Annotated in this window: 64 protein-coding genes, 1 pseudogene and 4 other annotated features (1 of these 69 running past the window's edge); of the genes and pseudogenes, 22 read left to right on the forward strand and 43 right to left on the reverse strand. The window is 35.2% G+C overall.

Features of this window, described 5'->3' with window-relative positions; all coding sequences use genetic code 11:
• Positions 1-158 precede the first annotated feature (158 nt).
• The 4 genes from FDO66_RS17115 (at position 159) to FDO66_RS17125 (ending at position 3,736) form a co-directional block, all read left to right on the forward strand.
• A complete protein-coding gene (locus FDO66_RS17115) occupies positions 159-683 on the forward strand; it encodes an AAA family ATPase (RefSeq protein WP_141433880.1) in 525 nt (174 codons plus the stop codon).
• 232 nt (positions 684-915) lie between these two features.
• Entirely contained in the window at positions 916-1,056 is a 141-nt protein-coding gene (locus tag FDO66_RS20950) for a hypothetical protein (protein ID WP_181444624.1), read from the forward strand.
• 446 nt (positions 1,057-1,502) lie between these two features.
• Complete coding sequence (locus FDO66_RS17120; RefSeq protein ID WP_141433881.1) at positions 1,503-2,672, forward strand: pyridoxal phosphate-dependent aminotransferase; 1,170 nt, start codon at positions 1,503-1,505, stop codon at positions 2,670-2,672.
• Positions 2,673-2,758: 86 nt separating this feature from the next.
• Entirely contained in the window at positions 2,759-3,736 is a 978-nt protein-coding gene (locus FDO66_RS17125) for a 2-hydroxyacid dehydrogenase (RefSeq protein ID WP_141433882.1), read from the forward strand.
• Between the two features lie 123 nt (positions 3,737-3,859).
• Here the strand turns inward: FDO66_RS17125 and FDO66_RS17130 are convergent, their stop codons facing one another.
• Positions 3,860-4,771, reverse strand: coding sequence for an aminoglycoside phosphotransferase family protein (locus FDO66_RS17130; RefSeq protein WP_141433883.1), 912 nt, complete (start codon positions 4,769-4,771; stop codon positions 3,860-3,862).
• 202 nt (positions 4,772-4,973) lie between these two features.
• On the opposite strand from FDO66_RS17130, the gene FDO66_RS17135 reads away from it, so the two are divergent.
• From FDO66_RS17135 to FDO66_RS17150, 4 genes are read left to right on the forward strand one after another with little or no spacing between them, the layout of a single operon-like run.
• Positions 4,974-5,714, forward strand: coding sequence for an IclR family transcriptional regulator (locus tag FDO66_RS17135; protein WP_141433884.1), 741 nt, complete (start codon positions 4,974-4,976; stop codon positions 5,712-5,714).
• Between the two features lie 44 nt (positions 5,715-5,758).
• A complete protein-coding gene (locus tag FDO66_RS17140; protein WP_141433885.1) occupies positions 5,759-6,937 on the forward strand; it encodes an MFS transporter in 1,179 nt (392 codons plus the stop codon).
• Between the two features lie 14 nt (positions 6,938-6,951).
• Positions 6,952-7,407, forward strand: coding sequence for a heme-degrading domain-containing protein (locus FDO66_RS17145; RefSeq protein ID WP_141433886.1), 456 nt, complete (start codon positions 6,952-6,954; stop codon positions 7,405-7,407).
• Between the two features lie 16 nt (positions 7,408-7,423).
• Positions 7,424-7,714, forward strand: coding sequence for an antibiotic biosynthesis monooxygenase family protein (locus FDO66_RS17150; protein WP_141433887.1), 291 nt, complete (start codon positions 7,424-7,426; stop codon positions 7,712-7,714).
• A 113-nt stretch (positions 7,715-7,827) separates the two neighbouring features.
• On the opposite strand, the gene FDO66_RS17155 is transcribed toward FDO66_RS17150, so the two are convergent.
• Both FDO66_RS17155 and FDO66_RS17160 read right to left on the reverse strand, forming a co-directional pair.
• A complete protein-coding gene (locus FDO66_RS17155) occupies positions 7,828-8,775 on the reverse strand; it encodes a protein kinase family protein (protein ID WP_141433888.1) in 948 nt (315 codons plus the stop codon).
• A gap of 18 nt (positions 8,776-8,793) precedes the next feature.
• Complete coding sequence (locus tag FDO66_RS17160) at positions 8,794-9,675, reverse strand: GNAT family N-acetyltransferase (protein WP_141433889.1); 882 nt, start codon at positions 9,673-9,675, stop codon at positions 8,794-8,796.
• A gap of 102 nt (positions 9,676-9,777) precedes the next feature.
• Positions 9,778-10,006 (forward strand) — a binding site (T-box leader).
• 30 nt (positions 10,007-10,036) lie between these two features.
• Positions 10,037-10,258 (forward strand) — a binding site (T-box leader).
• A gap of 33 nt (positions 10,259-10,291) precedes the next feature.
• Positions 10,292-10,517 (forward strand) — a binding site (T-box leader).
• Positions 10,518-10,565: 48 nt separating this feature from the next.
• On the opposite strand from FDO66_RS17160, the gene thrS reads away from it, so the two are divergent.
• Together thrS and FDO66_RS17170 are read left to right on the forward strand one after the other, a co-directional pair.
• A complete protein-coding gene (gene thrS, locus FDO66_RS17165) occupies positions 10,566-11,771 on the forward strand; it encodes a threonine--tRNA ligase (RefSeq protein WP_141433890.1) in 1,206 nt (401 codons plus the stop codon).
• Between the two features lie 97 nt (positions 11,772-11,868).
• Positions 11,869-12,318 carry a DinB family protein gene (locus tag FDO66_RS17170; protein WP_141433891.1) on the forward strand — a complete coding sequence of 150 codons (450 nt, stop codon included), beginning with the start codon at positions 11,869-11,871 and terminating at the stop codon, positions 12,316-12,318.
• A gap of 67 nt (positions 12,319-12,385) precedes the next feature.
• Here FDO66_RS17170 and FDO66_RS17175 read toward each other — a convergent pair whose 3' ends face one another.
• Positions 12,386-12,988, reverse strand: a complete 603-nt coding sequence (locus FDO66_RS17175; protein ID WP_258535768.1) for a nitroreductase family protein — start codon at positions 12,986-12,988, stop codon at positions 12,386-12,388.
• A gap of 87 nt (positions 12,989-13,075) precedes the next feature.
• Entirely contained in the window at positions 13,076-13,927 is an 852-nt protein-coding gene (locus FDO66_RS17180) for a VOC family protein (protein ID WP_141433893.1), read from the reverse strand.
• A gap of 179 nt (positions 13,928-14,106) precedes the next feature.
• Here FDO66_RS17180 and FDO66_RS17185 point away from each other — a divergent pair, with 179 nt between their 5' ends.
• Positions 14,107-14,430, forward strand: a complete 324-nt coding sequence (locus tag FDO66_RS17185) for a winged helix-turn-helix transcriptional regulator (protein WP_141433894.1) — start codon at positions 14,107-14,109, stop codon at positions 14,428-14,430.
• 101 nt (positions 14,431-14,531) lie between these two features.
• Here the strand turns inward: FDO66_RS17185 and FDO66_RS17190 are convergent, their stop codons facing one another.
• The 3 genes from FDO66_RS17190 to FDO66_RS17200 all read right to left on the reverse strand — a co-directional run bounded on the left by FDO66_RS17190 (position 14,532) and on the right by FDO66_RS17200 (position 17,943).
• The gene (locus FDO66_RS17190) at positions 14,532-15,710 is read right to left on the reverse strand and encodes an MFS transporter (RefSeq protein WP_258535766.1); all 1,179 of its coding nucleotides are present in this window, start codon (positions 15,708-15,710) and stop codon (positions 14,532-14,534) included.
• Between the two features lie 194 nt (positions 15,711-15,904).
• Positions 15,905-17,257, reverse strand: a complete 1,353-nt coding sequence (locus FDO66_RS17195; protein WP_141433895.1) for an ABC transporter permease — start codon at positions 17,255-17,257, stop codon at positions 15,905-15,907.
• Positions 17,254-17,943 carry an ABC transporter ATP-binding protein gene (locus FDO66_RS17200; RefSeq protein ID WP_141433896.1) on the reverse strand — a complete coding sequence of 230 codons (690 nt, stop codon included), beginning with the start codon at positions 17,941-17,943 and terminating at the stop codon, positions 17,254-17,256. The genes FDO66_RS17195 and FDO66_RS17200 overlap by 4 nt, the downstream gene beginning before the upstream one ends.
• Before the next feature lie 173 nt (positions 17,944-18,116).
• Here FDO66_RS17200 and FDO66_RS17205 point away from each other — a divergent pair, with 173 nt between their 5' ends.
• The 6 genes and pseudogenes from FDO66_RS17205 to FDO66_RS17230 all read left to right on the forward strand — a co-directional run.
• Entirely contained in the window at positions 18,117-18,488 is a 372-nt protein-coding gene (locus FDO66_RS17205) for a MerR family transcriptional regulator (protein WP_141433897.1), read from the forward strand.
• Between the two features lie 16 nt (positions 18,489-18,504).
• Positions 18,505-19,275: a carboxymuconolactone decarboxylase family protein gene (locus tag FDO66_RS21435; protein ID WP_141433898.1), complete on the forward strand. Its 771-nt coding sequence runs from the start codon at positions 18,505-18,507 to the stop codon at positions 19,273-19,275.
• 534 nt (positions 19,276-19,809) lie between these two features.
• Positions 19,810-21,027, forward strand: a complete 1,218-nt coding sequence (locus FDO66_RS17215) for a MerR family transcriptional regulator (protein WP_141433899.1) — start codon at positions 19,810-19,812, stop codon at positions 21,025-21,027.
• A gap of 119 nt (positions 21,028-21,146) precedes the next feature.
• Entirely contained in the window at positions 21,147-22,439 is a 1,293-nt protein-coding gene (locus FDO66_RS17220; protein WP_141433900.1) for an MFS transporter, read from the forward strand.
• A gap of 132 nt (positions 22,440-22,571) precedes the next feature.
• A complete protein-coding gene (locus tag FDO66_RS17225; protein ID WP_141433901.1) occupies positions 22,572-23,642 on the forward strand; it encodes a hypothetical protein in 1,071 nt (356 codons plus the stop codon).
• Between the two features lie 172 nt (positions 23,643-23,814).
• Positions 23,815-23,910 (forward strand): annotated as a pseudogene (locus FDO66_RS17230) (HAD family hydrolase); the annotation flags it as partial.
• 25 nt (positions 23,911-23,935) lie between these two features.
• On the opposite strand, the gene FDO66_RS17235 reads toward FDO66_RS17230, so the two are convergent.
• The 7 genes from FDO66_RS17235 to FDO66_RS17265 form a co-directional block, all read right to left on the reverse strand.
• Positions 23,936-24,445, reverse strand: coding sequence for a GNAT family N-acetyltransferase (locus tag FDO66_RS17235; protein ID WP_141433955.1), 510 nt, complete (start codon positions 24,443-24,445; stop codon positions 23,936-23,938).
• A 151-nt stretch (positions 24,446-24,596) separates the two neighbouring features.
• Positions 24,597-24,800, reverse strand: a complete 204-nt coding sequence (locus tag FDO66_RS17240) for a hypothetical protein (RefSeq protein WP_141433902.1) — start codon at positions 24,798-24,800, stop codon at positions 24,597-24,599.
• A gap of 183 nt (positions 24,801-24,983) precedes the next feature.
• On the reverse strand, positions 24,984-25,274 hold the full coding sequence (locus FDO66_RS17245; protein ID WP_141433903.1) for a putative quinol monooxygenase: 291 nt from the start codon (positions 25,272-25,274) through the stop codon (positions 24,984-24,986).
• 35 nt (positions 25,275-25,309) lie between these two features.
• Positions 25,310-25,786, reverse strand: a complete 477-nt coding sequence (locus FDO66_RS17250) for an SDR family oxidoreductase (protein ID WP_141433904.1) — start codon at positions 25,784-25,786, stop codon at positions 25,310-25,312.
• 134 nt (positions 25,787-25,920) lie between these two features.
• A complete protein-coding gene (locus FDO66_RS21585; protein ID WP_141433905.1) occupies positions 25,921-26,946 on the reverse strand; it encodes a DUF4179 domain-containing protein in 1,026 nt (341 codons plus the stop codon).
• Positions 26,939-27,472: a sigma-70 family RNA polymerase sigma factor gene (locus FDO66_RS17260; RefSeq protein ID WP_141433906.1), complete on the reverse strand. Its 534-nt coding sequence runs from the start codon at positions 27,470-27,472 to the stop codon at positions 26,939-26,941. Before FDO66_RS17260 ends, FDO66_RS21585 begins: the two co-directional genes overlap by 8 nt.
• Positions 27,473-27,835: 363 nt before the next feature.
• Entirely contained in the window at positions 27,836-28,117 is a 282-nt protein-coding gene (locus tag FDO66_RS17265) for a hypothetical protein (protein WP_141433907.1), read from the reverse strand.
• Positions 28,118-28,634: 517 nt separating this feature from the next.
• Here FDO66_RS17265 and FDO66_RS17270 point away from each other — a divergent pair.
• A complete protein-coding gene (locus FDO66_RS17270; protein ID WP_141433956.1) occupies positions 28,635-29,198 on the forward strand; it encodes a GNAT family N-acetyltransferase in 564 nt (187 codons plus the stop codon).
• A 129-nt stretch (positions 29,199-29,327) separates the two neighbouring features.
• Here the strand turns inward: FDO66_RS17270 and FDO66_RS17275 are convergent, their stop codons facing one another.
• The 10 genes from FDO66_RS17275 to FDO66_RS17320 all read right to left on the reverse strand — a co-directional run bounded on the left by FDO66_RS17275 (position 29,328) and on the right by FDO66_RS17320 (position 38,293).
• The gene (locus FDO66_RS17275; protein ID WP_141433908.1) at positions 29,328-29,948 is read right to left on the reverse strand and encodes a GyrI-like domain-containing protein; all 621 of its coding nucleotides are present in this window, start codon (positions 29,946-29,948) and stop codon (positions 29,328-29,330) included.
• 12 nt (positions 29,949-29,960) lie between these two features.
• The gene (locus FDO66_RS17280; protein WP_141433909.1) at positions 29,961-30,419 is read right to left on the reverse strand and encodes a GyrI-like domain-containing protein; all 459 of its coding nucleotides are present in this window, start codon (positions 30,417-30,419) and stop codon (positions 29,961-29,963) included.
• A 67-nt stretch (positions 30,420-30,486) separates the two neighbouring features.
• Positions 30,487-31,389 carry a helix-turn-helix transcriptional regulator gene (locus FDO66_RS17285; RefSeq protein ID WP_141433910.1) on the reverse strand — a complete coding sequence of 301 codons (903 nt, stop codon included), beginning with the start codon at positions 31,387-31,389 and terminating at the stop codon, positions 30,487-30,489.
• Between the two features lie 53 nt (positions 31,390-31,442).
• Positions 31,443-31,883 carry an NUDIX hydrolase gene (locus FDO66_RS17290; RefSeq protein WP_141433911.1) on the reverse strand — a complete coding sequence of 147 codons (441 nt, stop codon included), beginning with the start codon at positions 31,881-31,883 and terminating at the stop codon, positions 31,443-31,445.
• A gap of 278 nt (positions 31,884-32,161) precedes the next feature.
• A complete protein-coding gene (locus FDO66_RS17295) occupies positions 32,162-33,076 on the reverse strand; it encodes a DMT family transporter (protein WP_181444627.1) in 915 nt (304 codons plus the stop codon).
• Between the two features lie 174 nt (positions 33,077-33,250).
• Positions 33,251-33,658: a GNAT family N-acetyltransferase gene (locus tag FDO66_RS17300; RefSeq protein ID WP_141433913.1), complete on the reverse strand. Its 408-nt coding sequence runs from the start codon at positions 33,656-33,658 to the stop codon at positions 33,251-33,253.
• Positions 33,659-33,783: 125 nt separating this feature from the next.
• Positions 33,784-34,599 carry a class I SAM-dependent methyltransferase gene (locus tag FDO66_RS17305; RefSeq protein WP_141433914.1) on the reverse strand — a complete coding sequence of 272 codons (816 nt, stop codon included), beginning with the start codon at positions 34,597-34,599 and terminating at the stop codon, positions 33,784-33,786.
• A 321-nt stretch (positions 34,600-34,920) separates the two neighbouring features.
• Positions 34,921-35,589 carry a membrane lipoprotein lipid attachment site-containing protein gene (locus tag FDO66_RS17310; RefSeq protein ID WP_141433915.1) on the reverse strand — a complete coding sequence of 223 codons (669 nt, stop codon included), beginning with the start codon at positions 35,587-35,589 and terminating at the stop codon, positions 34,921-34,923.
• 91 nt (positions 35,590-35,680) lie between these two features.
• On the reverse strand, positions 35,681-37,057 hold the full coding sequence (locus FDO66_RS17315) for an alkaline phosphatase (RefSeq protein WP_141433916.1): 1,377 nt from the start codon (positions 37,055-37,057) through the stop codon (positions 35,681-35,683).
• A 342-nt stretch (positions 37,058-37,399) separates the two neighbouring features.
• Positions 37,400-38,293: a PhzF family phenazine biosynthesis isomerase gene (locus tag FDO66_RS17320; protein ID WP_141433917.1), complete on the reverse strand. Its 894-nt coding sequence runs from the start codon at positions 38,291-38,293 to the stop codon at positions 37,400-37,402.
• A 315-nt stretch (positions 38,294-38,608) separates the two neighbouring features.
• Between FDO66_RS17320 and FDO66_RS17325 the strand changes: the two genes are divergently transcribed.
• A complete protein-coding gene (locus FDO66_RS17325) occupies positions 38,609-39,031 on the forward strand; it encodes a DUF1801 domain-containing protein (RefSeq protein WP_141433918.1) in 423 nt (140 codons plus the stop codon).
• A 135-nt stretch (positions 39,032-39,166) separates the two neighbouring features.
• Here FDO66_RS17325 and FDO66_RS17330 read toward each other — a convergent pair whose 3' ends face one another.
• The 6 genes from FDO66_RS17330 to FDO66_RS17355 all read right to left on the reverse strand — a co-directional run bounded on the left by FDO66_RS17330 (position 39,167) and on the right by FDO66_RS17355 (position 46,616).
• On the reverse strand, positions 39,167-39,808 hold the full coding sequence (locus tag FDO66_RS17330) for a Pr6Pr family membrane protein (RefSeq protein ID WP_141433919.1): 642 nt from the start codon (positions 39,806-39,808) through the stop codon (positions 39,167-39,169).
• A 127-nt stretch (positions 39,809-39,935) separates the two neighbouring features.
• Positions 39,936-40,553 carry a DJ-1/PfpI family protein gene (locus FDO66_RS17335; protein WP_141433920.1) on the reverse strand — a complete coding sequence of 206 codons (618 nt, stop codon included), beginning with the start codon at positions 40,551-40,553 and terminating at the stop codon, positions 39,936-39,938.
• A gap of 1,238 nt (positions 40,554-41,791) precedes the next feature.
• Positions 41,792-42,400: a LysE family translocator gene (locus FDO66_RS17340; RefSeq protein ID WP_141433921.1), complete on the reverse strand. Its 609-nt coding sequence runs from the start codon at positions 42,398-42,400 to the stop codon at positions 41,792-41,794.
• Positions 42,401-43,017: 617 nt separating this feature from the next.
• Positions 43,018-44,223, reverse strand: coding sequence for a cytochrome P450 (locus tag FDO66_RS17345; RefSeq protein ID WP_141433922.1), 1,206 nt, complete (start codon positions 44,221-44,223; stop codon positions 43,018-43,020).
• A gap of 540 nt (positions 44,224-44,763) precedes the next feature.
• Positions 44,764-45,609, reverse strand: a complete 846-nt coding sequence (locus FDO66_RS17350; RefSeq protein WP_141433923.1) for a YitT family protein — start codon at positions 45,607-45,609, stop codon at positions 44,764-44,766.
• A 2-nt stretch (positions 45,610-45,611) separates the two neighbouring features.
• Entirely contained in the window at positions 45,612-46,616 is a 1,005-nt protein-coding gene (locus FDO66_RS17355) for an asparaginase (RefSeq protein ID WP_141433924.1), read from the reverse strand.
• 175 nt (positions 46,617-46,791) lie between these two features.
• Between FDO66_RS17355 and FDO66_RS17360 the strand changes: the two genes are divergently transcribed.
• The gene (locus tag FDO66_RS17360) at positions 46,792-47,121 is read left to right on the forward strand and encodes a helix-turn-helix domain-containing protein (RefSeq protein ID WP_141433925.1); all 330 of its coding nucleotides are present in this window, start codon (positions 46,792-46,794) and stop codon (positions 47,119-47,121) included.
• A 290-nt stretch (positions 47,122-47,411) separates the two neighbouring features.
• Here the strand turns inward: FDO66_RS17360 and FDO66_RS17365 are convergent, their stop codons facing one another.
• The 8 genes from FDO66_RS17365 to FDO66_RS17400 all read right to left on the reverse strand — a co-directional run bounded on the left by FDO66_RS17365 (position 47,412) and on the right by FDO66_RS17400 (position 53,567).
• Positions 47,412-48,437: a serine hydrolase domain-containing protein gene (locus FDO66_RS17365; RefSeq protein WP_141433926.1), complete on the reverse strand. Its 1,026-nt coding sequence runs from the start codon at positions 48,435-48,437 to the stop codon at positions 47,412-47,414.
• A 43-nt stretch (positions 48,438-48,480) separates the two neighbouring features.
• Positions 48,481-49,125, reverse strand: coding sequence for a YdbC family protein (locus FDO66_RS17370; protein ID WP_141433927.1), 645 nt, complete (start codon positions 49,123-49,125; stop codon positions 48,481-48,483).
• A gap of 227 nt (positions 49,126-49,352) precedes the next feature.
• The gene (locus tag FDO66_RS17375; RefSeq protein ID WP_141433928.1) at positions 49,353-50,921 is read right to left on the reverse strand and encodes a 2-isopropylmalate synthase; all 1,569 of its coding nucleotides are present in this window, start codon (positions 50,919-50,921) and stop codon (positions 49,353-49,355) included.
• A 59-nt stretch (positions 50,922-50,980) separates the two neighbouring features.
• Positions 50,981-51,223 (reverse strand) — a binding site (T-box leader).
• Between the two features lie 163 nt (positions 51,224-51,386).
• Positions 51,387-51,737 carry a HepT-like ribonuclease domain-containing protein gene (locus FDO66_RS17380; RefSeq protein WP_141433929.1) on the reverse strand — a complete coding sequence of 117 codons (351 nt, stop codon included), beginning with the start codon at positions 51,735-51,737 and terminating at the stop codon, positions 51,387-51,389.
• A complete protein-coding gene (locus FDO66_RS17385; RefSeq protein WP_141433957.1) occupies positions 51,721-52,041 on the reverse strand; it encodes a nucleotidyltransferase family protein in 321 nt (106 codons plus the stop codon). Before FDO66_RS17385 ends, FDO66_RS17380 begins: the two co-directional genes overlap by 17 nt.
• A gap of 139 nt (positions 52,042-52,180) precedes the next feature.
• Positions 52,181-52,606 (reverse strand): GNAT family N-acetyltransferase, encoded by a 426-nt coding sequence (locus FDO66_RS17390; protein ID WP_141433930.1) that lies wholly within the window; start codon positions 52,604-52,606, stop codon positions 52,181-52,183.
• 18 nt (positions 52,607-52,624) lie between these two features.
• On the reverse strand, positions 52,625-53,134 hold the full coding sequence (gene tsaA, locus FDO66_RS17395) for a tRNA (N6-threonylcarbamoyladenosine(37)-N6)-methyltransferase TrmO (protein WP_141433931.1): 510 nt from the start codon (positions 53,132-53,134) through the stop codon (positions 52,625-52,627).
• A gap of 106 nt (positions 53,135-53,240) precedes the next feature.
• The gene (locus tag FDO66_RS17400) at positions 53,241-53,567 is read right to left on the reverse strand and encodes an antibiotic biosynthesis monooxygenase family protein (protein WP_141433958.1); all 327 of its coding nucleotides are present in this window, start codon (positions 53,565-53,567) and stop codon (positions 53,241-53,243) included.
• A gap of 295 nt (positions 53,568-53,862) precedes the next feature.
• Here FDO66_RS17400 and FDO66_RS17405 point away from each other — a divergent pair, with 295 nt between their 5' ends.
• Both FDO66_RS17405 and FDO66_RS17410 read left to right on the forward strand, forming a co-directional pair.
• Complete coding sequence (locus FDO66_RS17405) at positions 53,863-54,372, forward strand: sigma-70 family RNA polymerase sigma factor (protein WP_258535771.1); 510 nt, start codon at positions 53,863-53,865, stop codon at positions 54,370-54,372.
• Positions 54,365-55,675, forward strand: a complete 1,311-nt coding sequence (locus tag FDO66_RS17410; RefSeq protein ID WP_141433933.1) for a DUF4179 domain-containing protein — start codon at positions 54,365-54,367, stop codon at positions 55,673-55,675. Before FDO66_RS17405 ends, FDO66_RS17410 begins: the two co-directional genes overlap by 8 nt.
• Positions 55,676-55,918: 243 nt before the next feature.
• Here the strand turns inward: FDO66_RS17410 and FDO66_RS17415 are convergent, their stop codons facing one another.
• The 4 genes from FDO66_RS17415 to FDO66_RS17430 all read right to left on the reverse strand — a co-directional run.
• A complete protein-coding gene (locus tag FDO66_RS17415) occupies positions 55,919-56,272 on the reverse strand; it encodes a VOC family protein (RefSeq protein ID WP_141433934.1) in 354 nt (117 codons plus the stop codon).
• 88 nt (positions 56,273-56,360) lie between these two features.
• Positions 56,361-56,816, reverse strand: a complete 456-nt coding sequence (locus FDO66_RS17420; protein ID WP_141433935.1) for a GNAT family N-acetyltransferase — start codon at positions 56,814-56,816, stop codon at positions 56,361-56,363.
• Between the two features lie 61 nt (positions 56,817-56,877).
• The gene (locus FDO66_RS17425) at positions 56,878-57,390 is read right to left on the reverse strand and encodes an LURP-one-related family protein (RefSeq protein ID WP_141433936.1); all 513 of its coding nucleotides are present in this window, start codon (positions 57,388-57,390) and stop codon (positions 56,878-56,880) included.
• A gap of 236 nt (positions 57,391-57,626) precedes the next feature.
• Positions 57,627-57,671, reverse strand: partial view of a YhfM domain-containing protein gene (locus tag FDO66_RS17430; protein WP_141433937.1) — the end only. It continues 384 nt past the right edge of the window; the window shows 45 of its 429 coding nt (coding positions 385-429); its start codon lies beyond the right edge, outside the window; its stop codon occupies positions 57,627-57,629.

Below are 57,671 nucleotides of genomic sequence, written 5' to 3' on the forward strand. Positions count from 1 at the left end.
AAAGGGCGATTCATCACCCACCTAAATGCTAACGCATTTTGAGGAAGGAGTCTTCTCGCATAAAAATGATAAAAAATAGATTGGGTTTCTATGTTCGTTTCTATTCAAAGAACGAGACAAAAGGAGATTTTACGACTCATATCGAAGTACATCTGTAGATGATCATATTGGCAAATAACAATCCTACTAAAATACATATTATTGGATCCGTTGGAAGCGGTAAAACAACATTAGCAAGAAATCTGTCTACAAAATTAAACATTCCGTTTTTCGAATTAGATAATGTTGTTTGGAAAAGATTCAAATCTGGGGATATAAGAAGAAGCGAAGATGAAAGAGATGAATATTTAAATAGAATTATTCATTCCGATGCTTGGATTATAGAAGGTATTCATTATCAATGGGTACAGCAAGGCTTTCAGAATGCAGACTTAATTATATTTTTAGATACAGCCTATTCGAAAAGGATTTATCGAATTATCAAAAGGTTTATTTTACAAAAAACAGGAATAGAAAAAGCAAACTATAAACCCACATTAAAAATTTTTATAAATATGTTTAAATGGAACTCCTGTTTTGAAAATGAAAATAAGCCAGAAATATTCGATCTTTTAAACAAATACAATGACAAGGTAATTTTTTTGAAGGACAACAGTGAGATTGACAAATACTTTAACAAATGAGTTAAGTATTATCTTCTTATGCTACTTTAAAGGTTATAGGACTCCTTTCCAGAAAGAGTATGTTACAAAATTTAGAACGGTGTTAACACATCTACATTGGAAGGCTCCGAATTTTAGATAATTCTTTAGAAATTAACATAACATACTTCTAATTTCCTTAATCATAAAAATTAGAAATGAATCTTTATTAACACCTTTGGGAAATAATAAAATTTAAAAAGGAGGAATCTCATTGACGAATATCATAGATGGAATGGATGAAGCAAGATTTAAATCTCCTAAAGGTAATAATAACAAGCCTCAAGAGAAGAAGGTAAAAGAGGAAGAGAAGAAAATGCCTATGGTTTTAAGAAATCTTAAAAACGGATCATGATTGAAACAATGTTCATAAATCAAGTCCGTATGGAAAATTAAATTATATACAACGAGCCTGTTTTTGAAAAAAATTCATCAAAACAGGCTTTAATTATTAAAAGGAATACTTTGAATATAGTAGAAGTCAGCTTACCAAGATTAATACTGGAATCTATAAAAAATTAATCATACAATATAAGCATGACGGCTTTTAAAGCACTTTTTTAAACTATTTGTCGTTCAATCAATGTAACGGAAATTCCCTCATGTTCACTCTCCTAAATATGAAAATTAATATTTCAAAGTACTAATTTCTATTTTACAAATATTAATACTATCGATACAATTCAGATAAAACTTACAATTAATAAAAAAGAAAAACCAATCATGTGAATTCCGTAAGAGTACTAGGACCATTTTTTGATTTAAATAATTATAAAAAACAGATAAGGAGATTGATAAGCAATGCAAAGTGCACAACTGATTAAAGATTTGCCCGCATCAAAGACTGTTTCCATTCAAAATAAAGTTTTTGCATTAAAGCAAGAAGGACATAAAATCATTAACCTTGCCGGAGGGGAGCCTGATTTTCATACACCTGCTCCAATCATAAAAGAAGCAGAAAAGGCGATGGATTTGGGGTTTACTCATTATGTAAGTACAAATGGGATACCTGAGCTGCGTCACGAAATCGCTTTAAAGCTGCGGAATGAAAATGGAGTAGCATGTGATCCATCACAAATCGTTGTTACTGCCGGAGGAAAACCTGCATTATATGTTGCACTAACAAGCCTGCTAAATGAAGGGGATGAAGTACTGGTCATTAATCCTGCGTGGGTCAGCTATGAGCCGTTAATTACAATGGCCCGAGGAGTACCTGTTACGGTAGATTTGAATCCTGAAGATAACTTTATGCTAGATAGAGAAAAACTAATGGCAGCATGCACGAATAAAACCCGAGCGATTATTGTGAATAACCCTAACAATCCAACAGGCAGAGTGTTAACCGAGGAAGAGATTCAGATTTTAAAAGATGTTGTCACCGCAAAAAATATAATCATTATTTCAGATGAGGTTTATGAAAAGATCGTATTTCGTGATCATCGGTTTATATCTCTAGCAAGTGTTTCAGGATTGGAGGATCGGACTATTACCGTCCAAAGCTTTTCAAAAGGACAAGCAATGACTGGTTGGAGACTTGGGTATTTAGTTCTCCCGAAAGAACTCGTTACGGCCGCATCGAAAATTCAAGGGCATCTTGCAACGTGCACTACTTCTTTTATTCAGTATGCGGGTATAGCTGCCTTAAAATTAACAGATGAAGTAGAATACATGAGAAGCTGTTATGAAAAACGTGTTAATCGGGTCGTCTCTGCTTTAAATCAAATACCTGGTGTATCCTGCCCATATCCTGAAGGTGCATTTTATGTATTTCCTGAAATACATTTTCGCGATTACACCTCCAATGAAATTGCCGAATATCTGCTGGATCAGGTAAAGGTTGCAGTTACTCCAGGCACTGCATTTGGATCGAAGTATGAGAACTATTTGAGACTATCTTGTGCAACGTCTGACCAGAATCTTGAACAGGCTATTATGCTTATCGAACAAGCATTGACTTCGAAAATCTATTAAACTAGATCATTCAATTCATTGCATGACTAGCAGGATGTTAAGATCCTACAAGATTATTTTTAATATAGAAAGGAAGGAAATTCAGTATGAAGGTTCTTTTTAGTGTAGGAAAAGCGTATTATCCCATTCACGAATCTTTTGTCCAGCGAATAAAAGATTTAGGAGTGGATGTGACAGTCCTAATGGTTGACGAAAATAAAAGCAAGGAATTGATCATAGAAAACATTAAAAATGCAACTATATACATAACGGCGGTTGCACTCGCCGATCGGGAGGTTATCGATGCAGCACCCGAACTAAAGTATATTATTAAAACAGGTACCGGTGTTGATAATATTGATGTTGCCTATGCTACACAAAAAGGAATTATCGTCAGCAATGCTGCTGGTCAAAATGCTAATGCTGTCGCCGAACTAGCCATCGGACTCATGATTTCCCTTTCTAGAACCATTCCACAGCTGGACCAGAAAACAAAAGACGGAAAATGGGTACAAAGTACAGGATTTGAATTGAAAGACAAAACATTGGGCATTATTGGATTTGGGTCTATTGGGCAGATCATTGCTCATTATGCGAAAGTCTTTGACATGAAAATGATTGCTTATGGGAATCACAGGGATGATGCAGCTGCAAATAAGCTGGGCGTCAACTTCGTAGAATTTGATCAATTGCTTTCAGATTCCGATTATATCGTAGTGGGTACATCTCTGAAAAAATCGACCTATCATCTTATTGATAAGCAAGCGCTCAGCAAGATGAAAGAGTCCGCATTCTTGATTAATATCTCTCGGGGAGCGGTAGTAGATGGTAAAGCATTATTTGAAGCTTTAGAACAAAGAAAGATATCCGGCGCCGCTCTCGATGTGTTTGAAACGGAGCCTCCAACCGAGGAGCTCCACCATCTGGATAATTTGATCGCCACACCCCATGTCGGTGGTACAACCCTTGAAAGTGCGAATCGAATTGCAGAAGTGACCGTTGAGAACATCCGACGATTTGTTCATCATGAACCACTACAAAATGTACTTAATCAAAAAGAACTTGAAGCAATACAAAAAATCTAACTTATTGATCGTGAACAAAAAGCCGATGCAGTCTTTTGCCTCGGTTTTTTTGTTGCAATTAGACATCTTCTATTACCTATAGATTTTAGTGGGTAATGCTGCTTCTCCTACCAATTTTCTGAGCTAATAATCAATGTTTTTTAATAAACATTTGAAAGCATTTATAGCCTTAAAAAATGTTTTGTCGTAACGACCATCCTCCTGAATCGTCCAACATGTTGCGAGTACCGTATGCGAAAAACCCCATGATAGAATGCTTTGTTTGTCTAAATTTAGTTCTTCTACTAAAATATCAATTCGCTTTTCAATCACTGTTTCCAAATGGTAATCTGGCAATTTATTTAGCAAAAATTGAATGACATCATATTCCCTGTCCCCAATTAAACCTTTCGGGTCAATCGCAACCCACGATTCTCCTTTCCCAATCAAAATATTGTAATGATGTAAATCTCCGTGTAGTAAAAATAAGTTGCTTCGTCTACTATTCATCATTTTAAAAGTATCAACTGCTTCTTGAAGAATTTCCTTTGTGATTGGACCGAACCCTTCAGGATATTTTTGAAATATCCGGATCAATTTCTGTTCCATCTGTCTTGTTGTGGGAATGTTTGAGGTGTTTGGTGCAGGAATCCATAATTTTTTCATTACTTGTGAAGCAATACGTGTTGCTTCTTCTTCATCTACTAATGAGGCTAGAGTTTTTCCAGGAATTAATCGTTCCAGAATTACAATCCCTTTTTCTAGATCCACATCGATGATTTTAACCATGCCGTTTCCGTTAAATAGGGTAAGTGCTTCAACTTCAGAAAGAAATTCTTCGCTCGGGACAACAAGCTTTATAACAACATCAGTCCCGTCTTTTCGCTTCGCAGGTGCAACAAAATTGTATGATAAGTCAAATGGAGCCAAAACTTTCATATCCCATCGCTTCTCACAATCTTCAATTAGTTGATCAAAATCAGCTAACCATTTTTCCGCTTTGTGCTTATGTACATCTTTAATTGTTTGTACAAATTGATTTGGCAATTGAATCATAGTATGCCTCCTTGGAAAAAAGCTTTTTTCGAAATATTCTTCATGTCATAATCAAAATCCTGTATTCATGGGATTTTTCATATTCCATCTTCCTTAATCACAAATTAACTAACTTGAAGTTTCAAATATAGAAACAAATAGTTCTTTTTTTGATTTAACTTTTCCATGCCTTTAATATAAACGTATCAAGGAGAAAGAGGTGATGGCAGTGAGTCAATACGAAGTGGCCACTTTGAAAAAAGGACTCCTAATCTTAAATGCTCTACAACAGGAAGAAAGTATGACATTAAGTGAACTAATGAAAAAGTTTTCGTTAAATAAATCGACAACCTTTCGTTTACTGTACACGCTCGAACAAATGGGGTACATCAAAAAAACAGATCATTCATACAGCGTCACCACTAAAATAGGGGGCAGAACAAATCCCTATAATGCTAGATTAAACTGGTTATCCGTTCCTCCACTTTATCAATTAAGCTCTGAAATTGGAGAAACTGTTTATATCGGGGTATTAAATGGAACCGATGTTGTAACCACTCAAGTGATTGATGGAAAACATTATGTCCGAACCTGCTCAGAAGTTGGAGAACGTGCTCCTGCGCATCTAAATGCTCTTGGAAAAGTTATTATGGCTTTTTTAGAAGAACATAAGTGTGAAAGCTTACTCAAACAATTAATTCTAATACAAAAAACAGAGAACACATTTATCGATCTTCACTTGCTGAAGGAGCATTTGAAGGTCATTCGTTCACAGGGTTATGCAGTGGATGATGAGGAAACTGAAATTGGGTTAAGATGCATTGCCGTTCCCATTATATATGAAGGAGAAGTAATAGCTGCTGTCGCTTTATCAGGACCAGCTGCACGTTTGAATAAAAAATGGGACAAAACAATCAGTAAAAAACTGATTCAATCCAGCGCTCAAATGTCTAAAATGCTCTAAGGCTTCAATTATTTTTGTGCAACAAATAGGGGAAGGAGTAGGAAATGTCTACAAAAGTATATATTGGTTTACTTTCTTTAGCCGTAAGTGCTTTTGCCATTGGAACAACCGAATTTGTCATCGTCGGCTTACTGCAAACGATTGCTGATGACTTAAGCATCACCGTTACAAAATCTGGAGCATTGATTTCAGGATATGCAATCGCGATCGCTGTTGGAACTCCTGTCATCACGGTAATAACAGGCCGTGTTCCTAAAAAAGCCTTTCTGCTCATATTAATGGCAATCTTTACATTAGGAAATCTGCTTTCAGCTCTAGCTGGATCGTATGAGCTCTTAATGTTCTCACGTGTTGTAACAGCCATTTCACATGGGGTGTTTTTCGCAATAGCAGCCATCGTCGCAACAGATATCGTCCCTGACAATAAAAAAGGAACAGCGATATCAATTATGTTTACCGGATTAACCGTTGCGACCATCGTTGGTGTTCCTTTAGGAACGTATATTGGGCAGCACTTTGGATGGCGCGCTACTTTTGGCACAGTTGCCTTCCTAGGGCTCATTGCCTTTATTGTCAATATATTCGCTATCGATAAAGTAAAAAATCAAGGGAATCCGCCTACATTTAAGGATGTCGGTGAGCTAATAAAAAATCAGCGCATCCTTCTTGCTTTACTTATGACAGCATTCGGATTTGGAGGAACGTTTGCCTTATTTACCTATCTTTCTCCCATTCTAGAAGAAATCAGCGGATATTCTTCTAGTGCTATTTCCATTTTGCTTCTTGTTTATGGGATTGCAGTAGCCATTGGAAATATCCTTGGGGGGAAAATGGCAAACGAGCATCCTGTCAAAGCTTTGCGTTGGATCTTTTTCGTTCAAGGTATTTTTCTTCTTTTACAAATATGGCTTCTGCCAAGCAAATCTCTTAGTATTCTATCAATTATTTTATTAGGGCTGCTTGCCTTTATGATGTCTCCAGGCGTGCAAGCTTATATCGTATCGTTAGCTGAAAAGCTAGTTCCATCTGCAAAGGATCTTGCGTCTGCCCTAAATATTTCAGCATTTAATGTTGGGATTGCTGCCGGCTCTGTTTTAGGTGGATTAGCAGTCGATCACTTAACCTATTTGGATACTGCCTGGATTGGTGCGATTATGATTGCAATTGCTCTTCTTCTTGCTGCAATAAACTATTCATTCGATAAAAAACAAAATCTTTTTTAAGGGAGAGATGATACATGAGCCTACAACAGCTTGAGCAATTAGAAAATGAGTTGCAGTTTAAACACTTTACGAACGAAGATGCCTTACTTTTAGGCATGACCCTCATTAATTACGCTAAAGAAAACGGCAAATCGGTTGCCATTCATATTGAACGTAATCGTGTGCCACTTTTTACGCATTTAATGGATGGAACATCAGAAGAAAATGTATTCTGGCTACAGAGAAAAAAACGCGTTGTTGAACATTACAACCGCAGCTCATATTATATCGCAGCACGATTTGAAGCATCAGGCACAACGCATGATCTAAGCTCTCTGTTATCTCCAGCAGAATATCAAGCTGTAGGGGGCTCTTTTCCGATCCGTGTGAAGGATGTTGGGGTCATCGGTTCTGTAACAGTTGCTGGTCTAACAGCTCAGCTTGACCATGATTACGTGGTTGAAGGCATTAAAAGATATTTAAATAAATAGGATGTAAATCTGTAAAATGATTAAAGAACATGCCTATCTAACAATTAATCCATTTTCCAGACAGGAATTTATTAGCACTATTCATAAAGCCTTTCCTTATTTAACATCTGCCGAGGGATATATAGGCCATGAATTGCTTCAAAACTATGAAAAACCTAATCAATTTCTACTTGTTGTCCACTGGAGAACAATCGAAGATCACACAGAAACCTTTGTGAAAAGTGATGTTTTCAAGGAATGGGAGAAATTAATCTCGCCTTATTTTGAATCTGAACCAATTGTTTTGCATTATTCTGATGTGAAGTAAAGAAATAGTCTAGACAGTTATAATCTTTCAACATAAAAATGCACAACAGCCTGTTTTTGAAAAAAATGGATCAAGAACAGGCTTTTTCTTAATTTATTAATTAATTATGCTACCTAAATGCTTTTGTGTGATTGCTGGTTTTCTTCCAATATACGATTATTCTCACCTACAAGAATTGTTAGTGCTTTACCTTTATAAGAGCTTCTTTCCATGCTGAATAAAAATTCTTCAACAGATGAATAACGCTGGTCCCTATTAGGCTTAACTGCCTTAGCAGCTACTTTAAAAAGTTCTTTTTCCGCCTCCCATTTAGAGTAAGAACGGTCGAGTCCACCACCCAAAAGGCCAAACACTATTGCTCCCATATTATACACATTTGTTACTTCATCAATATCCGCACCAAGCTCAAATTCTTCAGGGGACATAAATCGTGAAGAACCCCATAACCTCCCCATCGTATTTTTAAAGGGTTTTCTCTGGTACAAGTCTATGTCGCAAATCATCGTTCTATTATTTTTAAAATCATATAAAATACTACCATCGTAAAAATCAACAGCGACATAGTTTTTTCTTTGAATATGTAAATGAAAACTAATAATACGATCCAATGAAGATAACCTATGATGAATTGGCAATTGCTTATAACGAAAAAACGGAGAATCTGGGTGGTTGTATTTAGCAGGAGGTGGAAAGGACCAGTGCGAATGAAGACACTCTCCTTCAAACCAGTCAAAAATCATAACATAACCATTATCAATTTTAAAATGATCGACTAATTTAACTAAATTCGGATGGCTTAATTCTTCATAAAGTGAGGTAGCTTTCTTCAGGCGATTTATAGCGTCTTGAGGATCTCCGGAATACTCCAACGTTTTGGCACCTGCATATTTCACAAACTGTTTCTTACCGTCTTTTTCAACACCAAAGCATATATTCCCAGAATCTTGTTGATTAAAAATGCAAAAAACTTCTCCTAAACGACTAAGCCAATCAAAATTATGATATTCTCTTAATTGAAAAGTAACATGACCCATTTGAAACGTTACTGGAAATTCGTCCATTAAACCCCTCCTCATTTATTACGCTACAGACGTAACAGGATGCTTAACATGTTCTGGAAAACAAAACTGACCATTCGTTTTTACAAATAATGTTCCGCTCCCATTAATAAGATTACAATCAAATATTATCCCTTTATAATCTGGCGTGTAATGAAAAACGATCTTATAAGTACCTTCTCCTGAAATCTTCATAAGAATATTGTTAATGTCTACAGGCCTTTTACTAATAATGTCTAAAATATCAATTTGATTTACGCCTTTGTTAAAGATGACAATAGCATCCTCCGACTCTAAAAAATATAAATCGTTATAAAAAACATTCAGGCAATGATACATAAAGATGCTGTGAGCATTTTTAGTCCCAAATCTCTGAGAAACAGGTGATCTATTTTTAGCAAACTGATCAATAAAATGAATATCATCACTATTTGTTGTATCAAGTTTACGTAGTTCATTTCTTTGTTTAAGGATTGATGAAAATTTCATAGAAAATTGATACTCATCTACTATTTTAAAACCAAACTTCGGGTAAAAATTTAGAACACTTTGATTCGCAAAAAGATACATGAAATCATATTTGCCTTCATATTCTTCTAAAACCTTAGTCATTAAGCTCGCCGAAAGCCCTGTTTTCCGATAATCAGGATGCGTCATGACTGTTCCAATCTGTAAAGCACGATACGACTTTCCTTGAATAATGAAATCGATCATATTAACCGAAACATTTGCTACGACTTTATTTCTATCAACATATGAAAAAGGGATATATCTATTTCCCCAAAAACCTTTTTCATGCCAGCTTTCAAAATTTAAACCAAAAATACTGTTAGCAAGCTCAAAAAAGCCCTTTCTTAATTGATCATCGTCTCTATAATTTTTAATAAATTGCAGCTCGTTCATCAAAGTTGTCCCCCCACAATATGATTAAATAAAGTTCATGCAAGTCCTTGACATTACATTATTTTCATCTTACAATGAACGAGAAATATTTACCAATTATTATTTATGGCTAAGAAAAGGACATGAATCTTTCTTTATTTTCTTTCTAGAGAACAGGGCCATCGGCTGCAAGCCCTGTAGAAAAGAGATTGATTTACCACCTTGGAGCTATTATGGGGAAAGGTTCAGCTTAGTATCCATAATCGGGATGACCGTTATCTTTTTAAGCGTAATGTACCTTTTTTGTATGTTACGGAATTTGGGTGGAACCACGACCGCACTCGTCCCTTCTTTTGGGATGAGTGCGTTTTTTATTTTATAATATAGTGCTTTGATAAGGACACGAATCTTTCTTTATTTTCTTACTAGAGAACAGGGTCATTGGCTGCAAGCCTTGTAGAAAAAAGTTTGATTTACCACCTTGGAGCTATTATGGGGAAGCAACTTAGTATCCATAATCGGGATGACCGTTATCTTTTTAAGCGTAATATATACTTGTATGTTACGGAATTTGGGTGGAACCACGACCGTACTCGTCCCTTCTTTTTGGGATGAGTGCGGTTTTTTATTTTATATATGCAATGCTTTGATAAGGACATGAATCTTTCTTTATTTTCTTACCAGAGAACAGGGTCATTGGCTGCAAGCCCTGTAGAAAAGAGATTGATTTACCACCTTAGAGCTATTATGGGGAAAGGTTCAACTTAGTATCCATAATCGGGATGACCGTTATCTTTTTAAGCGTAATATACTTTTGTATGTTGCGGAATTTGGGTGGAACCACGACCGCACTCGTCCCTTCTTTTGGGATGAGTGCGGTCTTTTTTTATTGAAAAATAGGAGGAATTAACATGTCAATTGAAAAAGAAGTAGAAAGACGGAACCATAGAAAATTAGGTCAGCAGCTGGAATTATTTTTATCAATGGAAGAAGCACCTGGAATGCCCTTTTTCTTGCCGAAAGGAATGATCATTCGAAATGAACTTGAAAATTTGTGGAAAGATAAGCATCAAAAAGCTGGGTATCAAGAAATTAAAACACCTATTATGATGAAGCAAGAGCTGTGGGAACAGTCTGGTCACTGGGATCACTATCACGAAAATATGTATTTTGCAAATGTGGATGAGCAATCCTATGCGATTAAACCAATGAGCTGCCCAGGAGCGGTTTTACTTTTTAATAGTAAGCGTAGGAGCTATCGAGAGCTTCCGATTCGATATGCTGAGCTCGGATTGGTCCATCGTCACGAACTTTCAGGATCTTTAAATGGGCTGTTAAGAGTTCGCTCTTTTACTCAAGATGATGCCCACCTCTTTGTAAGAGAGGATCAAATCGAATCCGAAATTGAGAAGGTGTTGGATTTAATTCATGAGTTTTACTCGGAATTTGGATTCAGTTATAAGATTGAGCTTTCTACTCGACCAGAAAATTATATGGGCTCAGCTGAAATATGGGAAAAAGCTGAATTAGCTCTCGAATCTGTATTAAAGGAAAAAGGATTACCCTATCAAATCAATCATGGTGATGGTGCTTTTTACGGTCCAAAAATTGATTATCACATCCTAGATTCACTCGGACGAAGTTGGCAGTGCGGGACAGTTCAGCTCGATTTCCTTATGCCTGAAAAGTTCAATTGTCATTATATTGGAGAGGATCAGAAACAGCACCGTCCCATTATGATCCATCGAGCAATTTACGGTTCAATCGAACGGTTTATGGCTATTTTAATTGAGCATTATGAAGGAGATTTCCCATTTTGGCTAGCTCCAATACAAGCAAAGCTATTGCCTATTTCTGATTCTCAATCATCTTACGCAAATCAAGTCAAAGGACAATTAGAATCAGCTGGATTTCGAGTTGAGATCGATGACAGAATTGAGAAAATTGGATTAAAAATTAGAGAGGCTGTAATACAAAAGGTTCCTTATATGATGATCATCGGCGATAAAGAAATGGAGAATAACTCCTTAGCGATAAGGAAGCGTAAAGAAGGAAATCTTGGTGAAATGAGTATGATAGAAGTCATTAATAAATTCAAAGCAGAAAGGAATAAGTGAAAGCTTTAAATAGGATTCTCAATTTATGACCTTATTAAAAAACATTGATAGAATGAAGAAATAATTAGATTTAGTTTAATCAATGAGGGGGTAAAACATGCAAAACGTTATAGATCAATTAAATCATTGGATTATTAAGGTTCCAGAGGAGTTCAGCCAGATGTCTGAATTAAAGGTGTCACACCGGCCTATGCCTCATAAATGGTCAAAAAAAGAGATATTGGGTCATTTATGTGACTCAGCTATTAATAATCTTGAAAGATTTATCAAAATTCAATATGAACAACAGCCTTTTCTCCTTAACCCCTATAATCAAAATCAGTGGGTAGAACTACAAGGTTATCAAGACATACCAATTGAAGAAATACTAAATCTATGGTGCAGCTTAAATAAAAAAATCATAAAAGTGATTTCAAAGATACCCAGTGAAAAACGATCTTATCTATGTGATATAGGCAATAATCAGCTAATGACACTAGAGTGGCTGATTCAAGACTATCTTGAACATATGGAACACCATTTAAAAAATCAAGTTTTCGAATATTAATCGTTGACCATCATTCAGAGGGTGTCCCAAAAGTATAACTTTTAGGGGCACCCTCTTATCTCATTATTTAATAAAATTTAACTCGGTCTTCTAAAGGTTTGAACTCTTTTTCCCCGGCAGGAGCAGTTGGTTTGCCAAATGGCATTTGAGCAATCAATTTCCAACTGCTTGGAATGTTCCATTCTTCTTTCACTTCATCGTCAATAAGTGGATTATAGTGCTGTAACGTTGCACCGAAACCTTCTAGTTCTAAGGATGTCCATATTACATATTGATGCATCCCGCTTGTATGTTGTGACCAAATAGGGAAGTTGTCAGCATATGAAGCAAATTGCTTTTGAAGTGATTCAATGACATTCATGTCTTCAAAGAATAATACGGTGCCATAACCGCTTCCAAATGCATTCATTTTTTGTTCTGTTGGCCCAAATTTATCTGCAGGAACCTTTTTTCTTAATGTTTCTTTGGTGATGTTCCATAATTTTTTATGATTTTCACCTAATAAAACAACTACTCTTGTACTTTGAGAATTGAATGCGGAAGGGGTATGCTGCACAGCATGGCTTATTACTTCTTTTATTCGTTCATCTGAAACAACAGCCTCGCTGCTAATCCCATAAATCGAGCGTCTTGATTCTACCGCTGCATAAAAATCTTTTGTGCTTGTCATAGCACTTGCCTCCTTATCACTTGGTTCACCGAATAATTTTTGTAAAAAGCTCATCGTATATACCTCCTAATTAGTTATTTGTTATATTTATACAAAAAGTTGAATATGATTCTCCGAAGGGTCTTTCGTAATGACAACGCCGTCTTTTTCGTTAATCCAAGCACCTATTCCTTTTAATTGCTCGATCACTTTTTTTCTAGCTTCCTCATTCGGATATACTAGTGAGAACCATTTCAGTCCAACACTATTTTCAAGAGGCGGAGGCGCTCCTACTCCATTCCATATATTTAATCCAATATGATGATGATACCCGCCTGTTGAGATAAAAAGTGCTTGATTACCATACTGGCTTACAACGTCAAATCCAAGTCCTTTGCAGTAAAAATCCTCTGCTTTTTGCAGGTCAGAAACATGTAAATGAATATGCCCCATTACGGTATCAGCAGGAAGTCCATCCCAAGGATCTCCTTTACCTTCTTCAAGAAGATTTTCTGCATCTAAAGCTACAGTGGGCATTGTCACTTTGCCATTTTTCCAATTCCAGGTTGCAGCTGGCCGGTCTGCGTATATTTCAATGCCATTCCCATCGGGATCTGCAAAATAAAGAGCTTCACTTACATAATGATCGGATGCCCCTTGAAGCGGATAACCATTTTGAATAAAGTGGTATAATATTTTTCCTAAATCAGCACGAGTAGGCAATAAAAGTGCAAAATGATATAGTCCCGTTGTACGCAATTGTTTCTGAATCACATCATCTGGCTGCTCAATCGATAGTAATGGAGTTCTGCCGTCTGCCGTTAATACCACTTTTCTTTCTGACTGTTCGAGGATTTTAAAACCAATCAACTTTTCATAAAACGCAAGCGAACGTTTTAAATCCGATACCTTTAAGACTACTTGATTTACAAATATAGTTGGTTTGCGATGAAAATCCATAATTCCTGCCTCCTGGTAAAAAACATTCTCATGAAAAGCTACACAACCTAATATGAGTTTAATCTTTAGTTACTTTATGTAAGTTAGTATATAATTACAATTTAATTAAGTCAAGTAAATTAATAATGATTTGTCATCAACTTATTCTTATTATAAAATAGCCTTAGAGGTGAATAAACGTGAACCAATCGACCCTGTGTCCAAAATTTGAAAAAGCAATCACTATTTTAAGCCAACGATGGACGGGCTTGATTATCTATCAATTGCTTTCTGGTCCTCAACGATTTAAAACACTTGAATCCTCTATTGCAATCAGCGGAAGAGTTCTTTCAGAGAGACTAAAGGATTTAGAGCAGCATGGAATAATTAAAAGAGATGTCTTCCCTGAAACCCCGGTTCGAATCGAATATTCTTTAACAGAAAAAGGTCTAGCCTTAGAACCTGTTTTGAAACAAATTGAACAATGGGCTCAAGACTGGTTGAAAATAGAGGAAAAAACTTAAGTAAGGAAGCCTAGTGAAAACATATTCAAAATAGAGCCGAATAGACATTTAAAGAATTGCATCAACGAATAAAAGCTGCCCTAGAGGCAGCCCTTTCTATTTTATGATTCAATTGTCTTTTTAGATGCAAATAAAAAATAAACCAAAAACACCGTACAAACGAATGAAACGAAACCAAATCCGCCGAAAACATCAAATTTGGATGAAAAATAACCAAAGCCCAAACCTGTCATGATTAGAACTGCATTCAGCCCCAATGACTGAAAAGAATCAATGGTTGCTCTCATGGAAGAATCAATTCGATGATGCAAATAGCCAGCTGTAATAGGTTCCATAATACCTGAGAACAAGCAAATGATAAAAATTGCTCCTAAACTGGTAAAGTCTTTGATCACTGATACATATAAAAAACCTGATGAAAAAACTACAGTCACGCTCACAAGTATTCCCCTATAGCGGAATCGGTTTTTCAAATGGTAGGCAATGATATTTCCTGGAAGCCTTAAAAGCATAATAACTGTTGAAAATAAACCAAAATATAAAACTGGAATCTTTAATCTATTTAAATACAGTTGCCAAAACTCATCGATAAAGCTTAAAGCAGCACCAATAACCATTCCTGAAAGCACCACAAGGCACACTTCTGGATTTTTTCTGAAAAAGGTCACAGATGTTTTTATATATTTTCTAACCTCGATTGAATTATTGGTAATGCTTTTACCAGCAGGCTCAATTAACAGCAATGCCATCCATACAGAAACAAGCGAACTAACAAACGATATCCAATAATTTAACTGAAACCCAAATCTGCTTGCCAAAAAACTGCCGCACATGGCTGCGATGATTGCGGAAATAAAATCACACACATTCAAGCGGCCAAAATACTTTTCAAAAGCTTGCTCTTTGCCATTTTCCTTTAATGAATCATAGAGCAGTGCATTTTCAGACCCGCTGCTAGTAGATCGACCAATACCTGCTAAAAAAATAGCAGCAGCAAAATGCCAAAAATCCGTTGCAAACACGAGGATAATAAATTCGCAACATTGCAATAAGGAGCTTAGCACAATCATTTTCTTTCTGCCCCACTTATCAGCAATGATTCCTGTTGGAACCTCAAGCAAAACAACGGTAATCGCGAAAATAATTTCTGTATATATGACCATCTGAATAGTCATGTCTCTCTGTTCCCAGAAAAGTCTTTCAATCACATATGCAGGTATAAGATTTTGACAAAATCGAATGGCATATAGTTTCCAAATATTATCCTTATAATCCATCATAAAGCTCCTCCCATATTTGATTGCACAAGCCAATCAAAACATGGAGGTGCTCGCGAACGCTTTAATTCTAAATCTTAGCAGGGAGGTCTTGCGTATGTGATCATATCAACATCTCCTCTGTGTTTATAAGTTACATTCATCATAAGTTTTAGGAAAAAGCGGGTCAATACCTGTGAAATGAATTAGGGAGGTTTTTAAACTTCTCTTCTCATCGCTTTTAAAACATCAACCCTTGTCGCTCTTTGTGCTGGCCTGTAGCCTGAAAGGATGGTAACCGCATAGCATATGATTACACAGATGACAGGCAAGGTAATCGGAATGTCACTAAGCAGCAAATCTTCAGGTGGTTTTTCATTAAACGCTTTTTCAATTATGATTGGAAAAGCAAAATTGACAAGATAGCTAACTACATAAGAAGCGGCCGTGCCAATCAAGGCTCCAATTAGACCGATGTAACTGCTCTCTAAAAGGAAAATTCGCTTAATCGTTCCAGGATTGGCTCCAATTGCTTTCATAATTCCAATATCAGGAGCACGTTCTGTTACTGCCATTGTCATCGTATTATAGATTCCGATTGAGGCAATCACGATCGCTATCGTTCCGATAAAAATAAGCCCTGCTTTTACAATCGCAAAAAGTACATTTACCTCTTTTAATTCATTTACTACTGAATAGGTGGCAAAACCTTTTTCTTTTAACGCAGCTGCGATTCCTTCAACGGCTTCCATGTCTTTTGCGTAAATCTTCACTTCATCATACGTGTCCGTTTCAACCTTTTGCTGGACTGCACTACGATTGTTCGGATCATTGAGACTGCCTCTTGGTGTTCCTGTAAATTCTTCTATTTCCTTGAGCAATTCTTCTGAGATAAAAATATTTGTGTTGGTCATCCATTCTCTTTTTGGCTTGTTTCCAATACCTGCTATTGTGACCGAAAAAGCCTTTTCCTCTATTTTCCCATCTATGTTTTGCCTTACAATTAGATCAATCTTTTTGCCAATTAAGTCCTCTTTATAACGGAACTCTTCCTTCACTCTCCCTTGTTCATCAACCACATCTTCAAAGTTTTTATTATCTGGTACTAAAGATTGAGCAAAATGATAGCCTACTACAACTTCATCCACTTTTTCCGGAAGTTTGCCTTCTGATAATTCAAAGCCTGCCTTTATTTCGGAGGGCATGTTGGCCACGAGAGTCTGTGTGTTCATACTGCTGTAGTTTTCAAGCTTATAAGTACTTTCTTGCTGCAGCATTTTCCGCCTTGTAACGGCTTTGACATCCTTCATGTCTTCAAAGTTTTGAATATCTTGATCCATTACTGTTTGATAGGAACCATTGTCCTTCTGTTTTCCATAAACATCAATTTGTGTAACCGCCCTTTGTTCAGTAACGTCCTTAATAACCGATTTATGAAGACCGAAACCGACAGAAGCTAGTACAATTAAGAATGTACACCCCATAGCAGTGGCCAAGATCGTCATAAAAACTCTCGATTTGTTCTTTTTCATATTTTGTTTAACGAATCGAAATTGATCTTTCAACTTCATACGAGCACCTCCTCATAAATCTTTCCGTCCTTTAGTTTAATGATCCTGTCGCCGATTTGAGCCACTTTGACATCATGAGTAATGATTAAAAAGGTAATTCCAAGCTCATGGTTCAACTTCTTAATCAATTCTAAAAGGTCTTCCTCTGTCTCACTGTCAAGGCTTCCTGATGGTTCATCTGCCAAAATAATCTGCGGATGATTGATCAATGCTCTAGCAATGCTGACTCGCTGCTGCTGTCCGCCAGATAATTCACCCGGATAATGATCCTGGTAATCCAACAAGCCGACCTTTGCCAGCATATCTTCCGTTTTCTGTTTACGTTCAGGCTTGCTGATTCCTTTTAGAACCAAAGGCAGTTCTACATTTTGAAAAGCAGTCATGCTTGCAATCAATTGGAAGCTTTGAAAAATAAACCCGAGGTGCCCAATCCTAAAATCAGCAAATTTCCCTTCATTCAACAGGGTGACATTTTCACCATTCAACCAAATTTCTCCGCTTTTTGGACGGATATATCCGCTAATTAAATTTAAAAGAGTTGATTTCCCCGAACCGCTTCGGCCGACAATCGTAACAATTTCTCCTTTTTTCACTTCAAAGGATATATCCTGTAAAACAGGAATGACCGTTTTATGTCCTTTTTTTCCAATCTCAAAATCATGGCTAACATTTTTTACTGAAATCAACCGAAATCTCCTCCTTTTTTCATCTCTCCATAAAAGACGAAGATAACAGTTAAAATCACTACAGAAAAATGTAATTTTCAAGAAAAACATTATCAAGCATCTTCTTCTATCAATTTATCGTTTTACTAGGATTTTATTGACTTAGAGCGCAGTCTAAGATGTAAAATTATGTTATGGAAAAATTTTTGAGCATTCAAGACATTTCAAATCTTACCGGTATCACTGCTCATACCTTGCGCTACTATGAGAAGAACGGTTTAATTCACTCCATAGCCAGAGGGACGAATGGTCGGCGCCAATATTCATCTGCTGATTTGGCATGGATCCGTTTTTTAGTCAGACTTCGCAGTACAGGAATGAGCATTAGACAAATGCAGCAAATCGCCGAGCTGAGAAGAAAAGGTCCAGCTACGACCAAAGAAAGGAGAATATTGCTCGAAGCACATAAGAAAAAATTAGCTGAGCAAATCGAGAAGCTTCAGGAACATTATGAAGTGATTAACGAAAAAATAGAAATTTACCGTAAATGGGAATTAGAAAATTAATAGAGGGTGCTAAGAAATGAATCCATCTTACGAAAACGGAATAAAATTTTTTCAAAATACGGATGAAACAGCTATCCATGGCGTTGTAGTAAATTTAAGTGACGTATCACCTCATATAAGCAGATATACTATTGAAGTTTACGGGCAGCTTTTCAGCAATCCCGTGCTTACGTATCAGCAAAGAGAAATGGTCATCATCTCTGCGTTGATTTCATTAGGAGATACTCCAAGCCAACTTAAATGGCACATGAACTTCGGTTTAAAAGTTGGCATTACACCAAACGAAATCATTGAAATAGCCACACATTGCATTCCCTTTTGCGGGTTTCCTCGTGCTTTAAATGCCATTGGTGTTGCCAAACAACTTTTTACAGAACAAAATATCGAAGTAACCATCGAGGACGAGCTACTAAATAATGTAGGAGAACGACGGGAAAGAGGCTTAGGGAAACTACAAGAAATTGACGGGAAACATGGTGAAGCGGTTGCTGATTCTCTCGCTGATATTGCCCCTTTATTAGCAGAACAAATCATCGAATTTGCATTCGGTGAAGTCTACAGCCGCTCGGGATTAAACCCTAAACAACGGCAGCTTGTCACATTAGGAGCCTTAACTGCACAAGGTGGCTGTGAACCGCAACTTCATGTTCATATCAATGCAGCTATCCGGGTAGGCCTAACGAGACAAGAAATAATCGAAGCACTACTACAATGCTCCCCATACACGGGATTCCCTAAAGTGTTGAACGCAATAAACGTTGCGAAAGAGATCATCTTAACAAAGTAATTTTGACTCTTTCACAAATAGCTAAATTGATTTGATCTTTACATGCTAAAGTTGTATCGTTTTGAAAAAAGTAAACTAATTATATATGGATTTTTTTATTAAGCAATCGGACTAGATTGGGAATAAGAAACTAAAAGTATTATATTTATTGGCTGTTTTCTCAAAGTTTGTTGTTTTTTACATAAAACATTTGGAAAAGTGTTTCTTAGCAGCCTGCATACACGTAGACTCCTGTGGGAATGCGAGAAAGACGAGACCCCGCAGGAGCGTATGCGACGAGGAGGCTCGACGCTCGCCCACGGAAAGCGAAGTGTATGCAGGCTGCGCGTTAAAAAGCAACAATCTATACGAAAACAGCCTATTTATTTGAAAAATTGATCACAAACTGACAGATCATCTACTATGAGCCTACCCTCAATAATCGAGGTTTTTTAATTTATATTTATAGATCAGAAAGCACCTCAATTTTCAAGGACTTTCTGACGTAAGAAAAGAAGTACTTATGAATAAATAATATGTACTGGTAGTGATGTGGTGAGAATTGGTAAATTTGGAGAAACAAATCAATTGAGTATTGATACGATTAGGCATTATATGGATCTGGGGTTGATCGTGCCTGAAAAGAGAGGTGGGCATTACTTTTTTGATAAGCGCTGCCAAAACGATTTAGAGCTTATTTTAGAATTTAAAGGGATGGGCTTTAGTTTAAACGAGATTAAAAATCTTTTTCTTTATGAAAATTTCGGGAAATTTACGGATTATGAAAAAGATACATACTATCAATCTTTGTTTATGGATAAATATGAGAAGATTGAACAAGAAATAAAGAATCTAGTAGTAATAAAAGACAAGCTAAAGGCGAAATTGGATGATTTATCAGCAAAATCTGAAGGTTCAAGTTCAATGATAGGCATTGATTTGAAAGTACTTGATATACTGAAGTGCTTAAAATGTAGTAAAAAGCTCATTCTTCAAGATGGGATGATTAGTAGAAATCAGATTATGGAGGGAAAGCTAACCTGCGATTGTGGTGAAGAGTACCTTATTGAATCAGGTATTTTAAGCGTTGGTAAGCCATTCAAGTCGACCACTGGACTTCCATTTGAGGAATATATTCTTGAATATATTCATGTAACCGATCCAGCTTATTTGGAAAATATCCATAAAGGGGGGGAATGGTCAAAGAGAAAAATTGTTCAATTAGATTTAAGCGATAAAGTTTTACTTGAGTTAGGGTCAGGAGTCGGTTTTTTTCTGCGAAATATTTATCAGGAATTACCGGAAGATTGCTTATATATTGCCGTTGATCGCAATTTGGAGCGGCATCGATTTTTAAAAAGTGCATTAGAGAGAACTAGTTCCAAAAGAAACATCCTTTTTATTTGCGCTGACTTTCTAGACATTCCTATACAGGATTACTCTGTCGATATGGTGATTGATCAATCGGGTACTAGTAACTACAGCTTTGAACATGAGGAGTTTTTGCTTCGTGAATTGGTTTCTCTTTTTAAACCCGATTGTTACTTATTGGGATCATTTATTGCTTTTAAAAATTTCAGCACCAAAAGCAAAATTGAAGCTAGATTCAGAGATAACTTTATAGCCAGCAAAGTTAAGGAAAACATCAACAGTTTAAAGTATATTCCCTTTGATGAAAGGACTTCCGAATATATTGATAAAGGTGGAAGGTACGAAAATTTCTTTGTGCAGGGAGAAGAGATCTATTCCTATTCATTTTTTGGCAAAAGGTAGGGTTAGCCCTATCTTTTTTTTATTTTCTCATAAAAATTCATGGAATGTACTTATTGATATTGGGTTCACCCGACAGCTTAAACTTTATTGTATAAAAAGTTAAGCGAGGCGGAGTATTCATGGATACATTACAAATGAGTGTAAGGAATGAAAAGAACCAAAAAGAATTAAAAAACCTATTCCTCTATTCTACGGGAAAAACCATTTCGATTTTTGGAACAGCTATTTATAATTTTGCGTTAGGATTATACGTTTTAAAGCTAACGGATTCGGCGTTAAGCTTTGCAGTTACCCTCATATTAGGAGTTATTCCGATGATTATGATCAATCCGTTTGCTGGGGTGATCGCGGATAAGCTCAATAAAAAGACTTTAGTTGTTTCAATGGATCTTTTTAACGGAATCTTGTTAATTTCTGTTTATATATTATGTATTAAATATGAATTAAACTTGCTCATCATTTATACTACTACCTTTCTGTTGACGGTGTTTACCACCTTCTTTGAGATTGGGGCAGAAGCGGCAAAGCCAAACCTCGTGTCTGAAAAAATGTTAATGAATATCAACTCTATTAGTAAAATAATTGATTCTGTCTCTTCTATTCTAGGCCCGATGTTAGGTGGAATTGTGTTTGTGTTCTTTGATATAAGAACTTTTATTCTCATTAATGGAGTTTCTTTTATCCTTTCCGCTTTATCGATGATGTTTATTGATTTCAAGCTTTTCAATCACCAATCAAATGAAGCGCATTCAGGTGGGAAAATTCATTTTATTAGAGATATAAAGGATGGATTTCAATATTTATCCGAAAGAAAGAGTATTAAGAGCATGTTTACCATCTTAATTTCAATCAATTTCTTTCTCGGCTTTGCTGTGACTGTTCCATTGCCATATATCATCAATACCGTTTTGAAGCTAAGTTCAAAGGAGTTTGGTATAATCCAAGGGGCCTTCCCGGTTGGGATGATCTTAGGAGCTTTATTGGTAAAAAGAATCACAGAAAGGATTTCCTATTCCACTCTTTTGAAATATTTAAGCTTTTCTTTATCGATTTTTATGATCATCTTAGGAGCTCCAGTTATACTCAAAAGCTTACAAGTGAATTCCATCGTATATGCCTGTTTTTATAGTGCCGTCATGTTCTTTTTTGGAGTGGTCATAGCGCTTATTGATATCCCTTTGGCTTATTTTATGCAAAAAGAAATCCCAGATGAATATAGGGGTAGAGTACTAAGCATTGGCATTAGTATTGGAAAAATGATGCTTCCAGTGGCGATGGTACTATCAGGAGTTCTATTAAACCTTATCCCTTCTTATGTCATGCCTGTTGCAGGAGGAATGTTATTCTATCTATTCAATATGCGTTCTTCGAATAAGTCGAACATTGAACTTACTTCAGAAAATACAAATTAATCAGTATAATGTATCAAACGACGCATTTGTGGAAGAACAAGGATAGAAAATGATCAATTAAACTCCCTATTGGAAAATCATAACATTACAGTTACAATAATTAGTAATTGATTAAATAATGGAGGGTATAAAATGTTATCGTTACCAAAAACGAAATGGTTGTGGTTTAGTTTTTTGCTTGCTTTAGTTGTTAGTTCCAACGTACTTATTTATCGTCTTGATATGATGCAACCTCTTCCGAAAGAAGTCGCTCTTGGCACATTGTTTGATTTCATCCTTGTCGTACCTCTAATTACGTATTTCTTTATCATTCGAAAACGCTATTCTTTGAAATATTTACTCCCTGTCGTACTTGCCGGATATGGTTGTGCTTGGCTAATTATGCCTCAAGGACTGCTCTCATCTTATTCCTTTGTAAAATATATTTTATTTGCTTGTGAGGGAGCTTTTCTCTTAATAGAGTTTTATCTTGGTTTTAAATTGATTACGAAATTTCCAGCTATTATCAAAAAATTCCGAACGAATTTAACGGAAATTCCTACCTTTCAACATCGTTTAGAACAAACTTTATCTTATCATTTTAAATCATCTCGTGTGCTAGACATCATTGCCTCTGATATGACAATGTTTTACTACAGCTTATTTTCTTGGAGTAAAACATCTATCCCCATTTTACAAAATAGACAAATATTTACTTATTATAAAAAAACTAGCACTGTAGCTTTTTACCTCATGCTTATTCACGCACTCGTTCTTGAATCAATCGGCTTTCACTTTTTACTCCACTCTTGGAGTCCAATTTTTTCTATTATTACACTAATATTAAATGGATACACTGTTCTGGTCCTTTTAGCACAACTACAAGCAATTCGGTTATGCCCTTTTATGATCACGAATCAACACCTATATCTTCAGGTAGGAATAATGAAGCAATTGACTGTCTCTCTTCAGGACATTAAAAGTATTCATTATTTTACAGGTCCAGAAAAACAATCTAAAGACGAAAAAAAATTCATTTTCGATGCAGTACTTACTGATTTTGCAAAAGAGAAACCGACCTTAGAAATTGAATTTAATACTCCTCAAGAAGTTAAGCTTATGTATGGATTTAAGAGAAAAATAACGAAGGCTCATCTTCGACCAGATGAATCACAAAGATTTTACGATGCTCTTACTACTAAACTAAACGAAGGAAATGAATAACTTTTAGATGAAACCCTCATATAGCTAATGGAAAAGATAACAGTTCCGTATTAAAGAAAAATATGCTTTTTGTTTTCCAAAAAGGTGTTATCCCTTTTTGGATTTTTTGTATTAACCTGTGTTGTTGATAAATATGTATTCATAGAATTATATTTTTGGAGAGTGAGATAAATTGATTAAAGCAGTCATTTTTGATTTAGATGGAACTTTATTAAATCGAGATGTTTCATTAAATAATTTTATCGACTTGCAATTTGATCGATTGCAGCGATAAACGTCTGAAGCCTTTTTGATTAACAATTACCTTTAAAACCAGAATAAATAAAATGGTTCTTATTGAAAATAAAAGTTTCTTTTTCTTTCGTGAAACCAATTTTCTCTGCCACGCGAATAGACGAAGCATTTCTTGGATCAATAATACTTATTAATTTATTTAAGCCCAAATGATAATAACCATATTTCTTACAAGCTATAGCTGCCTCTGTTGCAAACCCCTTAGACCAATACTTTTTATTAATGTGATAACCAATTTCAACCTCTATCCTGTCATTTACTTTTTGTTGAACAAGACCACAATCTCCAATAAATTCATTCGTCTCTTTTAAACAAACAGCCCATAATCCATAACCATCATTGCGGTATCTATCTTGATTTCGTTTAATCCAATCTTGAGTTTCCTGAATACTGAATGGGGCTGGATAAAACTCCATCGTTTCTGGGTCTGAAAAAATACGATAAAGAGGAATAAGATCATCCTCTTTATACTGCCTCAACAACAGCCTTTGTGTTTCAAGCGTAAACATTTTCTTCACTTCCTTCTTGATAAATTGATATTCTTTAGCCATCTTAAGTTAACCAGTCTATCAAAGCATTTTAAACAATAGAATAAGAAGCCCCTACACAAAAACAAATTAAAGTGCAGGGGCAGTTTCTAACTCACAGAATATTTCTGTCTCATTTTATTTGGTCATCTTCAAAGTATTCATGGAGCTTTTCATTCTCTTCGTCACTAACTTGTTCTGAAGCATATGGATTATCTTTTTCTCCAGAGCTATCCAAATTCGTTTTTATGGCTATAAACGGTCCTTTTGATGGCTCCGCAATGATGCGATCATTAAGTTCTTTAAAATCAGGAATATCATTTTTTCCTTTTACCATGATCTCACCTCCTCACTATTAGCGTGGGAAGTTTTTTCTTTTCTATGTAAGAGAAAAAATTTTTAGTGTAAACCTAGATAACTAAGAAATGTTAAAAAAAGACCAAATCGGTTACGATTTAGTCTCTACTTACTTAAAAAAATCTCTTTTATTATTCAAACCTAGAATAGAAGTGTTTTTATTCTATAATTTTTCCACTGAAAAATTCTTCACATCAACTGGTGCTACTAAAAACTCTTCTAATTTTGCTATAAAGTTCGTAAAGTGAGGTTCTTGATTATGTGTTTCAACGGCCTGCTGATCTTTCCATTCCTCTACCATAATAAAGGTATTTTTCGAATTGACTTCTTCATAAAGCTGATAAGTAATATTTCCAAGTTCAGATTGCGAACCAGCAATTAAAGTCTTTGTTTCAGCTAGAAAATCAACTCGTCTTTCTGGATTAACTTTAAACACAGCATGAATAATAACCATTGTTGATCACTCCTTAAACCCATCTTATCTATATATTATACGTATTGAATCCCGCCATCAATTAAAATGGACTGTCCTGTTAAATAATCGGAATCGTTTGATGCAAGGAATGATACAAATTTTGCCACATCTTCAGGAGTCTCAGTACGTCCTAGAGCAATGCTATCTAAGAATTTTTGTGTAGCTTGACCTCGTTCAAGGTGCAAATAATCTGTCATTTTTTCATCAATAAGATCCCACATCGGAGTAGCAACAATACCAGGACAGTAGCTATTTACAGTAATGCCGAATTGGGCAAGTTCTTGTGCGGCTGCTTGAGTGAGACCCCTGACCGCAAATTTTGTAGTCGAATAGGCACCAAGTAAAGGAAGTCCTTTATGGGCAGCCATACTTGCTGCATTAATAATTTTTCCGCCTTTTTTATTTGCTTTGCAGCAGCTTGAATACCTTAAAACAAAAGAAATTCGTGCACTTGGAACAGGCGGTTTCTTCTGCCGATAACATTTTTGAATTCATATGCAAAAAAAACCTGTACTACTCTGATTGAAAGAGCACCTTAATACCTCTTCAGATTACTCATAGTATGGCATGAGATAAGGGTTACTATGCGTAGTTTCCAATTACGGAACGGATCAAATAGAACCATTTAATATTTTTTATTATCCAAAGGAACAATCAACTCTAATTCCTTTATTTCTTTTCTTTGCCCTTCTTTATCGACATCTTTTGGCATGAGGATAAATGACTGAGGCAATATATCCATTGGTGGCAATGTCAAAACCATATGGCGTCCATTGCTTCCTGCCATACCTTCTTGCAGCTTTAATCCCTCATATACTTTTCCTTTATCATCGACTATGGAAAAATCGAACCATGGCCATGTATCGTTTTCATCCATTTCAGATGGGTAATCTATTGTTAAGTCGATTCTTGTAGATAAGGGCGAGAATGTTACTTTGTCAGCTGTTAAAGCATATACTTTGTTAACTGTTTCAGCTTTTACTTCTGGATAGAACTCATATATATCGCCCTTTATTTTTTGCAGTGGGAAGTCTACTTTCCACTTCCCTTTGTGTCCGAATAAATTTTCCCCATGGACAGTAATCTCAATATTGTCACCGAATTCATTATAATTGGCTAAGGTAAATTGGTGGTGCTCGATAATTGTCCTCGAATTGATTGAATCCTGTCCTGTGGAACCAATTGCAGGTTTGATTGGTTGTCCATTAATAGTTATATAATTATAGCCAATATCTTCTTCACGTAGCGAGATCTTTTTTTCTGCTGTATAAAATACTGTTATGATTAACCGTCCACCATCATATACTGCTTCTTGTACACTCATCGTTAAACCATCATGACTATCTTGTTTTTCAATGAATGTCGTAAGATGATCTCGTTGAATTTTTTCGGAAGCAATGTCACTAAACTGAGCATAAATAGGACCGATTAGCGGTATATTCGATAAGGCGTTTGCCATACCTGAGGAAACAAACCCAGAACCAAGTAGTGTAATGCATAACCCACATGCAACTAGAATAGAATGCTTCGTTGTTCTTCTCGCTTTCCTTCTTTTCATTGCCTGAAGAATAGCTGCCTTCTCCCTTGTCACTAACTTTTCAAGAGGTATATCTATATTATTAATAGATTGATTAAACTTTTCTTTATTCATAAGTATAGCCCTCCTTTAAAATCGGCCTTAGCTCTTTTTTAGCTCTATTTAAATGAGATTTTACCGTTCCTTCCGGATAATTCATGATAGAAGCAATTTCCTTAATAGACAAATCGTGATAGTACCTTAGCAAAATAATCATCTTGCATTTGGGATCTAAGAATTTAAAGGCTTCTAATAAATCCATTGAATGAGCTATGTAATCGACATTTTCATCACTAACTAATTCAGCAAATATCTTCTCGTCATCTGTAGTAAAATGTCTGGACTCCTTACGAATAAAATCAATTGATTTGAAAATAAGAATCTTTAAAATCCAACTTTGAAAACTCTCTGGCTTTTTTAATGTCTTCAGAGAAGTATAAGCCTTATAAATTGTATCTTGATAAAGATCAAGTGCATCTTGTTCATTTCTAACATAGGAGTAAGCGGTCCGATACAATTTATTGCGAACAGAACTAATCAATTGTTCAAATGCTTCATCATTCCCCTTCTTCGCTTTTTGTACTAATTTAGCTATATCCATTTTGACTTTCCCCTCCGTTCTATAATAAAGTCGAATAGAGAAATAGAATCGTTGCAACAATTTTTAACAAAACCATTATTTTTCAATTTACGTGAAAATAAACGACATATCATTTAAAACAACATCATAAAGACTTGTGGGTTCGTTTTTTTAGTATAAACTATTAATTAGCAATGCAATTAAAGAGGGAATACGTAAGCAAAATAGCAGCAAAAAGGCATTATATAGAAAAATGCCTTTTTGCTGCTATTTTTTAATCTATCAAGAAAGGTGCTTGCTTTATTAAAAAACCACAATTGTTTAAAAAGGAATATTTCGGAAACATTCATCTCCTTAACAAGAACACCTTTAAATTATTGATATTTAGACATCAATTAATTTCACCTTAATAATTTGCATCTTAAAATATGCTAAAGTATCAATTAAAAGCCCAAAGGAAAATAATATACTTCCGCCCACTAAATAATTATTAATATAGCTCTTTAATATAATATTATAAGTATTAGGATCCGCGCCTCCTTCCTTTATCAACCATTTTTCTGCAAGCGACGTTCCAAAATTCACACTATTAAACAGCATAACAAATCCAATTATTCCAATTAAAGACCCAAAGATTAATGTACCGACTAAATTCCCTTTTGTCATCATACTCCCCCAATAACATTTAATAAAAATCCCATCTTCACATTTATCTCCTCAACAATGATAGTGCCAATCCTTTATTCAATAAAAAATGACCTTATATATATTTCACTATATAACCCCAGTTTACCTTTGGAATTTTTTCACGAAAATAAACCAAGCATAATCACTTGACCTATCTTAAATAAATAAGTGAGCTCTTTATCGGTAACTCAAATCATTGAGCAAGAAATAGCAGAATCTTCATCATCTCTCTTTTAAAAAGATTAAACTGATTTCTTCGAATAAAATCATTGTCTTCTAGAATCCATTGATTAATAATCTGCATACAAAGTCTCATTAACTAAAAAATCTAAATCCAATAGAATTTACTTTTACCCACCATAACTGCTTTTTATATAATAACATCTTAAATCCATAATAAAGAAATTATTACATATTTTGTTTATAAACCCAGGGAAATTCGCTAAAATATGGATAATGACTTGAGTATTTTCTCAATAAAGGGGGATTTATATTGATTAATAATAAAGTCCTACAGGAGAAACGAGTGATTCTCCGAAGCATTCAAGAAAGCGATTTACCTATATTATGGAGCCTGATCTACGGGGAAGAAAATCCGGAATGGAAAGAATGGGATGCTCCTTATTTCCCATTAGAAAAAATGGAATACGATGATTTTAAAAGCCACGTTCATCAACAATTGCAGATCAATGATGTCGAATCTAGATACATTATTGAGGTTGATGAGAAGATTATTGGGACGGTCAGTTATTACTGGGAGCATAAACCGTCTAATTGGTTAGAAATAGGCATTGTTATATACGATCCAGCTTATTGGAGCGGCGGCTATGGAACAGAAGCATTAACAAAATGGATTGATTATTTATTTACTAATTTATCGATCGTCAGAGTAGGTCTAACTACGTGGTCTGGAAACTTGAGAATGATGAGGGTAGCTGAAAAGTTAGGAATGCAGCTAGAGGGTCGTTTACGAAAATGCAGGTTGTATAATGGAACGTATTACGATTCGATTCGCATGGGCATTTTAAGAGAAGAGTGGGAAGCTAAGGATAAAATTTGAGCTCCCCACTCTAAATAGAGGATTCCTGCAAAAAATCCAATATCTTGATCATATAGTATCCATCGTTTCCTTCTATTATTTCTTTCAGCTTTCGTCCAATTAACGAATAAAATAAAAAAATTCTCGTTATCAATTAGCTTCAACCTGAAACCGTAATACTGTTTTAAGCTTATGAGGTTCCGTTTTTCGAGGGTCTGAAAGATATATTTCCCTATGCAATTTAGATGTTCTCTTATATCCATTTTCATTGCAAAACTGATTCATCCTTTTAAAGCTCTCAAGCTCGTTATCATAGCTTCCGATGTGAAGCATTTGACAGCATAAGCCCTCTAATATGGAGCCAAATCTCACTTTTTCTAACAAAGGATTTGGCTTTTTCTTTTTTGTTTCGGATAAAAACCGCTCGAATAAATCATCTATTAAAAAATCAGGCTGACGAATCATTAGTTTGTATTTTAAATTACTTTTAATAGTGGGCGGTAAGGTTTTATCGATAAGAACCCAGACACCCTCAAGTGGAAAAACGGTGTAGTCATAATAACCAGCAGGAACGTCATTACTTTTGTAAGACATTTTCACTGCATAACTAAGACTGTATAGTGCGGCAGTAGCAAGAGCAAATTCCTCACCATTTGGGTCACCCATACCGTCTAACATTATAAAATTGATGGCAGGCACATTTACGATGACGGGTTTTCCTTTTGGTAGATATAATTCTTTATATTCTTTCTTGTAATCTACTTTATACATTCTTACCCTCTATTATTTTAATGAAATGTAAATATGTATTTCAGCATTTTTCATATCACTGCCACTTTGATACTCTTCAAAATCAAAGCTGAATTTTCGATCCAAATCCATTGACCAAAGTTTTCCCCAAAACTCTCCTACCGCTTTCTGTACATCACCTTGCACAACAAATTTTGCATATTTCCCACCAGGTATTGTCTTTACATGTAAACCGATCGGCAAGGAAGAATTAGATAAAATCTCACAACATACCATCATATCGTAAGCACCATTTGCATCGCTCTCATAATTTGTATATAAGCCTATGGTTTTATCATTTTGTTTATTTGGTATAGACTGATAAACACCCTTTTCAAAAAATCCTTGCCACAGTTCACCAATTTCTCTACCCATACTCGGATGATTGTTGCTTGTTCGAATTTTTAACCCTGCTACTGATTTTTCTTCTACATACACGATTTCATAATCCATCGATTATACCTCATTTCATTAAGATAAAATGAGTATAACAACGATAATATGACAACTATATGTCATGTTATAAATATTTTTGCAAACTTTCTTCCAATTTTCTTTTGATGATTTCCCTAATATGCTTTGGCTCTAAAACCTCAGCATCAGGACCATATGATAAGATATAGCCATACACCCACTCATCCTCGGGGAAGGTTATCATTGCCGTAAAGCTTCCATCTTCATTTCTTTGAATACACGCTGGATCAAGCTCGTCATATAGACGATAAGCTATTCTTTCATCAAATCTTACTACAAGTGTTACTTTTCTAGCACTTCTAGATTCCAGATCATCCCAAATATCATCAGGAGGTTCTCCTTCAAAAGTCTCGTCCAATTGGCTAAGATTTTTTACACGTGTGATTTTAAAAATTCTAAAATCATTTTTCACCCGGCAAAAGCCGTGGAAATACCAGCTTCTTCCTTTATAAAGGAGCTTCAGTGGTTCAACCATTCTTTCCATTTTTTCACCATAAGCATTGAAATAATCAAACGCCACAACCGTCTTATTCAAAATTGCTTCTCTAAGCAAGTTAAACTTCTCTCGTTCTCTATCGTCACTGCCCCAATTCGAAAAATCAACCTCTATCCAATTCTTCCCTTGCTTATTGAATATAAGACTAAGTTTGGTAAGCACAGACTCAATTTCAGGAAACTTCACAGCGCTAAGACTTTGTAGACCTATCAATATTTCATTTTGTTCCTTCTCAGAAAATATCGATTTATTTAGTATAAAATCATCGATAAGGCTGATACCACCGCCTTTTCCCCTATTTGTATAAATAGGGATTCCTGCGGCTGAAAGGGTATCAACATCTCGATAAATCGTTCGAATCGATACCTCAAATTGTTCAGCTAATTGCTTTGCTGTAATAGTCTTTTTATTAAGCAGCAAATAAACGATTTCAAACAATCTATTAATCTGCATACAACATCACCTAGAAATATTATAAAGATAATATGACAATAACGCGTCATATATTAACGAATAAAAGAATACTCTTTATTTGCAAAAGCGTCATCTAACCAACAAGGATGCATATTCAGTAAATCAGATGGAAGATTGTCCTTATGAAAAAATTGGACAGCCAAAGATTCGGAGGAATTGCAACGGAGGGTTCCCCCTACTATTTCAGCTAAAAAACAAGTTGTGATAAAGTGAACCTTTTTCCCGTTAGGATACTTAAAAACTTGAGAGGAAGGATCAGAATAAACACCGATTAATTTTTTGATACGGATCTGCAGGTTCGTTTCTTCAAGTACTTCTCGAATAGCAGCTTGTGCTACTGTTTCGCCAGGCTCTACATGCCCGGATGGAATTCCCCACAGACCGACATCCGCACGTTTTTGCAACAAGACCCGTTTCTCTTCATCCAAAATAATAACAGCAACCCCTGGTCTGATTTCAGTAATTTGATTCATTTATAAATTTCCTCCTTTAAAAATAAAAAAGATCCAAAGGGAAAGATATCAGTGCATGAAAAATACACTGAACCTTTCCCCTCGGACCTTTTATGTCAATAGGTGCCTCTTGCGTTATGACAAGAGATGCAGCCCTCGGTCACAGACCTTCTATACAGAAGCGGAACCCTAGCTGCAATTTTCCAGTTCATTATACATACTCTAGATTATACCATAATAATCTATAAGAAATGCTACAAAGCAGCAGAAAATAGCACCAAAATAACAGCTATTCATTATTAGACTGATTGTTGAGTCAATTGACGTTTGGATTTTGTTTTTCTTAATCCGCTGCTGAATGTTGCTATATAAACGCCAATGATAACCATAGCCATCCCAACGAGCTGTTGCCATGTAACGGTTGATCCATAAAATAAGATTGCAGTCCAAGTAGCATTAATAGGCACAAAATTCATATAAATGCTTGATTTACTTGCACCAATTTGATGAACCCCCTTATTCCATAGAAGAAATGCAATTACGGTTGCAAAAACAACCATATAGATCATTTCGAACCATGATTGACCCGACATAGATAAAACGTCTTTCCCTCCTCCTTCAAAGAAAGACCAAATAGCAAGAAAGAAAGAACCAATCAAAGAGGTAATCGTGGTAGTAAACAACGGAGAAATACCCTGCATTACAACTTTTCCAATTAATCCGTGGATAACCCAGCTAAATAACGCTGCTACAAACAATAAGTCACCTATATTCAAGGAGAGGGAAATTAAAGTTTGAAAGGACCCTTGAATAATAACGAGAAAAACGCCTGCGAAGGATAAAAATAGTCCACATCCTAAACGTATGCTCCATGTCTCATTCAGGAAAAGTATAGCTCCTAAGGTAATGAATACAGGAGTGGTCGCCATAATTAATGATCCATTAACAACAGAGGTATGTTCCAACGCTATAAAGAAAAAAGCATTATAACTAAATATGCCAGTAACAGCCATAAGGAGTAGACCTCTCCAACGCTTTTTTAACACCTCCCAGTCCCATTCCGAGCGAATTAAAACGATAACAAGTAAAATCAATCCAGCTGAACCAAACCGTAGAGTTGCTGCTGTAATCGGTGATATTTCCGTAATAATATGTTTGGCTGCACCAAAAGCACCACCCCAAAACAGTGGAACTAATAATAATAAAAAATACATACTTTTATTCCCTTTTTCGGATTGAGCACCCACTTCTCTCACTTCTTTCTAAAAATCAGTTTTTTATCAATAGATAGCTTAATAATCAAGCAATTTATAAACATCCTTTATTTGTTCCACTTACGTACTTTAATAAAGAGACAACCTAGCAATAAAGCATGGTAGAGGTAAGAACTAAAAATTGTATTCGCATAAAAAACGTTCAACTCCTGGATACCTTTCGCCTAAGCTAATAATCTTAAAGCCATACTTTCTATAAAAGTCTACGGAATCATTATCTGTTTCAGCAGTAATTATATTCATTGAATACTTATTACAGATAAACTTAATCATTTTGCTGCCTATCCCTTTTCCTCTATGTAAGGGGGAAACAGCAATATGTTTAATCTTAAAACTATTTGAATTTATAAATTCAGTACCTATACAAGCCACTATTTCCCCTTTTAGCTCAAATCCATATAATTTTCGTCTTAATAATTGTATATATTTTTCATATTCTAGGTTAATTTTATGTTCTGAAGTCGCATAAGATAGAAGTCTTCTTATCGATGGATGAATAATACTCGAATCGATTTCTTTCATGAAAAAAACACCTACTATTATATCAGTTTAAGATATTTAGTAATCCTTAACAACTACACTATAGCAGGTAGGATATGAACTTATTATGTATATAAGTGAAATGCTAAAAGATTTCTATTATTGTTTTATAATCCCCTTTTTCTACCAATGTAAAGCAAGTGTGACGATATCCCAAGGGTGTAAGGGTCTGATGCTTTCTCTATAAGCAACTTTATTATATTATTTACTTCTTGCTCTCCTTTATTTCTCCAGTAATTCCAGTTTTCATTTGTTAATATTGCACCAACATTTGAACCTATTAGTTCTAAGCTTTCGAATCCTTGTGATTCCATAAATGGTTTGATTTCTTCAATATTAAAGTAATATGCACCTGTAAAACGTACTTCATCTGCATGGTTAAAACAACCTGATTCGGAAAATTGAAGGATAGTATCTATATTATCATTCGGCTTCCAATTTTCAGGGGATGATAGTGATGAAAGAATGTGTCTTATCCTAGACATAAATGCTACAAAAATAATTCCATCTTTTTTTGTCACTCTATATAATTCTTTTACTGCCTTAATACGGTCATTTTCTTCCTGCAAATGATACAGAGGACCAAGCATTAATGATGCATCAAACTGCTCATCTTTTAAAATATTAAGCTCTCGAGCGTCTAAAACATAAAATCCATTAAACTGTGCTGTTAATTCAAGTTCCTGTGCTTTTTTTTCTGCAATTTCAACCAATTTTGGTGTTAAATCAGTTAATGTTACTTTATAGCCTTCTTTAGCTAATTCTATTGAATATTTTCCCGGTCCTGCACCATTATCTAATACATGACCCTTTTTTGGAAAATATTTTCTTATGAAGGACCAATTTACCTGGAATTCAATCGGTTCTCTATCAAGTCGTCCCCATTCATCAAACTTATTGTAATAATTAACGATGTCACTCACAAATTCACCTGCATCCTTTTCATTTTTCTAATAGTTCTGCAAAAAGAATATAATTCCTTCTTTAACTACAGTTAGCACGAATCGAATTGGAGTGAGTGATAAAAATGCGCTACCCTTTCTATAAGTGATAGAGAAAGAATAACGCATTTTTTCGTTTTGGGGTATTTAATTACTTTACCTTGATAGCGATGGGGTGGGCCCCTTAAAAGATGTTAAGTAATGAGCCACACCTTGTTTGTGAATACCATATGGACCTATATTAAAATAACCCTCCTGCAATTAGAGGTTAATTCAAGTGTTTTCAATCCTTGGCCTTTTTAGTTAGAAATCAACTTTGATACTCTTAGCTTTTTCAATGATTTTTTGGTCTTTATCGACGGCATCACTTGTTAATAATTCAACTGATTTTATTTCTTTCGTATCTTCGAGAATAAATCCCATATTTCCCTTCTTCACATCATTATCTTCTATCTCTCCACCTAGTTCTTCAAGATAAATATCATCTTCCCATGTTTTATGCTCCGCGCTGTTCATGTTAAGAGCCGCAACAGGAGTAAATTTAATGGTGTCACTTGATGTATTTTTCGCTTCTACGCTAACTTTTACAAAATCAAATTCTTCATCATGGGTATAAGAGTGAAAAAAGTCAATCATGCTGTAGGCTGGGACAAAATGCATTACTTTTACATCTTTGATGAGTAATTCAACAGGACCTACTTGAACCGTTTGATTTACATTTTTATAAGCTTTTAAAGTAAGTTCGCCTTTTGCATCGGTTACTGTTTCCCCTACTTTCACAAGGTTAAGGTCATCTGTCACTTGCGGGTTTGGGACATAAACATCTTCTTTAATATTTTTATCCGTTTTTTTCACCTGCTCTTTTTGTTCTGTATTCTGATCTTTATTGTCCTTTTCTTGATTTTCAGTATTGCCTGTTGAACAGCCGGCTAGAATCACCGATAGTACAATAACAAATAATAATTTCTTCAAAGAAAGTCCCCCATTAATTTAATGAAAGCACCCGTTGCTTTTGGGGAGCAACGGGCCTTTTAATTAGTATTTAATTTATTTAACTAATTATTTATTTTCCATTTTTTAAAATATCAAAAATGATTTTTGCGTGGTCTGTGTTATCAACTTGTCCGGCAAAACGCTCTTTATATGGTCCAAATGCATAAACCGGTACGTCTTCACCAGTATGACCACCTGTTGTCCAACCGGTGTGAGAACGCTTGTTGAAGATTGCTTCTATTGCGTTATCGATATCGACAACCTTCTTAGAAGCAGCATCTTTAACCGATTGAATTTCTTGTGCTGTTAATGTCAGTACTTTTTGATCAATATTCTCTTTTAATGTTTGCTCAACATCGGCGCCTTTAGAGATTTGTTCAGCCATAAAGTCAGGCGTGTGTTTAGCAGCCTTGATTGGCTGACCGAACCAGTTATAGATTCCGTCTGCACCGATAGAATATCCTCCCGTAGAATGGTCAGCTGTTGCCACTACTAGAGTATGCTTGTCCTTTTTGGCAAATTCAATAGCTGCTTTATAGGCTCTTTCGAAGTCTTCCATTTCACTCATCGCTGAGACGATATCATTGTCATGGCCAGCCCAGTCAATTTGACTTCCTTCAATCATTAAGAAGAAGCCGTCTTTGTCTTTGCTTAAGCGTTCAATGGCTGAAGTCGTCATTTCTTGAAGTGAAGGAATATCTTCATTACGGTCAATCATCTTTGGAAGTCCGCCAGGTGCAAATAAACCTAGAACTTGTTCGTTGCTGTCTTTTAATAGTTGCTCTTTGTTTGTAACATAGCTAAAACCATCTTTTTTGAATTCTTCAGTAAGGTTTCGATCAGGGCGTACTAAGTTTGATACTCCCCCACCTAGAAGAACGTCAATTTTGTGTTTTCCATTTACCAATTCGTCGTAGTAGTCATCTGCAATTGCGTTCATGTTTTTACGGTGTTCATCATGGGCACCAAATGATGCTGGAGTAGCATGAGTGATTTCAGATGTCGCAACGAGTCCAGTCGCTTTGCCAACTTCTTTTGCAGCCTCTAAAACTGTCTTCACTTCTGACTTGTCGTTATCAACAGCGATCGCTGCGTTGTAAGTTTTTACACCAGCGGACATAGCTGTCGCAGCAGACGCTGAATCGGTTACGTTTTGTGCTGGATCTTCTGGATAGGTCATTTGTTGTCCGACAAGGTACTTATCAAATTCGGTTCTCTCAGCAACCGGTGTATTAGAGTCATCTTTCAAATAGCGGTATGCGGATGTATAGGAAACTCCCATACCATCCCCAATCATAAAAATAACGTTTTTAATTTCTGCATTATTGCTTTTTGAAACCTCAGCATGAACATCCTTATTTGGTAATATTCCGCTTAAGCTACCCAAAGCAATGGTTGAAAGAACTGCAACGGGAAGAATCTTTTTGGTCAATTTATTTTTAAACAATTTTTAAACCTCCAATAAAAGAAATAAGTACTCGCTTGTACAAATATACAGCGAAGTTATTAAATTCTATTTAATAGAGTGTAAATGTTATGTTAACCGAACGTAAATAATTAACGCCAAATTCCACCATATCTAAATCCTTATATTAAATAAACGAACTGCTATATATGTAGAAAATAAAAATACAAAAGCCCCGACTAATGGTTCGCATATCACAACGCCTATATCAGAATTTATCGCCAAGTTGATGAACATGCCTAGTACACCTAAAAAAGGAGTTGCTATAACAACCCCTCTTCTTTAAGGTAAACTGCTCTTTAATTACGTACCTTTATTCCCCTACTAAATACCCACTTCAAAATCTTTAACATAAACTGCATTTCCAGTAATCTCTATATCATAAGTGTCATTATTTTTATAAACTTGTACCATAACCCGACCATCTTTTCCAATTTCGTGACCTTGCTCTACGATAAGATTTATAGATTTCTCAAACTGATTGTTCATGTATTTAGCATAGTATGCCCCCATTACCCCTGATGCCGTTCCAGTCACTGGATCCTCTATTGTTCCAGAATAGGGTGAAGAAAAGTGCCGAGCATGCATATGAGCATTGGAATCATAGGTTTCTAGACAAAAAGGATGGATAGATGCATTCGGCATTTCTTTTAAAATTTGGGGGAATAATTTATTATTTGGTTTCATTTTTGTAAAAGCATCTAGTTTTTTAATTGGAATTAATAGCGTCCAAGTACCTGTACTTCCGTATAAAATCGGTAAATCAGCATCTAGATCCTCTATCGTTAATCCAATCGATTTTGCTAAGTCTTCCTTTGAACCTGCGAATTCTTCAAACCGTGGTGAAGCTTGCTTCATCGTTATAAATACTTCATTCTCAGAATTTGAAGAAATCTTAATCGGTAAAATTCCTGCTTTCGTTTCAATCTTAAGTTCCGTTTTATCGCCTAATAATCCTTTTGTTTTTAACGCATAAATCGTTGCCATTGTCGCATGTCCACATAGGTTCATTTCATGACCTGGTGTAAAATAACGAATTCTAAGGTTAGCAACGTCGGATGTAACTGGAAAAGCAGTCTCATTGAAGCCTACTTTTAAAGCAATTTCCTGCATTTCCATTTCTGTTAAATCATCGCCATTGAAAACGACCCCTGCTGGATTCCCTTTATTAGCTATGCTACTAAATGCATCATATTGATAAACTTTTACCGATTTCACTTTTTGATCCCCCTTAAATCCATTCATTCCCATACTATTGTACAACCGTTTAGTCAATTTGGGGAAGACACGAAATCCCTTATTGTCATTTAACCTCTTCACATAACAATATATAAACTAAACAATTCTTACCATCCTTATTTACGGCATTAAAGAAAAAAATGTTTAAATTGTTTCTAGCCTTGCTTCCCTTTTAGAGAATTACATTCTAATTTTGTTGATTCACCGGACAAGTTATTTATTGAAGGAAAATAGCTTGCAGCACAGAAATTCTAATATGGGGATTTACAACTTTTTAAAGGAGTGATTTTGAATATGTACGAGCTTAAAACAAAAGAAAATGATCGTAGTGTGATTGAATTTATTGAAAATGTCGAAAATCCTAAAAAACGTGAAGATGCATATAAATTATTGGATATTTTTACAGAAACAACAGATTATCCAGCGAAGATGTGGGGACCAAGTATTATTGGCTTTGGTTCATATCATTATAAATATCAATCTGGTCACGAAGGTGATGCACCGCTTGTTGGCTTTTCCCCTCGCAAAGCAAAAATCAGTTTGTATTTTGCGACAGGAGACACAGCACGAGAGGAATTGTTAAAGAGCTTTGGAAAACATACGATAGGAAAAGCCTGTGTGTATATTAATAAGGTTGCAGATATTGATGTCGATGTATTAAAAGAGCTAATTAATCAGTCTATAAATTTTCTACAGGAAATGTACCCAAATAAATAAAATCGAATCGGCAGTCTGGAGCATGAAATTAAAGCCCTAGACTGCCATTACTATTTCTATACAATCGGTTTAATTGAATGTTCTTGAATTACTCATCTGATTGTACAAATTGGAGAAACATTGGCGCTAAATAAACTAATACTCAACAGAGTTAGATTTTCTCATTCTACCATTTGTGTTGCCAAGCATTCTTACTAATATGCATATTGAACCGATAGCTATTGTAATACCCAAGCTATAAGCAGCAACCATACCATAGCCTCCATCTCTTGGATCGAGGAAAGGATATGGATACCAATCAACAAACGGTCCGCGTACTAAACTGTACACAACATATACGAGCGGGAATAGAAGCCAGCTTAAAGTATTTATCCAAGTAATACGCTTTATCGGTGGGTTTATTACCCAATCTAAAAGAGCTCCTATTGGCATGATATAATGCAGGACAACATTAACCCACGGAATGGGAGTTTGCAGTGATTCCTCTAGACCCCTAAGCAGTAGAAAATAAATAAAACCAGTTGTAACAATATAGACCGTCGCTGCTCCGCGAAGAATCCCTAGTTGCTCGAATCGACCGTATTTAGCAGTCGAGAAGCAGCTTAAGGCGAGGATGGTCGCAGCCAGGATGTTGCTTTCAATCGTAAAATAGCTAAAAAAGTTAACAGGGTTAAAAGGCTTTGTTTGCGATCGCATGATAAATTGCGTAATGACTGCACTGAATGTCAACGTACTTAAGAAAAGCCTATAACCAACAATGACGCTACGTTTTTCCATAAGCTCTCTCCCTTCTTACTCATAATATTGATAATCCTTTTTAGGATGAAAGAATTGAACCTAATTCTATTTATTAGACACTGCTACTTATGCCCTAAAAGAAATGGATAACGATAAAATATAATTTTCAAATTGTTACCTTATGTAAAGGAAAGTTAATATCATACTCCATAATCTTTGCTGTTCTTTGAGCAATCTCTATCCCTAACAATCTGGTGATAATATGAAAAGACATATTAATTCCGGCAGAAATTCCTCCTGATGTAACAATATTGCCCTCATCGACGAATTTAATATTTTCTTTGACATCAACATAAGGAAACTCATTTCTAAATCTTTCTATGCTTGCCCAGTGAGTTGTAGCCTTTTTCCCTTCTAATAATCCAGCTTTTGCTAACAGTAATGCACCTGTACAAACGGACGTCATGATTTTGACTTGTTTCATTTGTTCTTTTATCCAATTTATAAGGATATCGTTATGAATCTCATATTCTCTCGCTCCAAGACCACCCGGAACAACTAGAATATCTACTTTAGGAAAATCATCAATACTATAATCCGGTTGAACCTTTAGTCCATTTCTGGCTGTTATCATTATGCCTTTTTGTGAAACCGTACATACATCAAAAGGTTTATGGCCATTTTTTTCAGTCGTAACAGAAAAAACTTCAAATGGCCCTGCAAAATCTAGTAACTCTACTTCATCAAACAATAAAATTCCGACTTTCCAATTGTTTTCTTCCATGTTTTTTCACGACCTTCTTTATAGTATCTTAAATAGGCAAAACTTCATTTTCATAGAAGCTTTTATATTAAATTATATATACTAAATATTTACAAGTAAATCATCCTTTTTAGCTTTCCCCTCTTTCTAAAATAGATTAAAAAGTTAATCTACTTTTACTAAAAAATTCATCCTAGCTTCGCAATAAATCAAGCTTTCTCCCTACTTCTTCTCTTTGAAGGAAACCAACCTAGAAAATTGAATTTAATACTCTTCAAGAGTTAAGCTTATTTATGGGTTTAAAAGAAAAATAACGAAAGCTCATCTTCGACCTGATGAACCACAAAGATTTTACGATGCACTTACAACAAAATTAAACGAAGTATGTGTCTAGAATTGTTAGCCATGTTTTAATCTGGATAGTTTCATCACTCCTATGTCCTTCACTATAATAATGAGGGATTTTATTTTCTGTCTAGCCAAATTTTCTTTTTGAAACCGATTATTAAGCTATTCTTCCCGCCTCCAAGCCATGGAATTTCGCTTTTGTACAAAGCAGCAATGGGGCACAGCAAGGAATTGTCTGGTGTCTACCTTGTGAAAAGACCAAGTAACAGAATTAAAGTTTTCCGGGAATGGTAGAAAGGTTCTGGAGAAAGTGAACTCCATCTATAAGCGGGAGTTTGCGGCAGAAGTCAAAGCCTAAAAAAATTTCTTAAGAAAAAAGGCTGGAGATTGTCTAAATTATTAATACAAACACTGAACTCATCTTACTACTTATCCCTTTAGCTTAATGGCGTTGTGAGTCTACACTTTTATTTTTCAAATCTATTACTTCATTTTTTTTTAACTAAGGTTATTGAGTCTTAGAAATAATAGGATATACAGGTTGCCTAATACCTATAATATTATCCTTTCTATCTCGATTTGCATCTTCTTCAAATAGTTATTGAAGCGTTTATTTGAGATCATAATCGATATTTAATTGAGTTTATTGTCATACTAAGTTCGGAATTAATGAACAATAAAAAGAAATCTTAAACAACAAATTTCAAACAGCACCCTATTATGTGGGTGCTGTTTTGCTCGTTTTAAAATTAAACATCTTTATTGTAAATACTCAAAATGAATGGAAAATAATAGTAGAATAGATTTATAATATTCATTACTATTAAATTATCAAGAAGGAATGATTTAATCATACTTGGCATATCTATTTTTCGATTACCTTTATTCCAGTTGAGAAGCATGGAAAGTTTCTAGCGAGTTACTATCAAGATCGCGGCACCAATCATCATCGCTCCTGCAACGCGATCAATTTTCCCCTTGGAATTAGGCGAAGAGAACACTTTTCTTGCGACCTCTGCTATTATGCCATAGCCGACCACAATGATGGTCATCACACCAATAATAATGGAACACAATATGACGAAGCTGTTCAATGTTACACCTGAGACATCAACCACACCTGGAAGAAGCGCCATGTAGAAAACGATTGCAATTGGATTGGAAAGAGTCATTGCGAGGCCCAGGCCGATTTCAACCGCGAAATTGACAGGTTTTGTTTCCTCGTTTACTGCAAACACACGCCCGGCGTTTCTCCATTTCTTGATCCCCAGCCAGACAAGATATGCGACACCACAAAATTTCAACGCCACGAACGTGGGGCCAAGTATTTCCACAAGGGCTGTGAGGCCAAGAATCGCAGCAGTAAGCATAAGCAATTTACCAAGAATGATCCCGACGGCGAGAGGCAAACTGGCAAACGATCCGCCAGAAAGAGCTCTAGACAGAAGTCCTACTATTTCTGGGCCGGGTGTAGCCGCAGATGCAGCAAAAGCCAAAATAAAAATTGTGTATTCTGTCACGTTAAGATCCTCCTGATTATGAGTACTTTCTTAAAAATCCCTTCCGACTTCAGATCACAACTAATTATCATTGCTGATACCAGTTATTATGTATCATACAAGGTAGGGGACAGAACAGATGAGTCACGACAGAACAGATTAATTAAGCTTAGTATTATTGTTTTCTAAATAAGGATTTAATACTAAATATTTACAAGTAAATCATCCTTTTTACCTTTCTCCTCTTTTTAAGATATTAAAAAGTTTATTCCGCTTTTCCTACACTTTTGCTAAATTTTATCCCAGCTTTGTAATAAATTAAGCTTTCTTCCCTACCTCTTCTCCTTTCTCGCGATTTTATTTTCTGTCCAGCCAAATTTTCTTTTTGCCATGATAAATCTCTGAAAACAAGAGCTCGAAACAGGAAAAAACTGTCATTATGATTAACTCATAACAACAGCTTTAATAAAGAACTTTGTTTCTAAGTAAAAATCATTGATTTTTCAAATACTAAAGGCGCCTCTTTGTTGGTATTCAATTAAAAGGAAAGCTAAACAAAAAAGATGATAACAAGGTGCTTCTATCTTTCTATTTGAAAAAAAATTCGGACCAAACTTCTCATCATCACCATACATAAATTAACGGCTTATTCGCACAGGTAAATTTTTCACGCCAAAAACAAATGGACTCAGAATAGGATCAAGTTGCGTAATTTCTCCTCTTTCTAGCTTAGAAGAGGATGTCAATAGTTTAGAAAGGGAGATTTTTGCCTCTAGTCTAGCTAAAGGAGCCCCTAAGCAGAAATGGATGCCAAAACCGAAGCTTAAATGTGGATTTGGATGTCGCTCCAGTATAAAACGATCAGGCTCAACAAACTTTTGTTCATCCCGATTTGCCGACGCGATCCAGTTAACTACTTGAGACCCTTTAGGAATCATATGCCCATTAATTTCTACATCTTCAGTCGCAATACGACCAATTGATTGGATTGGGGGATAGAAACGAAGTGTTTCTTCTACTAAATTAGGAACTAAAGAAAGATTAGTTCGCACTTTTTCTTGTATATCCATATCCTCTATCATGTAACGAACAGCATTTGCTATCAGATTCGTTGTTGTTTCGTTGCCTGCGACTAATAGTAAAATACAAAAGCTTAGCAGCTCTTCTTCTGTTAGTTTTTCTCCATCAATATCTGCAGCCAATAATAAAGTGATTAAATCCTCTTCCGTGTTATTTTGTTGCTTTTGAATAATAATCTCTTTAAAATATCCCCTCAGAAACTGTGCTCCTTCCTGTCTCTTTTTCATCACAACTTTCAATTCTTCATCTGATTCATTTTTCGCTCCTGTAATAAACATATCAGAATAGGTTTTAAAAATTCCCCTATCTTTTGTAGGAACTCCTAACAATTCAGCGATAACAATAACAGGTAGAGGGCCGGCAAAATCATAAATAAAATCCACTGTTTCCTTCCCTTTTACTTGATCTAAAAGAAAGACTGCGATGTCTTCAATACGTTCAGTAAGCTTATTAACAGCTTTAGGAGTAAAAGCTTTGTCAATAAGCTTTCTCATTTTTGTATGTTTTGGCGGGTCCATGGTTAATATACTTTCTTTAATGTCTCCAATATCACGTTTAGATGAAAACAACTTTGGATTCTTTAAGATATAATGCACATCTTCATATCTAAATACATCCCAACACTTTCGAGTTTGATCATATCTTACCGGCGTTGTTTTACGAAGCGTGTTATAGATAGAAAAAGGAAGCAGCCGATCTTGAGTAGGCTGAAGCTCTTTCATAGGAAACAGGAGTGCATATCGATCTGTTTTAGATGTTGTCATAAGTTTATCTCTCCTTTTTTCAATAAAATAGTTAGAAAGACTTTTCATGAAACTCTACACTAGGGCAACGGTCATTTTAATCCACATACCAGACTGTAGAATTACAGATGTGCGGCATTTAAGAATTCACCTAAATACTCTTCTTAAATATTAAGTTTTTAGATTCCTCTGCTGAAATTATTAGGTGTTAGACAATGGTTCTGACTTTTAACTCTGCATTTGATTGCCACAGGTGCAAGTATACACTTGCATTCTTGCAAAGTCTGTCAAAATTTAGAGCGTTTTTTGGAGATTTTTAGGATAAAAAGGTTTGCTATATTGAAAAAAGCTCAAACATCCTATTTTAGATGAATTGAGCTTTTTTCATATTATGAAAAGAGAGTCTTTTTTCCTTAATCTGAGCATGCATACCTTCTCTCGTAGATCATAAATGACAGGAACAGATCTAAACAACAAATAAGCAGCAACTTCTATACCACAAAATTCTAAAATGCCTAATGCACTTAAAAAGATATGCATCAGGCGTTTCAAATTGTTATTCTATGAAGGGCTATGACCCAATTGTTTGTGGACTTCGGTTGCTTCATGTACGGTGATGAATGCCTTCTCATCGATTCGATTAATGTATTTTTTAAGCTTAACAAATTCTTGGCGATTTACAACGATATGAATCACTTCTTTGTTCTCATTGGTGTAAGCTCCTTTTGCGGAATACACAGTGGCGCCAATTCCTAATTCGTTCGTGATAAACGTCTTAATTTGATCACAGTGCTGACTAACAATAACCGCTTCTTTTCTGATATTGAATTGCTTTGTAAAATAGTCAATAAGCGCACTACGAAAAACAATTCCAAAAATCGCATAAAGGCTATTATCTAAACCAAAGGCAACTATGGATAAAATAGCAATAGAAAAATCGAACATAAGGACTGATTTCCCTATATCGATCGAAAAATATTTATTCACGATCATTCCTAGCAAATCCATCCCGCCGGTTGAAGCATTCTGTTTCAATACAATCACGAGGCCAAATGATGCAATGATGGTACCTACAACAAGCTGAATGAATTTATCATGGGAAATGGGACCGGAAAGTGGAAATAAATTTTCCATTGCCCAAACCATAATGGATGAAGCAAAGCTTGCGTAAATGGTTTTGACCCCGAATTCAAACCCAAGAAAAAAGAATCCTATCACAAAGAGTATGACATTTAAAATAAGCATTAAAAGACCTATAGGCAGGTTTGGAAAAAATGAATGCAAAACAATGGTTAAACCTCCTAAACCACCTGCCGCAAACTCATTCGGTGCAAGAAAAACATAGATATTAAAGGATACAAAAAAGATACCAATATTAAAAACTATGAATCTTAAAATTTTATCCATTATTAAATATCCCATTCCTCTGACAAATCGTAACAGATAGGCGTTTCAACAATCTGTTTTACATCTTTAAGCTGATTCACTTGCCCTAATGCCCACATTAGTTTTGGGATGATCGCCTCCGTGTTCATATCTCCAGATACAATGATTGAATAATTCGCAACTTTACGTCCCACTTCATATAAATAAATATCTTGACCTTCTTCAAGACATTGTGTGGATATTAATACAGCGATCCCAGCTTCCGTTAATTCCTTAATTTTAGGAAGAAGATTTCGTCCTTCGAAAGGCACTCCACCATTTCCGAAGCTTTCAATGACGACCCCTTTATAATTCATTTTAATATAATCAAAAATTTCAGGCTTTACACCTGGATACAGCTTTAACAAAAAGACATCTGCACATAAGTTTGTATTCAACTGAAAGCGTTTATCTGTCTTTTCCGGCTTCCAATAATATTCAACGGATTCTTTATTTACAGTAGCTACATAAGGATAATTGATGCTTTCAAATGCATCATAGCTTTTTGTTCTCATTTTCACAGCACGAGTACCAATGATAACGCGGCCATCAAAAACAACAAAGACACCGGCAATATCCTCCTGGGCAAATCGAAGGGCGTCCTTTATGTTCTTTTTTGCATCAGTCTTTTTAAAGCTTATTGGAATCTGTGAACCTGTTAAAATAACAGGTTTTTCTAAGTTTTGCAGCATAAAGGATAGGGCAGATGATGTATAGCCTAGTGTATCTGTGCCATGTGTAACGATGAAGCTATCATAATCATCATAATGTTCAGCGATGGCTTCCGCTATTTCAATCCAATTTTCAGGCTGCATATTCGTGCTATCTCTGTTCATTAAAATTTTACACGTGACATCAACTAGTGAGTCATCATAATCATGGTCAAAATGCTGAAGTAATTCGTTAGCCGTTAATCCAGGAACAAGACCATCCTCACTAGTCACTGAAGCAATGGTTCCGCCTGTTGCAAGTAATAGAATTTTTTTCATGCCTTACCTCTTCCTTGTTGAATATATATCTTAAATGTTCGCGTATTGTGTTCTTATGGAGTACATTATACGACTATTAAGGGCGAAAAATCAATAAAAGTACGCGAATTGAACACAAAAATCTTTTGAATAAAAAAGAGACATGGTATAATGTAGAAAGCGGAGGGAGAAAAACGTGCTAAAACAATTGGAACACTTAAGAAAAAAGAATAATTGGTCCCAGCAAGATGCAGCTGACCGTTTAGGGATCGCGAAAAGCACCTATGCAGGGTATGAATCGGGATATCGTCGCCCCCCTTTACAAGCGCTTATTCAAATTGCGGATCTATTTGATGTATCAATCGATTATTTATTAGGACGCGAGATTCACAGTAAAGTTGAAGTCATCGAAATGCTTCACCATGAAAAACCATGTCTTTTCATTGATAACGTCCCATTGGATTTGGAAGAATTGAGTGAGTTCATCGCCTTTATTAGAGTAAAACGGGGGATAAGAACAGAGTAAATCAAGATTTGATTTATTTTGTTGTAGAATTGTAGATTGAAAAATATGAGTTTATTTATAAAAAAATAGCTAGATCGTTTGTTCATTCACCATTGGATCCTGTTTAGCTTGATTCAGTGAATAGACCCCTGTCCTAAAGGAATAAAAACGGTGAATGACCAATGAGTGGATGGGGGCAAATTATTTCCTAGATGCGACAGGCTATAACTCAATTGCAATCCCGTATCTTTTCCCTTTTTGATACTGATTTATGACTCGTTTTTCGTATACTTCTATGGTCGAATAGAGGATCAAAAATAATTTTCTACTGCTTTGATCACATTAAAGGAACCCGAACTTTTATTTGAAGGTACAACAAGCTTAATGCCCAGATTAGGATACACGGATGAATGAAAACTGACGCCAGGATCATATCCCATCACATGGTATTTGAAAATGGTATTTTGTCTTTTGTTTATCCATAATCCATAACCGTAATACACTTCACCCTTAACGAATATATGCGGATTTAAAAGAGCATTGGTATATTCTTCACTTAACAGCTCATAGTTTAATAATCTTTCCCACAATTTCATCATATCCAGTGCAGTAATGAATGCTCCACCATCCGCACCACCTTTAACAGGTATGGAGTATACATTTGTTCTCCAGGTCCCATCTTCTTGATTATCTATATACCCATAGGCCGTATTTTTCGGAAGGTGATCTATAGCAAAATATCCTGAATCTCTCATACCGCATCGAGTAAATACTTCTGACTCAATATAATCTGTAAAACGAAGCCCTGTTTGCTGTTCGATGACTAATCCTAAAATAATATAACCCGCATTATTATAATGAAACTTTTCCCCTGGTTTAAACATCATTTCTTTATTTTGAAACATCGGCAAGAAGTCTGTTAAACTCTTTAAAAGATACATAGGTTGTTCCTTCCAAAGATCTTCAAAATCATCCATCATTTCTTCATCAAAATAGTCAGGTACCCCAGAGCTATGGGTCAAAAGGTGATGGATGGTGATGCTTTCATCGAAGTTTGGAAAATCAATATCCAAACAATCTTTCAGTCGAGTATAAAAAGAGAGAGTCCCTTTTTCAACCAACTGACAAATTCCTATAGCGGTGAACAGTTTGCTGCCAGACGCGATGCCAAACCGCGAATTCAACGTGTTTGACAATTCTTCAGCTCTGTTTGCATAACCGTACGCTGATTTAAAGACAACATCATTTCCACTCTTCATATACACGACTCCTGAGAAATCTATATTGTCAACAATGTCTGCTACTATCTTATCAATCTGAATATTACTTTTTTGCATGGTGCCACCCCATTTTATTGAAAATATTCGTATGCGTATAATTTTATTTCAGCGGTATTACTCTCCACGAATTTTCAATGATGAATTGTTCTCCTATCATTTCTTCGAGATCGAGTTCCGGCATTGCCTGGTTTTTTAAAGCAGGAAAGGTTAAATTTAGATATTCTTGATGTGCTTCTTTACTTAACCACCCAGTGAATACAAAGAAACGGTTATCTGCTTTCAAGGAAGAACTAAATTCTCTACCGAGCATTTTTCCTGTCATTTTCAAGCCTGGATTCCATACACTCCTTTGTATTTCTATAAAACGAGAAGTTCTTCCATCCTTTACATCACACAAGGCAGTCCTTATAAAATGACTTTCTTTCAAAACTGAAATGATATTATCCTCCACTTCAGGTATTTCAAATACCGTATTAAATAACTCTACATCAATTGCAGTATATGTATTAGATTGATCCATATTTAAAAAGATATCATCATGTACATAATCCATAAAATAATCATAGTCATCTTTACTCTGCCAAAATGACACTATACAAGCAGTAAACTGATTTTTTATGCTCCATCCGCCAACTTGCCCTAAAAATCCAGTAATTTGGTTCAAAGGTTGCCATTGTTCCTGATATTTCGAGAATGCGTCTGCTTGATTTTCTTTCACTTGACATGAAATCCTTTTAACGATCATAATCTACTTCTTTCCTTTCATTTATTATAGCAGCCGGTTTGTTTTGTATTACTTATTTTAGTCTACATTTTACGTTACTTGTATCCATATTTTGTTGTTATTAAGCCTATCAAACGCAATAAAAAAAGCAAAAAACATCATTAATAACATTTAATAATATATTGATCTACCACAGTCAATTGCTATTGTGATAGATCAAATTAAATATAAGAAAAAAGCATGGAAAATTATTCAACTGGGAGTAATTGATCAACGACAATACTGTTTATAGCATTGATATACGCTAATGCACTTGCTTTCATAATATCCGTCTCCGTTGCTTTGGCTATATACTTCTCTCCTCTATATTCCACTTGAATCTTCACTTTCCCTAATGCTTCTTTACCTCTTGAAACACTACTAATATTGTATTCAATTAATTTAATATCTAATTCGCTAATTTCTGTGATGGCAGAATACAATGCATCAATCGGACCAGAACCGACTGCACTGCTTTTCAAAATTTGATCGCCCCTTTTCATTTTCACGCTTGCAGACGGGAAATTAATATTACTAATCACTTGCAAGTCCATTAATTCATAAAAATGATCACTATAATATGTCATATTTTCATTATGAACATCTTGTTTTGCATAATAATTCTCAACGATGACATATAAATCATGATTATATACTTCTTTTTTCGCATCTGCTAATTCTAAGAAAGCTTCAAATATCCCTTCAAATTGTGAGTTGGTTATTTGATGAAAACCTAATTTCTCAAGTGCATTTTTCACTGCATGACGACCAGAACGTGCGGTTAAAACAAGTTCCATATCGTCTAAACCGACTTCAACAGGGCTAATGATTTCGTAAGCATCCCTTGATTTTAATAATCCGTCTTGGTGTATTCCTGAAGAATGGGCAAAAGCATTTTCTCCTGTAATGGCTTTGTTTACTTGTACGTCTAGTCCCATTAAGCTGCTTACCAACCTAGATGTATTCATAATTTCCTTTGTTTTAATATTTGTGTGCACATTATATATGGATGAGCGCGTATTAATTGCCATCACAACCTCCTCTAAGGCAGCATTTCCTGCACGCTCACCAATGCCATTAATCGTACATTCAACTTTATCGGCACCATTTTTAATAGCAGCTAACGTATTGGCAGTTGCCATACCAAGATCATTGTGGCAATGGACACTTAACAGCACTTTATCATTCAAATTTTTTAAGCGATCATTTAATTTAAAAATTCGTTCACCAAACTCTTCTGGCTCAGCAAAGCCAACGGTATCCGGCACATTAATCATCGTCGCCCCTGCTTTTACTACAGCTTCAATCGTTGCCCATAAGTATTCAAACTCGGAACGCGATGCATCCTCTGTTGAATATTGAACATCCGGTAAAAGTGTTTTTGCATATTTTACAGCCTCAACACCAATATTTAAAATTTGACTTTTCGATTTTCCAAATTTCTTTTCCACATGAATGTCTGAAGTGCCGAGAACGATATGGATTAATGGTTTTTCTGCATATTTCACACTGTTATAAACTGCATCAATATCCGATTTCACTGCCCTTGCTAATGCTGTGATCATCAAATCGCTTGTATTTCCAACTTTAGTAGCAATTTCTTTCACAGCATCAAAATCACCAGCTGAAGACGCGGGAAAACCAGCTTCGATAATATCAACTTGTAGCTTCTTTAGCTGCTGAGCCACTTCTAGTTTTTCATACAGATTCAGCTTAGCCCCTGGAACTTGCTCTCCATCTCTTAAAGTCGTATCAAACACCCAAATTTTTCTCGTCATTTCAGAAACACTCCTTTTTTTCAAATTAATGTATAAAAAAAGCCCCGTCTCTATAAAAACATAGAGACGAGGCATTGCTCGCGGTACCACTCTAATTGATTAATCCATACATCATTAACCCACTTATTTTCGGTGGCTATCACCACCTATCCTCATAACGGTAGAAACCGACATCCCCTACTTATAACGTTCAGGGAGTAGCTCTTGGATGAGTTCAAAGGCAATAACTGCCGATTCACACCAACCATCGGCTCTCTGAAAAGATTATACACTCTTCTACTATTTCCAATCTTTGCTTATTGTTATTTAATTACATGCAATATTACAACCATCCACTCGAGTTGTCAACTGAATTTGCAAGAAAATAATCGGTATTTTTGTTAAAGCATCGCACCTATTTAATCATAAACTTCATTTATATTTCCTTAAACCACTCCAAAACTCTACTCCTCGATACTATGATCCTTACTTATCTGTATTCAGTTCTTTTAATATCTGCTGGACATGTTGTTTTAACGTAGGAATTTTATTTTGGACCACATCCCAAACAATTCTATGATTAATAGAGAAATAACCATGGATCAACATATCTCTCATACCAGCCATCTTTCTCCATTCAATTTGAGAATTTGCTTGCCTAAATTCATCTGGAATGTTTTTCGTTGCTTCGCCTATAACTAAAATATTCTTAATCACGGCATCTAACACTAAATCATTATCTAGGAATTCGGCATAAGATAAACCTTTTGTATATTTCTCAACCTTTACTGCTGCAGTGAAAATATCCTCTAAAAAGACTTTAACTTCCCTCAGCATACTTGGCACTCCTTAAAATACTTGGCTTTAGAACTGGTTTAATATCTTCCACGATGACTAAATCTATCGGCTTTTGAAAGGAATCTTCAAGATTGAATTTCAAATCCATATAGTTATCGAACGTCATATTAGTATCTGTAAATTCGACTAATACATCAATATCACTGGATTCTTTTTGTTCTCCCTTGCTATACGAACCGAAAAGTCCTATCCTTTTCACTCCGTATTTTTCTTTCCATGTATTCAGGTTTCTTGACATTTCATTAAGGATTTCTTGCTGTGATAACATTTTTATCACCGCCATTTTCTGAGTATTCGATACTCTCATTATAGCATTCCTCTTTTTAATTATTCGCTAAAAAAAGAAAAACCCTTGCTCTCAATAAGATTTCTATCATTTTATGGAAAATAAAAAATTACTTTTCAAGCTTCCGTTGGTAAGATTAATAATCAATCTTCTTCATTAAATATTTTGGAGACTCCGTATAACCTTGTCTAAAATAAAATCGATGTGCGTCTAGTCTTCTTGAATGGCAATGTACTTCAATCCTGTCACAGTTTCTTTTCGTTGCTAAGTCAGCACAATACTCTTCAATCTTACGGCCAATACCTTTACTTCTAATAGTTGTATCAACCGAAAAATAGCTTATCCTTGCAAAATCGCCTTCTAATGCTATTTGAGGAATGAAATGCAAAGAAATGAATGCTATAACTCTGCCATCGTCTTCATAAACGAGTAGTTCCTCGTCAGGATGGATAAGTAGTTTCTCTATCTTTCCTTTTATGAAGGATTCCGTATTTGGATAATCCAATTGATTTAGCAATTCAGAGATTACTTTCCAATCCTCTATCTTTGCGTTTCTGATCATTATGTAAGAGCTCCTTTTTTAATCAGGCATTTTTCTAGCAAATCGGTCATCGGCCCGTTTATGTATAGCTTTTTCTGATACCTCACCCATCCAACCGGTCAATACAGCCCCCTTAGGAACATCAAAATCCGGCACGAACGGCTTAATATCCAATAGAGGTGTTCCATCAAGCACATCTACTTTTTTTAAATCTATATAACAACCATGAATACGTTCGACCTCGACCACAGAAATCCCAATCGAATTAGGACGAACCGGCGCTCTTGTAGCAAATACACCACGTTCCTGAACATCTAGGAACGGTCTTACCTTCAGGCGAGTCGGTCCTGCCAAATGGAAAAAATAGATTAAGATAACATGTGAAAATCCTTCTAAATCTTTCAATCCTTCTACATACTGCGGCAGCACCTCCACAGATCCAGAAGCTGCCATATCCCCGACTGGCTGAATCGGCATATTATCAGGTGTTATAAACGGACTTCGGATAACACCTATAGGACTCAGCGTGATTTCAGGTAATAGGTTCATTCAATCTGCACCTCAAATCGATAATTATAGATAATGAAAATTCTAATATAATAGGTTAAAGCAAACTCTCTCTGCAACACAAGAATAGTAGTCTTTTATGTATAAATTACATTTCGAAAAATGTATCCCTCTCTACTTTACAAATTCTTAATGCGAATTTTTCGTACCATTCTGTTTTGCCTTTTTCTTGTGCAACTTTATGAGCCGAATTTTCCTTCCAATTTTTAATGGCATCTAAAGAGTCCCAATATGAAACTGTAATCCCTAGTTCTCTATCACGAGCACTTTCTACACCTAAGAATCCCTTTTGTTGGGAAGCTAACTCTACCATTTTTTCTGCCATTCTCCCATAACCATTTTCCCCTTCAGTTCGCTGAGAAGAAAATATCACCGCATAATATGGTGGTTGAGGAGTTTTTGCAATCCCACTCATCATTTAGTTCCCCCAATAAGTTAGTTTTGAAATATTCCTACATTGAAAATTTTAACATATTTTTCTTTATCTATAAGATAACATAATAAAAAGGGGCTTCACGATCTCTAATCCTGTTCAGATGTCTATTAATGAATAATGGGCGTACCTAATTTGCCCTTCTTTTTTTTCGAATCCTAATGTTTTCATTTTTAAACAATAGCTTCTAAAATACAAAAATATTTTTTTAAGACTTTTTATTGTCTTATTATGTCTAACGTATAGAAAGAAAAAAGGGGGAGTCTCCTTGGAAATAATGAAACTACTAAAAAAAGCAAAAAAAGGAGATGATGAGGCATTTTACGAATTGATGCAAGTTCATAAAGTTCAATTACTAAGGATAGCGATGTCTTACCTGCGAAATGAAGAGGATGCATTAGAAGCGTTACAGGAAGTAACGTTTAGAGCTTATTGCTCTATAAAAAAAGTGAAGCATGCTGAATATTTTGCTACATGGATTATCCGAATCATGCTTAATTACTGCTACGATCAAAGTCGAAAAAAAAAGAGGATTGCAAACCCAAGTTTAATAGAAAATAAAGCAGAAATGATGGATTACAGCCAAACGTTAGAAATTGAAGAAGCCTTGCTTAAAATAGATCCGAAAAGTCGCGAGGTTATCATCCTAAAGTATTATCATGATCTTAAGATAAAAGATATTGCAGAAATTTTAGAAAGCCCAGAAAGCACCATTAAAACATGGCTCTATAAAGGATTGAAAGCACTTCAAGATCAATTAGGAGAAAGAGGTGAGATGAATGTTTGATAAAGAAAAGAGGGAATTAGAAAAATCAAGATATATATATAATTTTCTTTCCATTTCAGAAGAAAAGGCTGATCTAGCAATTCTTGAAGGCATAAAACGTGTAAAAAGTAGGAAGAAGAAAAAACATCTCCCGATTAAGATGCTTCTCACTGCAAGCATCCTCATTATTACCTTTATTTCTTCGGTTAATGTTTCCGATACGGTGGCGGATTATGTTTCAAATATACCTGGAATAGATAAGATTATCGGGTTGGTCCGCTATGATAAAGGATTATTGGCAGCAGTTGAAAATAATTATATTCAAAAAATTGATGCTACAGATGAACACGACGGAATAAAGGTAACTTTAGATTCAATCATCCATGATGAAAAGAATTTAATCTTTTTTTATAAATATCAAGCTGATAATGAAGAACTAAAGATCTCTCCCGAAAACATAAAGTTGTTGAATAATAAAGGAGAGCCCTTTCCTGATGAGGTTCTAGGTCAATTAAAAACAGGGAATAAGGATTCACTACTAGAAATAAGATACCGTTTAACAGATAGAGAACCTTTGCCTAAAGATCTTATCCTTTCTTTTCAATTTAGCAAAAATTGGGATCATCAAGAAGGGGTTTGGAACATCCCCTTTACACTAGATGAAGAAAAATTTGCGGCAAAGAAAGTTCTTGAACTAAATAAAACCGTTGAGATTGAAGGACAAGAGATTACATTTAAAAAGGTAACATTATATCCTTCCCTTACAGCAGTTGATGTGTTATATAATCTACAAAACAGCAAACAAATTTTTGGAATTAATGATCTTCAACTAGAAGATGAAAAGGGTCAAATTTGGAAATCAAATCATTTAGAACCCATTAAGGTTAACAAAAATGAAGAAACGATTTATTTAGAGAGCAACTACTTCACCAATCCTAAAGAATTACACTTACGTTTTAACTCTATCCGTGCACTTGATAAAGATGAAATATGGGTTACGATTGACCCTATAAATCAAAAAATACTTAAAGCACCAAAAGATGGGAAATTATCTAAGGTAGAAACTAGATCCGATGAACTTTACATTCAATTGGAAGCCAAACCATATTATTTTAACAAACAACTTTTTATGTATGCAGAAGATATGCAAGGCAACATTATTGGTAAAAATAAACCATTTGGAGCAGGTTGGTCACCAGGTGACGACCATATCACTTATAAGGTCCCATATTCATCCGAAGAAGCAGGCACTGGACCTGTCAAACTCGAATTAATAGACTATCCTACAACCATACAAAAAGAAGTAAAACTAAAAATAAAATAGAAGCTTTTATATACTTTTTTCATGAGAACATAAGGCTGACTTCAAAACCGACTTTTTGGAGCCAGCTTTTTAAATATTTTACAAATATGTGTTCTTTGCGATCATTCAGTTTCCTATAAATATAAATTATCGAATAAAATAATTTTATCTGTCCTCATAACAACACTCCCCTAAACCTTTAATCACCACAATATATACAATTGGCTATTAACAATTCCGGCCTCGTTAAAATATAAGATGTTTTTAGCACTTACATATCATGAGATGATTACCATCAGGGTCTTTAAAATTAAAATACTGATTATGTTCAATTTCAGTTAGTAATTCAACATCCTTATTCTTCATATACTCATATGCCTCTACAATATTTTCTGTATTAAAATGAAACATAGGGGTTCTAAAAATCTTTTCCTTTGAGAAAATCTTACTATCTAAAACAATTCCCGTACCTTTCATAAGTAAAACATACAAATGGCCAAATTGGATTTCTCTATCTACTGGCAAATTTAATAAGTCACAATACCAATCACGCGCGTTTTCGATGTTACTAACTGGTATAAAGACAGCTCCAATTTGATTTAATATCGGACAATTCATAAAAACGCCTCCAAGTTTTTACTAATTCTCTTGTATAGGCTTCGCTTTTGTATGAAAATATCCTTCCATAATTCCCCTACTACTATACTTATATTTTTGTTGCCATAATCATTGACTGTGGATAAAATCCCAATTTCTGATAAAATGACACTGCCTCATTCCCATACACGACTGTCAATTCAATTTCATTTATATTATTTTCCTTAAACCAATCCATGGCACTATTCATTAATCTGTTGCCTAATCCAATTCTTCGGTACTTTTCATCCACAAAAAGAACTTCTATCTTCCCGCTTACTCTTTTACTATAGGCGATACAAAACCCTATTATATTGTTCGTTTGTACGTCAATTAATAATTCAATTCTGTATTCTCCTGTTTTTGCTTTTTTTCTATACTCTTCTATACGTTCTTCAAAGGTTACTCTTGGATAGCTGCCAGAAAAATAGGTTGATTTACGATTATGGTATTCATGTAGTTTATTTAATGGGTCTCTTAATAATTCTATTTCATCAAGAGTTATCAGATTTGTAATAATTTCCACTCTTACACCTCACCAATCTACTTTTCTGCAATAAAACTACATGCTATTTCATTATCATTAATTATGTTGCCGCCGATGCAGAACTATTTCTTCTTCTTTTTTCTATTGCATTGACGCCCATTACAACCGCTATTAGCTCTTCTGATGAAGGATCGTCTTCATTATGAACTAATTGGTAAGCCGGTGATGAAAAGAAACCACTGATTCTATCAAATTTTGCAACTACCTCTGTCTCATTTTTATAGATCATATATTGCTTTGAAAAAGCTTCAGATTTTATCTGAAATACTTCACGATCATATGCATGATATTCATACTTCTTAGAGAAAAAAGAAAATTTGCCTTTTAAAATCCCAATTTCTGTTCCTTGATTATTGTAGATTTTCCAACCAAGTCCAAAGAATGGAAACTTGCCGCTGACTTTTACATTTCCTTCTAGATCAATAACCTCAATTCCAGAGGTAAGAATACCACTCAGATCAAGCTCTCCTACTTTTTCCTTTGAGTCGTTAAAGATCTCTGTCCTTCCAGCAGAAAAAAAGTTATCAGAAAAATATAATGTTTCCTGTGCCACAGAAACCCCTTCTTTCGATTTAGCTTATTAGGCTCTATAAATAATAAAACATATTAAATCCTTTTTTATCCAATAATTATTATATACGTATTAATCGTCTATTAGTTTTCAAAATTCAATAAAAATTTTGATTAGTAGTGAAAGAAAAAGCCTGTTTTTGAAAAAAAGAGATCAAAAACAGGCTGGTACATATATTTATTACGTTGAATAACTACTTAGATAGGCTTTATTAATCTTTATTCTTCTGACAAAATTAACTCTCTTAGTTGATTTGTAAACTT

The sequence above is a fragment of the Bacillus sp. 03113 genome (assembly GCF_006546985.1).
Classification (GTDB): domain Bacteria; phylum Bacillota; class Bacilli; order Bacillales; family Cytobacillaceae; genus VATK01.

Bases quoted from the DNA above. Each gene is read 5' to 3' on its own strand.
- FDO66_RS17355 (WP_141433924.1), bottom strand. From the start codon at position 46,616: ATGAAAAAAATTCTATTACTTGCAACAGGCGGAACCATTGCTTCAGTG.
- FDO66_RS17415 (WP_141433934.1), bottom strand. From the start codon at position 56,272: ATGAATTGTCCGATATTAAATCAAATTGGAGCTGTCTTTATACCAGTT.
- FDO66_RS17180 (WP_141433893.1), bottom strand. From the start codon at position 13,927: ATGGATTTTCATCGCAAACCAACTATATTTGTAAATCAAGTAGTCTTA.
- FDO66_RS17190 (WP_258535766.1), bottom strand. From the start codon at position 15,710: ATGATGGATTATAAGGATAATATTTGGAAACTATATGCCATTCGATTT.
- FDO66_RS17290 (WP_141433911.1), bottom strand. From the start codon at position 31,883: ATGAATCAAATTACTGAAATCAGACCAGGGGTTGCTGTTATTATTTTG.
- FDO66_RS17145 (WP_141433886.1), top strand. From the start codon at position 6,952: ATGAGCCTACAACAGCTTGAGCAATTAGAAAATGAGTTGCAGTTTAAA.
- FDO66_RS17300 (WP_141433913.1), bottom strand. From the start codon at position 33,658: ATGAAAGAAATCGATTCGAGTATTATTCATCCATCGATAAGAAGACTT.
- FDO66_RS17400 (WP_141433958.1), bottom strand. From the start codon at position 53,567: ATGAGTGGGATTGCAAAAACTCCTCAACCACCATATTATGCGGTGATA.
- FDO66_RS17410 (WP_141433933.1), top strand. From the start codon at position 54,365: ATGTTTGATAAAGAAAAGAGGGAATTAGAAAAATCAAGATATATATAT.
- thrS (WP_141433890.1), top strand. From the start codon at position 10,566: ATGTCAATTGAAAAAGAAGTAGAAAGACGGAACCATAGAAAATTAGGT.
- FDO66_RS17380 (WP_141433929.1), bottom strand. From the start codon at position 51,737: ATGCTGAGGGAAGTTAAAGTCTTTTTAGAGGATATTTTCACTGCAGCA.
- FDO66_RS17390 (WP_141433930.1), bottom strand. From the start codon at position 52,606: ATGATCAGAAACGCAAAGATAGAGGATTGGAAAGTAATCTCTGAATTG.
- FDO66_RS17280 (WP_141433909.1), bottom strand. From the start codon at position 30,419: ATGGATTATGAAATCGTGTATGTAGAAGAAAAATCAGTAGCAGGGTTA.
- FDO66_RS21585 (WP_141433905.1), bottom strand. From the start codon at position 26,946: ATGAATAAAGAAAAGTTTAATCAATCTATTAATAATATAGATATACCT.
- FDO66_RS17235 (WP_141433955.1), bottom strand. From the start codon at position 24,445: ATGTTTACGCTTGAAACACAAAGGCTGTTGTTGAGGCAGTATAAAGAG.
- FDO66_RS17330 (WP_141433919.1), bottom strand. From the start codon at position 39,808: ATGGAAAAACGTAGCGTCATTGTTGGTTATAGGCTTTTCTTAAGTACG.
- FDO66_RS17405 (WP_258535771.1), top strand. From the start codon at position 53,863: ATGAAACTACTAAAAAAAGCAAAAAAAGGAGATGATGAGGCATTTTAC.
- FDO66_RS17225 (WP_141433901.1), top strand. From the start codon at position 22,572: ATGTTATCGTTACCAAAAACGAAATGGTTGTGGTTTAGTTTTTTGCTT.
- FDO66_RS17115 (WP_141433880.1), top strand. From the start codon at position 159: ATGATCATATTGGCAAATAACAATCCTACTAAAATACATATTATTGGA.
- FDO66_RS17325 (WP_141433918.1), top strand. From the start codon at position 38,609: ATGTACGAGCTTAAAACAAAAGAAAATGATCGTAGTGTGATTGAATTT.
- FDO66_RS17175 (WP_258535768.1), bottom strand. From the start codon at position 12,988: ATGACAAGCACAAAAGATTTTTATGCAGCGGTAGAATCAAGACGCTCG.
- FDO66_RS17240 (WP_141433902.1), bottom strand. From the start codon at position 24,800: ATGGTAAAAGGAAAAAATGATATTCCTGATTTTAAAGAACTTAATGAT.
- FDO66_RS17345 (WP_141433922.1), bottom strand. From the start codon at position 44,223: ATGACAACATCTAAAACAGATCGATATGCACTCCTGTTTCCTATGAAA.
- FDO66_RS17130 (WP_141433883.1), bottom strand. From the start codon at position 4,771: ATGATTCAATTGCCAAATCAATTTGTACAAACAATTAAAGATGTACAT.
- FDO66_RS17365 (WP_141433926.1), bottom strand. From the start codon at position 48,437: ATGCAAAAAAGTAATATTCAGATTGATAAGATAGTAGCAGACATTGTT.
- FDO66_RS17155 (WP_141433888.1), bottom strand. From the start codon at position 8,775: ATGGACGAATTTCCAGTAACGTTTCAAATGGGTCATGTTACTTTTCAA.
- FDO66_RS17370 (WP_141433927.1), bottom strand. From the start codon at position 49,125: ATGATCGTTAAAAGGATTTCATGTCAAGTGAAAGAAAATCAAGCAGAC.
- FDO66_RS17160 (WP_141433889.1), bottom strand. From the start codon at position 9,675: ATGAACGAGCTGCAATTTATTAAAAATTATAGAGACGATGATCAATTA.
- FDO66_RS17375 (WP_141433928.1), bottom strand. From the start codon at position 50,921: ATGACGAGAAAAATTTGGGTGTTTGATACGACTTTAAGAGATGGAGAG.
- FDO66_RS21435 (WP_141433898.1), top strand. From the start codon at position 18,505: ATGAATCCATCTTACGAAAACGGAATAAAATTTTTTCAAAATACGGAT.
- FDO66_RS17170 (WP_141433891.1), top strand. From the start codon at position 11,869: ATGCAAAACGTTATAGATCAATTAAATCATTGGATTATTAAGGTTCCA.
- FDO66_RS17265 (WP_141433907.1), bottom strand. From the start codon at position 28,117: ATGACAAAAGGGAATTTAGTCGGTACATTAATCTTTGGGTCTTTAATT.
- FDO66_RS17260 (WP_141433906.1), bottom strand. From the start codon at position 27,472: ATGGATATAGCTAAATTAGTACAAAAAGCGAAGAAGGGGAATGATGAA.
- FDO66_RS17245 (WP_141433903.1), bottom strand. From the start codon at position 25,274: ATGGTTATTATTCATGCTGTGTTTAAAGTTAATCCAGAAAGACGAGTT.
- FDO66_RS17285 (WP_141433910.1), bottom strand. From the start codon at position 31,389: ATGCAGATTAATAGATTGTTTGAAATCGTTTATTTGCTGCTTAATAAA.
- FDO66_RS17120 (WP_141433881.1), top strand. From the start codon at position 1,503: ATGCAAAGTGCACAACTGATTAAAGATTTGCCCGCATCAAAGACTGTT.
- FDO66_RS17195 (WP_141433895.1), bottom strand. From the start codon at position 17,257: ATGAAGTTGAAAGATCAATTTCGATTCGTTAAACAAAATATGAAAAAG.
- FDO66_RS17205 (WP_141433897.1), top strand. From the start codon at position 18,117: ATGGAAAAATTTTTGAGCATTCAAGACATTTCAAATCTTACCGGTATC.
- FDO66_RS17350 (WP_141433923.1), bottom strand. From the start codon at position 45,609: ATGGATAAAATTTTAAGATTCATAGTTTTTAATATTGGTATCTTTTTT.
- FDO66_RS17295 (WP_181444627.1), bottom strand. From the start codon at position 33,076: ATGTATTTTTTATTATTATTAGTTCCACTGTTTTGGGGTGGTGCTTTT.
- FDO66_RS17275 (WP_141433908.1), bottom strand. From the start codon at position 29,948: ATGTATAAAGTAGATTACAAGAAAGAATATAAAGAATTATATCTACCA.
- FDO66_RS17150 (WP_141433887.1), top strand. From the start codon at position 7,424: ATGATTAAAGAACATGCCTATCTAACAATTAATCCATTTTCCAGACAG.
- FDO66_RS17220 (WP_141433900.1), top strand. From the start codon at position 21,147: ATGGATACATTACAAATGAGTGTAAGGAATGAAAAGAACCAAAAAGAA.
- tsaA (WP_141433931.1), bottom strand. From the start codon at position 53,134: ATGAACCTATTACCTGAAATCACGCTGAGTCCTATAGGTGTTATCCGA.
- FDO66_RS17335 (WP_141433920.1), bottom strand. From the start codon at position 40,553: ATGGAAGAAAACAATTGGAAAGTCGGAATTTTATTGTTTGATGAAGTA.
- FDO66_RS17125 (WP_141433882.1), top strand. From the start codon at position 2,759: ATGAAGGTTCTTTTTAGTGTAGGAAAAGCGTATTATCCCATTCACGAA.
- FDO66_RS17385 (WP_141433957.1), bottom strand. From the start codon at position 52,041: ATGGCGGTGATAAAAATGTTATCACAGCAAGAAATCCTTAATGAAATG.
- FDO66_RS17140 (WP_141433885.1), top strand. From the start codon at position 5,759: ATGTCTACAAAAGTATATATTGGTTTACTTTCTTTAGCCGTAAGTGCT.
- FDO66_RS17135 (WP_141433884.1), top strand. From the start codon at position 4,974: ATGGCAGTGAGTCAATACGAAGTGGCCACTTTGAAAAAAGGACTCCTA.